The organism is Blastococcus sp. SYSU DS0616, assembly GCF_054051015.1.
Map to the genome: position 1 here is coordinate 57,672 of NZ_JBJHAJ010000002.1, position 57,209 is coordinate 114,880.

50 protein-coding genes (1 of these 50 only partly in view) are annotated in these 57,209 nt (G+C 72.4%); 19 read left to right on the plus strand and 31 right to left on the minus strand.

Annotation, left to right across the window (positions count from 1 at the left end; genetic code table 11):
- Positions 1 to 578: 578 nt before the first annotated feature.
- Positions 579 to 2,036, minus strand: a complete 1,458-nt coding sequence (locus tag ACI79K_RS01885; RefSeq protein WP_456598815.1) for a recombinase family protein — start codon at positions 2,034 to 2,036, stop codon at positions 579 to 581.
- Between the two features lie 290 nt (positions 2,037 to 2,326).
- On the opposite strand from ACI79K_RS01885, the gene ACI79K_RS01890 reads away from it, so the two are divergent.
- Positions 2,327 to 2,590 carry a helix-turn-helix domain-containing protein gene (locus ACI79K_RS01890; protein ID WP_456598816.1) on the plus strand — a complete coding sequence of 88 codons (264 nt, stop codon included), beginning with the start codon at positions 2,327 to 2,329 and terminating at the stop codon, positions 2,588 to 2,590.
- 103 nt (positions 2,591 to 2,693) lie between these two features.
- Here ACI79K_RS01890 and ACI79K_RS01895 read toward each other — a convergent pair whose 3' ends face one another.
- The 3 genes from ACI79K_RS01895 to ACI79K_RS01905 form a co-directional block, all read right to left on the minus strand.
- Positions 2,694 to 3,950: an endonuclease domain-containing protein gene (locus ACI79K_RS01895; RefSeq protein WP_456598817.1), complete on the minus strand. Its 1,257-nt coding sequence runs from the start codon at positions 3,948 to 3,950 to the stop codon at positions 2,694 to 2,696.
- A 1,532-nt stretch (positions 3,951 to 5,482) separates the two neighbouring features.
- The gene (locus tag ACI79K_RS01900) at positions 5,483 to 6,235 is read right to left on the minus strand and encodes a PD-(D/E)XK nuclease domain-containing protein (RefSeq protein WP_456598818.1); all 753 of its coding nucleotides are present in this window, start codon (positions 6,233 to 6,235) and stop codon (positions 5,483 to 5,485) included.
- Between the two features lie 240 nt (positions 6,236 to 6,475).
- On the minus strand, positions 6,476 to 7,492 hold the full coding sequence (locus tag ACI79K_RS01905) for a DUF4238 domain-containing protein (protein ID WP_456598819.1): 1,017 nt from the start codon (positions 7,490 to 7,492) through the stop codon (positions 6,476 to 6,478).
- Positions 7,493 to 7,614: 122 nt separating this feature from the next.
- Here ACI79K_RS01905 and ACI79K_RS01910 point away from each other — a divergent pair, with 122 nt between their 5' ends.
- From ACI79K_RS01910 to ACI79K_RS01920, 3 genes are all read left to right on the plus strand, one after another.
- On the plus strand, positions 7,615 to 8,586 hold the full coding sequence (locus tag ACI79K_RS01910; protein ID WP_456598820.1) for a quinone oxidoreductase family protein: 972 nt from the start codon (positions 7,615 to 7,617) through the stop codon (positions 8,584 to 8,586).
- A gap of 200 nt (positions 8,587 to 8,786) precedes the next feature.
- On the plus strand, positions 8,787 to 9,413 hold the full coding sequence (locus tag ACI79K_RS01915) for a hypothetical protein (protein WP_456590368.1): 627 nt from the start codon (positions 8,787 to 8,789) through the stop codon (positions 9,411 to 9,413).
- Positions 9,410 to 10,891, plus strand: coding sequence for a glycosyltransferase family 2 protein (locus tag ACI79K_RS01920; RefSeq protein WP_456598821.1), 1,482 nt, complete (start codon positions 9,410 to 9,412; stop codon positions 10,889 to 10,891). Before ACI79K_RS01915 ends, ACI79K_RS01920 begins: the two co-directional genes overlap by 4 nt.
- Positions 10,892 to 10,940: 49 nt before the next feature.
- Here the strand turns inward: ACI79K_RS01920 and ACI79K_RS01925 are convergent, their stop codons facing one another.
- From ACI79K_RS01925 to ACI79K_RS01955, 7 genes are all read right to left on the minus strand, one after another.
- Positions 10,941 to 11,897, minus strand: coding sequence for a VWA domain-containing protein (locus tag ACI79K_RS01925; protein ID WP_456598822.1), 957 nt, complete (start codon positions 11,895 to 11,897; stop codon positions 10,941 to 10,943).
- Positions 11,894 to 12,913 (minus strand): DUF58 domain-containing protein, encoded by a 1,020-nt coding sequence (locus tag ACI79K_RS01930; RefSeq protein WP_456598823.1) that lies wholly within the window; start codon positions 12,911 to 12,913, stop codon positions 11,894 to 11,896. The genes ACI79K_RS01925 and ACI79K_RS01930 overlap by 4 nt, the downstream gene beginning before the upstream one ends.
- Positions 12,910 to 14,196 (minus strand): AAA family ATPase, encoded by a 1,287-nt coding sequence (locus tag ACI79K_RS01935; protein ID WP_456590364.1) that lies wholly within the window; start codon positions 14,194 to 14,196, stop codon positions 12,910 to 12,912. Before ACI79K_RS01935 ends, ACI79K_RS01930 begins: the two co-directional genes overlap by 4 nt.
- A gap of 280 nt (positions 14,197 to 14,476) precedes the next feature.
- Positions 14,477 to 15,814: a C40 family peptidase gene (locus ACI79K_RS01940; protein ID WP_456590363.1), complete on the minus strand. Its 1,338-nt coding sequence runs from the start codon at positions 15,812 to 15,814 to the stop codon at positions 14,477 to 14,479.
- A gap of 226 nt (positions 15,815 to 16,040) precedes the next feature.
- Positions 16,041 to 17,576 carry an AMP-binding protein gene (locus ACI79K_RS01945; RefSeq protein ID WP_456590362.1) on the minus strand — a complete coding sequence of 512 codons (1,536 nt, stop codon included), beginning with the start codon at positions 17,574 to 17,576 and terminating at the stop codon, positions 16,041 to 16,043.
- Positions 17,577 to 17,737: 161 nt separating this feature from the next.
- On the minus strand, positions 17,738 to 18,496 hold the full coding sequence (locus ACI79K_RS01950; RefSeq protein ID WP_456598824.1) for an SIR2 family NAD-dependent protein deacylase: 759 nt from the start codon (positions 18,494 to 18,496) through the stop codon (positions 17,738 to 17,740).
- Positions 18,493 to 19,479, minus strand: coding sequence for a phosphatase PAP2 family protein (locus ACI79K_RS01955; protein WP_456590360.1), 987 nt, complete (start codon positions 19,477 to 19,479; stop codon positions 18,493 to 18,495). Before ACI79K_RS01955 ends, ACI79K_RS01950 begins: the two co-directional genes overlap by 4 nt.
- 274 nt (positions 19,480 to 19,753) lie before the next feature.
- On the opposite strand from ACI79K_RS01955, the gene ACI79K_RS01960 reads away from it, so the two are divergent.
- Genes ACI79K_RS01960 through ACI79K_RS01975 form a run of 4 tightly spaced genes read left to right on the plus strand, consistent with a single transcriptional unit; the run spans position 19,754 to position 24,321 of the window.
- Complete coding sequence (locus ACI79K_RS01960; protein ID WP_456598825.1) at positions 19,754 to 22,612, plus strand: aconitate hydratase; 2,859 nt, start codon at positions 19,754 to 19,756, stop codon at positions 22,610 to 22,612.
- The gene (locus ACI79K_RS01965) at positions 22,612 to 23,367 is read left to right on the plus strand and encodes an SDR family oxidoreductase (protein WP_456590358.1); all 756 of its coding nucleotides are present in this window, start codon (positions 22,612 to 22,614) and stop codon (positions 23,365 to 23,367) included. Before ACI79K_RS01960 ends, ACI79K_RS01965 begins: the two co-directional genes overlap by 1 nt.
- Before the next feature lie 58 nt (positions 23,368 to 23,425).
- On the plus strand, positions 23,426 to 24,154 hold the full coding sequence (locus tag ACI79K_RS01970; protein ID WP_456598826.1) for a sirohydrochlorin chelatase: 729 nt from the start codon (positions 23,426 to 23,428) through the stop codon (positions 24,152 to 24,154).
- Positions 24,155 to 24,159: 5 nt separating this feature from the next.
- Positions 24,160 to 24,321 carry a hypothetical protein gene (locus tag ACI79K_RS01975; RefSeq protein ID WP_456590356.1) on the plus strand — a complete coding sequence of 54 codons (162 nt, stop codon included), beginning with the start codon at positions 24,160 to 24,162 and terminating at the stop codon, positions 24,319 to 24,321.
- Between the two features lie 25 nt (positions 24,322 to 24,346).
- Here the strand turns inward: ACI79K_RS01975 and ACI79K_RS01980 are convergent, their stop codons facing one another.
- On the minus strand, positions 24,347 to 24,577 hold the full coding sequence (locus ACI79K_RS01980; protein ID WP_456598827.1) for a hypothetical protein: 231 nt from the start codon (positions 24,575 to 24,577) through the stop codon (positions 24,347 to 24,349).
- An 80-nt stretch (positions 24,578 to 24,657) separates the two neighbouring features.
- Positions 24,658 to 25,863: a 4-hydroxyphenylpyruvate dioxygenase gene (gene hppD / locus ACI79K_RS01985; protein WP_456590355.1), complete on the minus strand. Its 1,206-nt coding sequence runs from the start codon at positions 25,861 to 25,863 to the stop codon at positions 24,658 to 24,660.
- A 169-nt stretch (positions 25,864 to 26,032) separates the two neighbouring features.
- On the opposite strand from hppD, the gene ACI79K_RS01990 reads away from it, so the two are divergent.
- Positions 26,033 to 26,554 (plus strand): Lrp/AsnC family transcriptional regulator, encoded by a 522-nt coding sequence (locus ACI79K_RS01990; protein ID WP_456596499.1) that lies wholly within the window; start codon positions 26,033 to 26,035, stop codon positions 26,552 to 26,554.
- A 15-nt stretch (positions 26,555 to 26,569) separates the two neighbouring features.
- Positions 26,570 to 27,550, plus strand: coding sequence for a DUF881 domain-containing protein (locus ACI79K_RS01995; protein ID WP_456598828.1), 981 nt, complete (start codon positions 26,570 to 26,572; stop codon positions 27,548 to 27,550).
- Between the two features lie 7 nt (positions 27,551 to 27,557).
- Here ACI79K_RS01995 and ACI79K_RS02000 read toward each other — a convergent pair whose 3' ends face one another.
- From ACI79K_RS02000 to ACI79K_RS02020, 5 genes are all read right to left on the minus strand, one after another.
- Entirely contained in the window at positions 27,558 to 28,022 is a 465-nt protein-coding gene (locus tag ACI79K_RS02000) for an SgcJ/EcaC family oxidoreductase (RefSeq protein WP_456590352.1), read from the minus strand.
- Positions 28,023 to 28,277: 255 nt separating this feature from the next.
- Positions 28,278 to 30,170 (minus strand): ABC transporter ATP-binding protein, encoded by a 1,893-nt coding sequence (locus ACI79K_RS02005; RefSeq protein ID WP_456590351.1) that lies wholly within the window; start codon positions 30,168 to 30,170, stop codon positions 28,278 to 28,280.
- Positions 30,171 to 30,255: 85 nt separating this feature from the next.
- On the minus strand, positions 30,256 to 31,005 hold the full coding sequence (locus tag ACI79K_RS02010; RefSeq protein ID WP_456590350.1) for an enoyl-CoA hydratase/isomerase family protein: 750 nt from the start codon (positions 31,003 to 31,005) through the stop codon (positions 30,256 to 30,258).
- 64 nt (positions 31,006 to 31,069) lie between these two features.
- On the minus strand, positions 31,070 to 31,300 hold the full coding sequence (locus ACI79K_RS02015) for a helix-turn-helix domain-containing protein (RefSeq protein WP_269193646.1): 231 nt from the start codon (positions 31,298 to 31,300) through the stop codon (positions 31,070 to 31,072).
- A gap of 376 nt (positions 31,301 to 31,676) precedes the next feature.
- A complete protein-coding gene (locus ACI79K_RS02020; RefSeq protein ID WP_456598829.1) occupies positions 31,677 to 33,278 on the minus strand; it encodes an ABC-F family ATP-binding cassette domain-containing protein in 1,602 nt (533 codons plus the stop codon).
- Positions 33,279 to 33,456: 178 nt separating this feature from the next.
- Here ACI79K_RS02020 and ACI79K_RS02025 point away from each other — a divergent pair, with 178 nt between their 5' ends.
- Both ACI79K_RS02025 and ACI79K_RS02030 read left to right on the plus strand, forming a co-directional pair.
- The gene (locus tag ACI79K_RS02025) at positions 33,457 to 34,512 is read left to right on the plus strand and encodes a S1C family serine protease (RefSeq protein WP_456590348.1); all 1,056 of its coding nucleotides are present in this window, start codon (positions 33,457 to 33,459) and stop codon (positions 34,510 to 34,512) included.
- Between the two features lie 65 nt (positions 34,513 to 34,577).
- Positions 34,578 to 36,428: an SCO7613 C-terminal domain-containing membrane protein gene (locus ACI79K_RS02030; RefSeq protein ID WP_456598830.1), complete on the plus strand. Its 1,851-nt coding sequence runs from the start codon at positions 34,578 to 34,580 to the stop codon at positions 36,426 to 36,428.
- Positions 36,429 to 36,495: 67 nt separating this feature from the next.
- On the opposite strand, the gene ACI79K_RS02035 is transcribed toward ACI79K_RS02030, so the two are convergent.
- From ACI79K_RS02035 to ACI79K_RS02070, 8 genes are read right to left on the minus strand one after another with little or no spacing between them, the layout of a single operon-like run.
- Positions 36,496 to 36,900 (minus strand): metal-sulfur cluster assembly factor, encoded by a 405-nt coding sequence (locus tag ACI79K_RS02035; RefSeq protein WP_269193641.1) that lies wholly within the window; start codon positions 36,898 to 36,900, stop codon positions 36,496 to 36,498.
- Positions 36,897 to 37,370 (minus strand): Fe-S cluster assembly sulfur transfer protein SufU, encoded by a 474-nt coding sequence (sufU, locus tag ACI79K_RS02040; protein ID WP_456590346.1) that lies wholly within the window; start codon positions 37,368 to 37,370, stop codon positions 36,897 to 36,899. The genes ACI79K_RS02035 and sufU overlap by 4 nt, the downstream gene beginning before the upstream one ends.
- Positions 37,370 to 38,710: a cysteine desulfurase gene (locus ACI79K_RS02045; RefSeq protein WP_456598831.1), complete on the minus strand. Its 1,341-nt coding sequence runs from the start codon at positions 38,708 to 38,710 to the stop codon at positions 37,370 to 37,372. The genes sufU and ACI79K_RS02045 overlap by 1 nt, the downstream gene beginning before the upstream one ends.
- Complete coding sequence (sufC, locus tag ACI79K_RS02050; protein WP_456590344.1) at positions 38,707 to 39,480, minus strand: Fe-S cluster assembly ATPase SufC; 774 nt, start codon at positions 39,478 to 39,480, stop codon at positions 38,707 to 38,709. The genes ACI79K_RS02045 and sufC overlap by 4 nt, the downstream gene beginning before the upstream one ends.
- Positions 39,481 to 39,496: 16 nt before the next feature.
- Positions 39,497 to 39,850, minus strand: a complete 354-nt coding sequence (locus ACI79K_RS02055; protein WP_456590343.1) for a Rieske (2Fe-2S) protein — start codon at positions 39,848 to 39,850, stop codon at positions 39,497 to 39,499.
- Positions 39,851 to 39,852: 2 nt separating this feature from the next.
- Positions 39,853 to 41,169 (minus strand): Fe-S cluster assembly protein SufD, encoded by a 1,317-nt coding sequence (gene sufD, locus ACI79K_RS02060; RefSeq protein ID WP_456598832.1) that lies wholly within the window; start codon positions 41,167 to 41,169, stop codon positions 39,853 to 39,855.
- Positions 41,169 to 42,611, minus strand: a complete 1,443-nt coding sequence (gene sufB, locus ACI79K_RS02065; protein WP_456590341.1) for a Fe-S cluster assembly protein SufB — start codon at positions 42,609 to 42,611, stop codon at positions 41,169 to 41,171. Before sufB ends, sufD begins: the two co-directional genes overlap by 1 nt.
- A complete protein-coding gene (locus ACI79K_RS02070; RefSeq protein ID WP_456590340.1) occupies positions 42,608 to 43,432 on the minus strand; it encodes a helix-turn-helix transcriptional regulator in 825 nt (274 codons plus the stop codon). The genes sufB and ACI79K_RS02070 overlap by 4 nt, the downstream gene beginning before the upstream one ends.
- A gap of 218 nt (positions 43,433 to 43,650) precedes the next feature.
- On the opposite strand from ACI79K_RS02070, the gene ACI79K_RS02075 reads away from it, so the two are divergent.
- The gene (locus ACI79K_RS02075; RefSeq protein WP_456590339.1) at positions 43,651 to 44,577 is read left to right on the plus strand and encodes a COX15/CtaA family protein; all 927 of its coding nucleotides are present in this window, start codon (positions 43,651 to 43,653) and stop codon (positions 44,575 to 44,577) included.
- Between the two features lie 66 nt (positions 44,578 to 44,643).
- Here the strand turns inward: ACI79K_RS02075 and ACI79K_RS02080 are convergent, their stop codons facing one another.
- Together ACI79K_RS02080 and ACI79K_RS02085 are read right to left on the minus strand one after the other, a co-directional pair.
- Positions 44,644 to 44,928 carry a hypothetical protein gene (locus ACI79K_RS02080; RefSeq protein ID WP_456590338.1) on the minus strand — a complete coding sequence of 95 codons (285 nt, stop codon included), beginning with the start codon at positions 44,926 to 44,928 and terminating at the stop codon, positions 44,644 to 44,646.
- A gap of 106 nt (positions 44,929 to 45,034) precedes the next feature.
- Positions 45,035 to 45,967 carry a heme o synthase gene (locus tag ACI79K_RS02085; RefSeq protein ID WP_456590337.1) on the minus strand — a complete coding sequence of 311 codons (933 nt, stop codon included), beginning with the start codon at positions 45,965 to 45,967 and terminating at the stop codon, positions 45,035 to 45,037.
- 297 nt (positions 45,968 to 46,264) lie between these two features.
- Here ACI79K_RS02085 and tkt point away from each other — a divergent pair, with 297 nt between their 5' ends.
- The 6 genes from tkt (at position 46,265) to pgl (ending at position 54,795) form a co-directional block, all read left to right on the plus strand.
- Positions 46,265 to 48,478 (plus strand): transketolase, encoded by a 2,214-nt coding sequence (gene tkt / locus ACI79K_RS02090; RefSeq protein ID WP_456598833.1) that lies wholly within the window; start codon positions 46,265 to 46,267, stop codon positions 48,476 to 48,478.
- 90 nt (positions 48,479 to 48,568) lie between these two features.
- Positions 48,569 to 49,669 (plus strand): transaldolase, encoded by a 1,101-nt coding sequence (gene tal / locus ACI79K_RS02095; RefSeq protein WP_456590335.1) that lies wholly within the window; start codon positions 48,569 to 48,571, stop codon positions 49,667 to 49,669.
- Positions 49,666 to 51,270, plus strand: a complete 1,605-nt coding sequence (locus tag ACI79K_RS02100; protein WP_456598834.1) for a glucose-6-phosphate isomerase — start codon at positions 49,666 to 49,668, stop codon at positions 51,268 to 51,270. The genes tal and ACI79K_RS02100 overlap by 4 nt, the downstream gene beginning before the upstream one ends.
- A 105-nt stretch (positions 51,271 to 51,375) precedes the next feature.
- Positions 51,376 to 52,893, plus strand: coding sequence for a glucose-6-phosphate dehydrogenase (gene zwf / locus ACI79K_RS02105; protein WP_456598835.1), 1,518 nt, complete (start codon positions 51,376 to 51,378; stop codon positions 52,891 to 52,893).
- A 49-nt stretch (positions 52,894 to 52,942) separates the two neighbouring features.
- On the plus strand, positions 52,943 to 53,983 hold the full coding sequence (locus tag ACI79K_RS02110) for a glucose-6-phosphate dehydrogenase assembly protein OpcA (RefSeq protein WP_456598836.1): 1,041 nt from the start codon (positions 52,943 to 52,945) through the stop codon (positions 53,981 to 53,983).
- Positions 53,980 to 54,795, plus strand: a complete 816-nt coding sequence (gene pgl, locus ACI79K_RS02115) for a 6-phosphogluconolactonase (RefSeq protein WP_456596482.1) — start codon at positions 53,980 to 53,982, stop codon at positions 54,793 to 54,795. Before ACI79K_RS02110 ends, pgl begins: the two co-directional genes overlap by 4 nt.
- 1 nt (position 54,796) lies before the next feature.
- Here the strand turns inward: pgl and ACI79K_RS02120 are convergent, their stop codons facing one another.
- From ACI79K_RS02120 to ACI79K_RS02130, 3 genes are all read right to left on the minus strand, one after another.
- Complete coding sequence (locus ACI79K_RS02120) at positions 54,797 to 55,183, minus strand: RNA polymerase-binding protein RbpA (RefSeq protein ID WP_456598837.1); 387 nt, start codon at positions 55,181 to 55,183, stop codon at positions 54,797 to 54,799.
- A gap of 82 nt (positions 55,184 to 55,265) precedes the next feature.
- Positions 55,266 to 55,502 (minus strand): preprotein translocase subunit SecG, encoded by a 237-nt coding sequence (secG, locus tag ACI79K_RS02125; protein ID WP_456590329.1) that lies wholly within the window; start codon positions 55,500 to 55,502, stop codon positions 55,266 to 55,268.
- A 110-nt stretch (positions 55,503 to 55,612) separates the two neighbouring features.
- A protein-coding gene (locus tag ACI79K_RS02130) for an ABC transporter substrate-binding protein (protein ID WP_456598838.1) crosses the window boundary here: on the minus strand, positions 55,613 to 57,209 show its 3' portion. The gene runs 155 nt beyond the window's last position; only the last 1,597 of its 1,752 coding nucleotides appear in the window; its start codon lies off the right edge, out of view; it ends in the stop codon at positions 55,613 to 55,615.

The following is a 57,209-nucleotide window of genomic DNA, read 5'->3' on the forward strand; positions in this document are numbered from 1 at the left end:
AGGGAGTCGTCCTGGGGGCGCGGCGCTCGCCCGTCGGCTCTCACGGCGACCTGCGGTCTCGACGGCGATCGACGGCTTTGGCCGCGATCGCCGTCGAGACCGCCGCGTGCCGCCCAGGCCTCCACGTGACATCCGGCCGGCCGGTCTTCAGGTGCGCTTTACGTGTGCCGGGCGCCTCTCTAGACCACGGCCGGCCGGACAGTGTGGTGCGAGGGACTGGCTGACGACGTGACGAACGGCGCGCACACCATCCCGCTCCATAAGGCTCTCGCCTGGGTCGAGTCGATTCCATAAGGCCCCCGCCAGCGACCAGCGAGGGACGGTCGGGCGTGGTGGATTTGGGAACCGCCGCCCCAGAAAAGTCACTCGAACGAGGGAGGACCTACACGTCCTATCGGCAATTGGCTCGACCGATTGCAAGGGCCCATACACGAAATTGCCCTTGGAGACGATACGAGATGTCAGCACAGCAGCGGAAGATTAGGGAAACCGACGAGGTCGGCGTTCCCACTATCCGGATCGTCCGTGACCCCGATCCGCGCTTGATCACCGAGGTGGTCTTCGCGGACGGACGCGTGTCAACCGACTGGAATGATTTCCTCCGTGCCCGCGGTCTCAGCGAGGACGCCCTTCCACTGGATGACGACGCGGTTGGGGTCGAGACCGTGCCGGCCGCGTAACCCCTTCCTGATCCGAACCTCCGCCACCTGACTGGTCAGCAGCCGGTTCCGTTCCAAGAGATCGGAGCGCTCCCACACCTCTGCGAAGGTCTCCCCCGTCTGCCGGATGCGCACGGCCGGCGCACTCGGCAAGGCACGCAATCGCTGCCTCTCCCGAAAGAGAGCCTTCCGCTGCTCCTGCAGGATCTCGTCCTCGTCTGTCCCCGGCTCGACGGTGGTCATCTGCTCCATCACCGCGGCCAGCGCCTCCTCGACCTCGCGAAGGTTGCCGCGCGGAGACTCGACGGACTCCTCCTCGGTCACCGGCAGGTCACCGAAGATGGCCAAGAACCGCTCGGTCACGAGCGACTCCAAGCGGAGACGCCCGACTGCGACACCGGGACACCTCTCCCCTGTGCGGGACCGTCGGCCGCAGACCATGACCGACGGCTTACCTGCCTGCGACTGCCGGTTCATCCGCACACCGCATAGGTCGCAGAAGACAAGGCCTCGCAGGAGGTACGGCACCGATGCGTTGTTGCCGCCCGTGGTGCCTCGACGGTCCAACTCCGCCTGGAGCGCGTGCCATGTGTCGTCGTCGATCAGCGGCTCGTGCGGCCGGATCGGCAAGCCGTCGTCCCCACGGACGAGTTGGCGCCGGTGCATCTGCATGCCGCGCAGGATGGGTCGTCGCAGCAGTTTCCGAAGTGTGTCCGGCGCCCACCCCTTGCCCTCTGGGCTCTCCACCCCTCGCCGATTGAGGTCGTCGACGATGTTCCAGGTTGACTCCCCCGCGAGGACGCGCCCGATGATCGCGCGCAGAACCACCGACCGCTCGGGGTGAAGCACCAGTCGGTAGCCGCGCTGCCCCGGGTGCGGCCCAGCCGTCCAGCCGAACGCCGGCAACCCGCCGCGGTGCCGCCCTTCGCGCGCCATGTAAGCCACAGCCTCCCTGGTGCGGGAACTGATGACCGCGGCCTCCAACTGCGCGAAGGACTGGAGCACGTTCGCTACGAAGACGCCGTTGGGTGTCGTGAGGTCAAGGCTCTCGCCGATGCTGACCAGTGCGACGCCGTGTTGCTGGGCTTCTTCCCTGAGGCTGTTCCAGTCGGCGACATTGCGGGCAATGCGGTCCAGTTTGGCGAAGAGGAGGACGTCAACGTCAGCCCAGCGCTCACGGACCTTGCGCAGCCCGGGTCGATCCAGTCGCAGACCCTTGTCGCTACCCGAGACGTCGAGGTCGGAGATGACCTCACCGACGGTCCACCCATGCGCCTGCGCGTAGTTTCGGCATGCCTCTTCCTGCCGCTCCGGGCTGGTGCTCGTGTCCCGTTCGCCTGCGAAGGACGAGAGGCGCACATATACCAACGCGCGCACGGCTTCCTCCTTCGGTTCCCACATCTCGCATTGACGAACGTTTCAGATGGTCATCGGTCGAATTGGCCTCGGGCTTTATAGACCTTCTGGAGGCCTGACTCCCGCCCGCTTGGGCGCTCCATCTCTCAGGTCCACTTTGTGAAGCACACGAGACTCCCCTTCCTCGCAGGTCTCCAGCGGTGGCCTTCGGTGTGTCGTGGGCCGGCGCTGGTACCGGTCCCTCATCACACCGGGTCAACTGTACCAAGTTTGGTACAGACAGGCTGATATGTGGCCCTCAAGATCGTCAGGTGTCTACCGCCGACGACGTTCGGACTGCCAGACGAAAGGCACTGGGCCAGGCGATCCGGACGCGCAGGCAGTCGCTGGGCCTAAGTCAGGAACAACTGGCCGACAGAGCCGGCATCGAGCGCAAGTCCGTGAGCCGGGTCGAGACGGGGGCCTACTCCCCTTCCGTCGACAGCCTCTGGAGCATCAGCGATGCCCTGGAGGTACCCCTTCATGCGCTGCTGGCATGCGATCCCGAGGACGCGAGACGCGCGCCCAATCCGTAAAGGTTGAAAGGCGGGCGGAGGGATCCAGCAAGCCTTGCCCTCTGCACCGAGCGGAGCAGAGGGCAAGGCGGCGCGAACCCAGCGGCGCGGGCTGGGCATCGCATTACTGAGCGTCGACGCCCCACAGGTTCGGACGCCAGCGAGCCTCCTGGGCGCGCGTCTGACGAACTGAGTCCACCACCTCTTCCGGGCTCAGGCCGGGTGCCTGCGGACGGGCGTCGGGCACCAACCATGCATTGCTGGCCGCGGAGTAGCAGAGCCCGTTCGTGTACGGCGACCGCTGTGCCGGCGGATCATCCAGATAAGGCCTGGCCTGGTCCCACCGCGTCTCCCCGCTACCGCTTTCGCGAAGACGCCCGTTCCACGTCGGGGTGATCAGCCCACGCAGAGGACCGCGCCTCCGGTCGGGCCCTCCGTGATCGAGGGTGGCGGCGTTCACAGTCGGACGTCCGTTGAAGCGGCGCGGCGGATTGAGATCCTGCTCGCTGACTGCGCAGACACCGGCCTGCTCGACGAGGAGTGCGTGGACTGCCGTACCTGCGTAGTACCAGTCGAACCAGTCACGGTTGACGGCGACGTCAATCTTGTCCTGGTCCTGACCTGCGATGGCGAGCAGGACGTCGGTCACGGCACTCATCTCTGTCTCAGACCAGTCGCCGACCCTGGCTGGTGGACGCCCGCGCCCGTAGATGAGATCGCTGGTGAGGTCCCACTGTTGCGCGGGTGGGTTTTCCAGGTAGGCCTGGCGGCGCTGGAGGACCGGCCCCCACCAGTGGTCGAGGAGGCTCGTCCGACCCAGGTTGGTGTTGCAGCGGGCGCAGAGGAGCCCGCGAATCACTGGAACCCACGCCTGATCGGTCCACACGTAGTGGTGGTCTACGTGCACGCCGGCGGTGTACCCATTGCGGCCGGTCCAAAAGGCGAGGGGGTTCAGGCAGATCGCACACCGACGCTCTTGCAGTTCGAACAGGACCTCGACCGGAGTGCCGGAGTAGGACCACGTCCGGGGAGGATCGAACGACGCGTCAGCGGCCAGGTCGACCGTGAGATCCGGCGCACCTTCCGACCACGGACGCTTCCAGTTGCGGGCGCCCGGCGGCAAGATGACGAGCCCCGCAGCGGGTGGATTACTCCACAGCCTGAGCCAGTTGGCGTCAAGCGCCCGAGCACTCATGCGGACCAGCGAGTGCCCGTAACAGACCAGCCCGACCAGGGCGCCCTCCGGCGACGAGGTCCAGCGGTCCTGGCTCGGGAGCGGCCGACCGCACTTGGGAACCGCGCACAGGCCGTTCTGACGCTTCCGGAGCCGAGCCGCTGCCTCAGCGCGGAGGAGGGGCTCGCTCTTCGTCTTGCTTTTCATGCCTTCTCCTGACGAACTGAATCGTCACGCGATGACGATTCGACGACTTGAGCAATCGGTGCGGGTTGCACCGACGCGTTCACGAACAGAGGTTCGCGCGTCAGTCCGACAGGTGGTCCACCCGTCCAAAGTCCGGACGGATAGCCACGAAGCGGCGAGCGAATGCGGCAGCGAGATTGCTGTTCGCAGATGTTGCTTGAGGGAGGCTCGCTACGCGGCCTGCGGCCACCGTCAAGCGATCGCCGTCCGCGACCCACAAGTTGAGGGCTTGGGAATCCTTCGCGAAGGTGGACGAAACGCTGAAGATGGACGGGAACCTCGTCCGACATACCGATCCGCTGATCCGCCTGATGCGCACGCGCCATGGCCAACGAGGGGCATCACTCCTCGGCCCCACATGGCTTGGGTTCGCGAGGAGTAGCGCCGGCCTAGCCGTCGACCCGTCGACGGACAGCGGCCTACGCCAGGACTGGCGTCGCCAACGACGGTGGACCGCGCGCCCGCCGCCCATCGATGGCGAAGCATCGAAGTGTCAGACCCCTTGGCCACGATCCACCGCCATGAGGGACAGACATGCCGACGAGGTCCACGGCTCTCGCGCGAAAGTGGTGGACCTACAGGCCTACCGCAGCAGGCGAAGGAATCGGCCGAGTGCACCTGAGCCGTCCTGGGCTGACTGCGAGATCGTTCCCCTCCGGGAGTACGCCAGCGACCCAAAAGCCTCCGCAGGCGCTCGGACCACCCGGAAGGAGCCGGACGACGGGGCGCCTCAGGCGTCCGTTGATGCGTTCGCCCTACCGTTCCCCGGTTGGATCGCGCCACCGAGGCGCTCGGTTGGCACTCGCACATCGCTGTATGCACAGCCAGTAGATCCGTTCGCCCCGCCGACCCCCGGGACCCGCCGCCGGTCACCATGAGCCATCCCGCCCCGGCTCCTGCCGAACAGCGGCCCGATCACGAGTTGCTGCGCGCCAGGCTCAGGGGCCACGGCCAGGGATGCAAAGGGACGGTGCGCGGCTCGACGCCGCCGGCCACGAGGTACGGACCTCAGAGAGCGGATGCGAATGAGGCCAGGGCGGACCGCAGTAACTGGGACTCCCCGTTGTCGGCCGACGCCCGGGGGGCTCCGCTCCGGCTCCAACTAGTGAGGCCGGAGCGGGCCGGGCCCGCTGGCCCAAGGACCTGTCATCCCTGGGTGAGCGCGGAGCCGTCTGTCATCCGGCTCCGTCCGATCCGGACCGTAGTCGCTCCCCGTGGCCAATTCCAGCGACGGCCGCCCCCCTAGCCGCCTGAGAATGCGCGCAATGCAGAACGCCTCCTTCGACGGTCGCGAGGTCCCCGACATCGTCCACCTGACTGACCTGAGGATCGACAGCGCTACGAAGTGCACATGGCATGAGTCAACTTCGTCGACCCCCACCACCGACGGGGTGCTCAGCGGAGACTGTGAAGCGGCCCGGCCGGTTCCTCCGTTGTGAGCGTCCCGAACGATTTCGAGTGGAGCCCACTGCTTGGCGCGAGGAGCCGGCCTTCTAGTGCTTCACAACCACAACCTTCACGCCGTCGACCGCTTCGAGATCGCGCCTAAACTCTGCCTCGTCACGGATCGCACCACCTGCGTCGTACACGACGAACACCGTTGCAGGGTAGGCGATTCCGTACGCCTGTATGTCAGCATTGATTTCATCAACGATACTGGAGAGTCTGCCAGGATCTTTCGCGAGCTTCACCTCGATTGCGGTCTCAAGTTTCAGCAAGACAAAGTCCGGAATTACCTCTTTCGTTGACACTTTGACGCGACCGACCTCGCGGTCATAGTCGGAGCCCTTCTCAAGGCCGCGACCAATAAATAGCTGCTCGATTACATCCTGGACATCGCGCTCCCGTTCAGGTGCCCGCAGCGTGGCGCGCCGAAGGTTCGCCTGTAGAAAGTCGGCTATCTCCGACACTCGTTCAGACCGGGGGTTCACTCGGTTGTGCAGATAGGCGCGAAGTATGAGCAGATTGCCCCGAACGCTCTCGAAGTATGCCTGCTGCTGCATAGCAAGAGTGTCCATATTCGTGCGAACCACATCGAGGTTGTACCGATCCACGGGCGCATCGACAGCTTCAACCGCCACAACTGCATCCAAGACCTGATTGTATTTCCGCATGTATTCTCGGTAGCTCGAGAACCGCCACACGTCCTTGGGGTCAGACGTCCGCGTCGCCGCGTCCATGCCTTCAAGCAGTGCCTCGGCCATGCGAAGACAGCCTGCCAACCTGCGCTCCACGTCGTCAGTCACCGAGTCAGTATCGCTGCAAGGTCGGCGGGTCACTGCTGATCACAACGAGAGGTTTCCAGCGCTCTCGCCCGACCTAATCCCGGACTGAGCCGACCCATGACCTGTAGGTATGGCACACGGTCGGCTCCGGCCGTCACGTCGCCGCCGGCCTGCCGGCGTAGGACTGCGGCCTGCGGGACACCCGGCATGCCGACATCACCTGAAAATGACCTCGCCGCCAGCGGCATGCACACCTCTGACTCACAAGGCGTCTCTCGGTAATGCTGCGAACCAGGGCTCGCCGTCGAAAACGTGGTCCATGCCAGACATGTCCACGTTCACAGGACTTGGCTCAGGCAGCTGCTCAGGTACGAACTCTCGGTCCTCCGGGTGGTGAAATAGCCACTCGCTCGCGTTCATGACCGTGTGGTGGTTGAAGAACCTCTCCAGTTGAGTCGTGCCAGCCCGCGTCGTATCGGTCGCTCCCTCGTGCGTCCGCTGAACCGGGATATCCAGCTCGATGAGTGGCTCAGGCGAGCCCATGAGTAGCCCTAACTTGCGAGTGAGCGGGAAAGTGATGCCCCAGGCCGTCATGTAGCCCACCCCCGCCCAGGGCTCGTCCTGCGGATCCGGAACCAGGCCAACCGGCGCGTCTGAGGTGATGAGCGAGCGCCGGACGAACTGCACGAGCGTCCACGGCCGACCGACGATGTACTTATGGAGCTCGTCTGCGAGTTCGATCATCTGCTTGATGTGCTCGACATTGGGGCGCTCGATCGGCGGCCCCTCCGGACGGGTCGCCTGTTTCCAGAGCGTCTCGACGAGCTCGTCGGTTACCTCACTGCCCCGCTGCTCAAGTCTCCGACGGAGCCCGGGCTTGCCGCCCGCCCCTACCTCGAGGCGAAGCACCTGTCGGGTGATGTGATCCATCGTCCGACGCTGCGCTGGCAGGCGGGTTGCCTGCAGCGCGACGAAGTACCCGAGGGCCATGCGGTCCTGGAGCAACAGAGGCCACGTTCCATTGCCAATCTTCTTGAAGACCTCGGCGGTCGCGCCCTCGACCTCGGAGAGGCCTTTCTCGATGACGTCGTCGCCATCCTCGTGCCCTGCTACGGCATAGAAGTTCTTGGCAACGGAGGCGTCGTTGATGGACTGAGGGAAGCGCTGCTCGCCGGGCAGCCGCACCGTCACAACACGCTCGTGCTCCGCGAACCCCCGCAAGTAGAAGCGGGGAACGGTGTGATGACGCCTGGCCACCGGGCGGCCCTTCTCTCCCATGCACCGATCGTCTCGCGCACTACCGACAAGCCGGCTGGCTCCCGCAGCCTTCACTGCCAGAGCGGAAGCCCAAGGTCGACCGCGTACCGCTGCGTCGGGGTCGTCCCCTAGCGTTCGTTTGCATGCGCGCTGTCCAGATCACCCGCTTCGGCGGGCCCGAAGTCCTCGATGTCGTCGACCTGCCTGACCCCGTCCCGGGGCCTGGTCAGCAGCTCTATGAGGTCAGCTCCGCAGGAGTTAACTTTGCAGACACCCACCAGATCGAGAACTCCTACCTGGCCGCCCAGCAGCTGCCGCTGGTGCCGGGCGCGGAGTTCGTCGGCACCCCGGTCGGGGGCGGGCAGCGGGTGGTCGGGCTGCTCGACGGCGGCGGTTACGCCGAGAAGGCCGTGGCGAACGACGTCCTCACCTGGCCCGTGCCCGACGCCGTCAGCGACGAGCAGGCGCTCTCTCTCGTCCTCCAGGGGACGACCGCCTGGCATCTGCTGCGCACCAGCGCGCACCTGGCCGAGGGCGAGTCCGTCGTCGTCATCGCCGGCGCCGGCGGCGTCGGCTCGCTCGCCGTCCAGCTCGCCCGCCGGTGGGGCGCCGGCCGGGTGATCGCTACCGCCTCCAGCGCGGAGAAGCGGCAGCTCGCCGAGGAGCTCGGCGCGCACGCCACCGTCGACCCGGCCCTCGCCGACGACGACCCCAAGCAGTTCACCGGCGCGCTGCGCGAGGCCAACGGCGGCAGGCCGGTCGACATCGTGCTCGAGATGACCGGCGGCAACGTGTTCACCGGCTCGCTGTCGGCCCTGGCGCCGTTCGGCCGGCTGGTCACCTACGGCATGGCCGCCCGGCAGGAGACGCCCGTGGTGCCCCCCGGCGCGCTGATGCAGAAGAGCCGCGCGGTCATCGGCTTCTGGCTGGCCCACTGCATGGCGCGCCCGCAGATGCTCGACGCCGCGATGAACGACCTGCTGGCCATGACGGCCGACGGTTCGCTGAAGCCGGTGGTCGGCGGGCGCTACCCGCTGTCCGCCGTCCGCGAGGCGCACCAGGACCTGCTCGCCCGCCGCACCACCGGCAAGCTCGTCCTCGACCCCTCCCGCTGAACCGGCCGGTCACCCTCCCGGCGTTTCCACCGGGAGGGTGACCCAGCATCACCCGGAGGGCGGACGCCGTTCGTCCTTTCGGGCACGAGCGGCTCTCCTCCCGGTTTCGCTCCCTACTGTCCGTGACGGACGCAGCCGGGGGGACGAGCGCCACCGATCGACCCTCCGCGCGGTCATCCGACTGACCACGGGGGGAAACCATGGGACGACGCACGCTCCGGTCCGGCGCCGCCGCGACCGGCGTGACCATCGCGCTGCTGGCCGGGACGACGGGGTGCACCTTCCCCGACGTCTCGATGAGCCCGGGCCTCTCCGGAGGGGACGCCGCCGCGGTGGCGACGCCCGCGGTGGACGACGGCACCGAGGCCGCCGAGCCGCAGGAGCACGTGCGCCCCGCCGGCGACCTGGACACCGGCTCGGTGACGCACACCGTCGCCGCCGGCGACCGGACAGTCGTCATCGACTACTGGACCGAGCAGGACGCGGCGTCCTGGACCGCCTCGGATGCGAAGACCGTGCAGCTGGCCGCGCACGTCGAGGGCGGCAGCACCACGGTGACCGTGCTGGTCACCCGCTTCGCGGCGACCACCGACGACGGCATCCAGCGCACCGTGGCCGCCGAGGACCGCGGCGAGTTCGCCCTGACACCGCCGTTCACCTACGCCACCGCCTTCACGCTGCCCGACGTCTCGGCCACGGCGACGACCGTGACCCTCTCCGTCCAGTTCGACCTGCTGGTCGAGACCACGCCCGACTCCGGGCGTTACTTCCGCCAGACCGTGCTCGACCAGCTCGAGCTCCCGCTACTCGAGGAGGACTCGCTGTGACCGAGGTGGTCCTGCACGGCATGCGCCGTGCCACCGACCGCGTCCACCTGCTGGCCCGCAGCGGTCAGGAGATCGTCGACGTCAGCTCGCTCGTGCCCGACGAGTTCGGCGGCGGCCAGGCCCACCACGAGCGCCGGCACGCCACCATCAGCTGCATCATCCCGGCCTACAACGAAGAGGCGACGATCTCCGACGTCCTCACCTCGCTGCTGTCGCAGACCCGGCCGCCGGACGCCATCCACGTCATCATCAACAACACCGACGACGACACCCCCGAGATCGCCCGGGAGTACGCCGGCGAGCACCTGAGGGTGGTGAAGGGCGAGGCCTTCCACACCGTCGTGCACGTGCACGACATCGGCGAGAACCCCGACAAGAAGGTCGGCGCCCTCAACTACGGCTACTACGTCAGCCGCGGCCACGACTACATCCTCGGCGTCGACGGCGACACCACACTGGACCGCCGGTGCGTGGAGTGGCTGGAGAAGGAGATGGTCACCGACCCGCGCATCGGTGGGCTGTCGGCGATCTACACCTTCGACAAGTCCCGGGTGAAGGGCGCGATGGCGCGCTTCCTGGTCGCCGGCCAGCGCGCCCAGTTCGCCGGCTTCAACATGGACAACCTGGTCCGCGGCCGGAACATGGCCGTCCTCGGCGGGCAGTGCAGCCTCTTCAGCGTCCGCGCCCTCGAGACGGTCATGTACCGCAACCACCAGGCCGCACCCTGGGTGCGCGACTCGGAGGTCGAGGACTCCAAGCTGTCGCTGCAGATCAAGGACGCCGGCTTCAGCACCAAGATCAGCGCGCACGCCCGGGCGTTCGTCGGGCCGATGACCACGCTGCGGGCGCTGCACGGTCAGCAGGTGAAGTGGAACTTCGGTGGCATCGACCTGCTGTGGCCCGGTCAGCGGGGCGACACCAAGGGGCAGCCGCTGCACCCGAACCTGCGGCTGCGCTGGTACGAGAACGTCTCGATGGTGTTCAACATCGGCACCCGCATGTCGTTCCTGCTGCTGCTCGCGGCGGCGCTGTCGATCGACGCGTTCGTGTTCAACCCGGTGTGGCTGATCCCGCCGATCGTCGCAACCTTGCTGAACCTGCGGATCGCCGCTTCCATGCACGACAAGAGCGCCTCGGACATCTTCTACGCGCTGCTGTTCGCCCCCGCCGAGCTGTACATGTGGATCCGCATGGGCCACTTCATGAGCGCGTGGGTGCAGTTCTTCGCCCGCGTGGAGAAGGACAACTGGGCCGCCCAGGCCGCCGCCGAGCGCGGCCGCGGATCCGCCTACGTGATGCCGGCGCTGTGCGCGGCGGCCACGTTCGCCGTCCTGATCTTCGCCTGGAGCCAGCAGAGCATCGCCGTCCAGTCGGCGATCCTCTCGATCGGCTGGCCCGTCCTCTACCTGGTGACGGTCCTGCAGACGCTGTTCATGCTGAAGAAGCTGGTCCGCCGCCAGCGGGGCTTCTCGGTCTGAGGGAGCGCCCCGTCCCCGCGCGGGCAGCGCGTCGGGACGGGGCCTCCGCTCACACCAGGCGGTTGGTCCAGAACAGGCTGAGGACGGCGCCGAGCAGCACGACCAGCACGCCGGCCCGCACGAACCAGGGGCTGATGTCCTTGGGCTCGGTGGTGTAGCCGATCTGGCTGCCCAGGTCGCTGTAGACCTCCTCCAGCTCCTCGACGCTGGCGGCCTCGCTGAAGCTGCCGCCCGTCTCGTCGGCGATCCCCTCCAGCGCCGCCCGGTCCACCGGCACCGGCACCCGCTCGCCGTCGATGTCGAGGGTGCCGTAGTCGGTGCCGAAGGCGATCGTGGAGACGGGCACCCCCGCGGCGCGGGCCGCCTCGATGGCCTGCGAGTCGTCGCGGCCGACGGTGGTGGTGCCGTCGGACAGCAGCACGATGCGCGCCGGTGGGGGTTCCTCGCCGCTGGTCTCCAGGGACGCCTGGAAGTTCTGGATCGCCGCCAGCGAGGTGAAGATCGCCTCGCCGATGGCCGTGGCCTCGGCGAGCTCCAGGTTCTCGATGGCGATGGCCACCTGCCCCCGGTCGGTGGTGGGCGGCACCACCGTCGTCGCGGTGCCGGCGAAGGTCACCAGACCCAGGTTGATCCGCTCGGGCAGCACGTCGACGAACTCGGTCGCCGCCCGCTGCATCGCCCGGAACCGCGTCGGCTCGACGTCCTCCGCCTCCATGGACAGGGAGACGTCGACGGCCATGATCACGGTCGCCCGCTCCCGTGGCACCTGCACCTCGGTGCTCGGCACCGCGAGGGAGACGACGAGGGTCGCCAGGCCCAGGGCGACCAGCCCGAACGCCAGGTGCCGCTTCCAGCCGGGCCGCTTCGGGACCAGCGAACTCAGCAGCGAGACGTTGGTGAATCGGGCCGCGTACGCCTTGCGCCGCAGCTGCAGCACCACGTAGACGGCCACCAGCGCGGCGACCACGAGCAGGGCCAGCAGCCACCACGGTGACTGGAAGGTCATCGGGAGGCCCCTCCGCTGCCGGCACGCCGGCGGTCGGCGACGAAGCGGACGACGTCCATGAGCCAGTCACGGTCGGTCCGCAGTTGCAGGTGGCCGGCCCCGGCCCGGCGCAGCGCCGCGGCCACGCCGGCCCGCTGGGCGGCGGCGCCCTCGGCGTACCGGGCGCGGAACTCGGCGTCGCCGGTCGGCACCTCGAGGGTCTGACCGGTCTCGGGGTCCACGACGGTGAGCAGCCCCACGTCGGGCAGCTCCAGCTCGCGCGGGTCGAGGACCTCCACGGCCAGCAGGTCGTGCCGGGTGCCCAGCGCCCGCAGCGGGCGCTCCCAGTCGCTGTCGCCCAGGAAGTCGGAGATCACCACGACCAGGCCCCGCCGGCGCGGCGGGCGGCGCAGCGTCTCCAGCGCCGCGGCCAGGTCGCCGCGGCGGCCGCTGCCCGCCCGCGGCGTGGCCACCACCGAGCGGAGCAGCCGCTCGGCAGCCAGCCGGCCCGGCATCGCCGGGTACCGGTCCACCCGCTCCCCCGTGGTGACGACCGCGCCCAGCCGGTTGCCGCCGTGCACCGTGAGGTGCCCGACCGCGGCCAGCCCGGCGATCGCGAGGTCGCGCTTCTGACAGTTCGCGGTGCCGAAGTCCAGGCTGGCCGAGAGGTCGACCACCGCCCAGGTCTCCAGCTCGCGGTCGGCGATCGTCTCCCGGACGTGCGCCACCTGGGTGCGGGCGGTCACCGGCCAGTCCATGCGGCGCACGTCGTCGCCGGGGTGGTAGGTCCGGGAGTCACCGGCCTCGCTGCCCGAACCGGGGACCAGCCCCAGGTGGTCGCCCTGCAGCAGGCCGTCGAGCCGGCGGCGCACGGTGAGCTCCAGCCGGCGCAGCAGCACGTCGGCCGGCCCGTCGGCGAAGCGCGGCGGCGCCCCGTCGTCCCCGCTTCCCGAGCCGGGCGCCGCCGGGTGCAGCAGCAGCCCCGGGTGCTCGGGCGCGACCGACGGCGGCTCCTCCCGGCGACGGCGGCCGATCACGTCCGCTGCGACCCGGGTGTGGCGCCGTTGCCGCCGTGCTGCGGCGCGGCCGCACCGCCGTGATCACCGTGCGGCTGCTGACCGGGCCCCTGGGGCCCCGGGCCGTACTGCGGCCCGCCCGGCGCCTGCGGGCCGTGCTGACCCCACGGCGCCCCCTGCGGCATGCCCTGCGGTGGCCCGAAGAACGGCCCGCCCGGGCCCGGCGGCACCGACGGCCCGCCCGGCGCACCCGGTCCGCCACCCGAGGCGCCCTGCCGGGGCGCCACCTGCGGCAGCGGGACCGTCTGCACGATCCGCTTGACGATGTGGTCGGCCGGCACGCCGTCGGCCAGCGCGTCGTAGGACAGCACCAGGCGGTGGCGGAGGACGTCGGCGGTGACGTCGAGGACGTCCTGCGGGAGCACGTAGTCCCGGCCGCGCACCAGCGCCAGGGCCCGGCTGGCCGCGATGAGCCCGAGCGAGGCGCGCGGGCTCGCGCCGTAGGACACCCACGTGGCGACGTCGTCCATGCCGTGCTCCCGCGGCGCCCGGGTCGCCACCACCAGGCGGACGACGTAGTCGACGAGGGCGTGGTGCACGAACACCTCGGAGGCCGTGCGCTGCAGCCGGCGCAGCTCGTCGGGGCCGAGCACCGTCTCCGGCACCGGGGGCCGGGAGCCCATCCGGTAGATGATCTCGCGCTCCTCCTCGGTGCTGGGGTAGTCCACCAGCACCTTCATGAGGAACCGGTCGCGCTGCGCCTCGGGCAGCGGGTAGACGCCCTCGGACTCGATCGGGTTCTGGGTCGCCAGCACCAGGAACGGGTCGGGCAGCGGGTGGGTGACCCCGCCGATGGAGACCTGCCGCTCGGCCATGACCTCCAGCAGCGCCGACTGCACCTTCGCCGGCGCCCGGTTGATCTCGTCGGTGAGCAGGAAGTTGGCGAACACCGGGCCGAGCTCGGTGTCGAACGTGTCCTGGCCGGCCTTGTAGATGCGCGTGCCGATGATGTCGGCCGGCACCAGGTCGGGGGTGAACTGCAGGCGGGAGAAGGTGCCGCCCACGACGGTCGCCAGCGTCTCGACGGCGAGGGTCTTGGCGACGCCGGGCACGCCCTCGAGCAGCACGTGCCCCCGCGCCAGCAGCGCGACCAGCATCCGCTCCACCAGCCGGTCCTGCCCGACGATGACGCGCTTGATCTCGAACAGCACCCGCTCCAGGCGGGCGGCGTCGACCGACGGCGGCACCGGCGCCTGCGGGGAGGTGGGCAGGCTCTCGGTCGGTGTGCTGGCAGCGCTGGACACGTGGCTCCCTGGTCGGCCGGGCCGCGACCACCCGACTCGGGCAGGCCGTCGACGGGGCGCGGTGTCGTCCCGGCCCCCGCCCAGTGTCCTACACCGGCGGGGCGGGCCGCCGGAACGCCGACAGCCGCCCACGGGCCGCTGTCGCACCGCCGCAGGCGGGGCGCGCAACTCCCTGCCCGGCGACCGCGCGGACTGCTAGCCTGACCGTGCGTCGGGCAGCTCCCCCCGTGGCTGCCCGACGCCTTTCTCTGCCTCGTGCCCGGTCCCCGCCGGCGGCGGCTCAGGCGCTCGGTCGCACCGCGCCGAAGTACGTGCTGCTCGAGGTGCGTGCTGCCGCGATGGTCACGTGCTTCCCGCGGTCCGGCGCCTCGATCACCTGCCCGCCGCCGATGTAGATCGCCACGTGGGTGATCGACATGTAGTCGCTCCGGTCCCCGCCCCAGAAGAGCAGGTCACCGGGCTGCAGATCGGCGAGCGCCACCTGCTTGGTGCGGTTGAGCCACCACTGGTCCCGGCTGGTCCCGCCGATGGCGATGCCGGCCCGGGCGTAGGCGTACTGGGTGAGGCCGGAGCAGTCGAAGCCGAAGATCGCGGTGTCCGGCGCGATCCCGTTGCTCGGGCCGTTGCTCCCGCCGCCACCCCACGAGTAGGGCACACCGAGCTGGGAGCGCGCCGCGGCGATCGCCACCGCGGCCGCCGACGCCGACGGGGCACCGGCCGAGCCGCCCGGGGAGCGAACGGGCGACGGGCCGGACGGCGCGGGGGTGGCCACCGGCGGGGCGGGGGTGGTCACCGGCGGGGCGTGGGTGGGCCGCGGCGCGGGAGCGCGAGCGGCGGCATCCTGCGCGGCGGCCTGCCTCGCGGAGGCGGCCTGCGCTGCGGCCCGGGCCCCCTCCAGGCCGTAGAGGATCTGCTGCGCCTGCTGGAGCTCCGCCTGGAGCTGGTCCTCCTGGGCGTCCAGCGCGTCGGCCTGGCGGCGGGCCGACACCTCCTGGGACTGCGCGCTCGCCAGCAGGTCGGCCGCCTGCTGCTGGACTGCCGCGGCCTGCGCCGCGGTCTCGTCGGCGACCTCGCGGGCGCCCGCCGCCTGCACCTCCAGGACCGTCAGCTCGGCGACGACCTCCGTGCGGTTGGCGCCCGCGGCTTCCAGCAGCGCCGAACGCTCGATGAGCTCGGCCGGACCGCTCGAGCTGAGCAGCGCGGTGATGCCCGGAGAGGTGGAGCCCTGCATGTAACTGGCCCGCGCGAAGGAGGCGACGTCGTCGCGTCCCTGCTGCAGGTCGGCGGCTGCCCGGGCCGCCGCGGCGGCCGCGGCGTCGGCGGTGTTCCTGGCCGCGTCGTACGCCGCCTGCTTGTCCTCGTAGTCCTGCAGCGCGATCAGCGCCCCCTGGTGGGCGGCCTCGACCTCGGCCCGCGCCTGCGCCAGCTGGGCGCCGATCTCCCCGACCCGGGTGGCGGCATCGGCCTTCGCCCGCTCCGCCGCGCTCAGCTCGGCGGCGCTGGGCGACCGCGGCGCGGCGCCGGCCGACGACGGGGTCAGGCCGATCGCCACGGCGGCGACGAGCAGCGCGACCGCCGCCCGCAGCGCTGTCCGGCCGTTGCCGCGCCCGCCCCTCACGCACGGGGAACCGGTACCACCGTCCCGCACCGTGCCCATCCGCGTCCCGCTGCCCACGACCTGCCTCTTCCCGACGTCCGCGGGACGCCCGGACGGGCGCCCCGTGGAGGCATCGGACGGCACCGCAGCACCGTTGAGGAGGTCTCACCCGCACGGGTGAGAACACCCGAGCGGGTGACGACGGCCCCGCGCTCGGGCCCGCGCGGCGCGGGCCCGAGCGTTGCGCTCAGTTCACCCGGCGCTCGGCACCGGCCCAGAAGTCCTCGCGCAGCTTGAACTTCTGGATCTTGCCGGTTGCGGTGCGGGCCAGCTCGTCGCGGAACTCCACCCGCTTCGGCGCCTTGTACCCCGCGAGCCGGGCCTTGCAGTGGGCGATGATGTCGGCCTCGGTGGCCTGCTCCCCCTCGGCGAGCACCACGATCGCGGTCACCATCTCCCCCCACTTGTCGTCGGGGATCCCGATGACGGCGACCTCGGCCACCGCCGGGTGGCTGAAGACGACGTCCTCCACCTCGATCGAGGAGACGTTCTCCCCGCCGGTGATGATCACGTCCTTCTTGCGGTCGGAGATGATGACGTAGCCCTCGTCGTCGATGCTGCCGCCGTCCCCGGTGTGGAACCAGCCGCCCTCGAGCGCCTCCGCCGAGGCGTCGGGGTTCTCCCAGTAACCGGCCAGCACGGTGTTGCTGCGCGCCAGCACCTCACCGCTGTCGCTCACCGCCATCCGGGTCCCGATCGACGGCACGCCGGCGCGCGACAGCCGCTTGGCCCGCTCCTCGGGGTCCAGCCCGTCGTACTCGGCGCGCGGCCGGTTGATGGTGAGCAGCGGCGCGGTCTCGGTCAGGCCGTAGATCTGGTTGAACTCCCAGCCCAGCTCGGCCTCGACGCGGGCGATCGTCCGCGACGGCGGCGGCGCCCCGGCGACGATGATCCGCACCCGGTCGCGCCCCGGCACCTCGCCGTCCCAGTCGGCGGCGGCCTCCAGGACGGCGTTCCAGACCGCCGGGGCCCCGGCCATGATCGTCACGCCGTGCTGCTCCACCCGGCGCAGGATCTCGGCGCCGTCGACCTTCCGCAGCACCACCTGGCGGGCACCGACCCCGGCCATGGCGTACGGCAGGCCCCAGCCGTTGCAGTGGAACATCGGCAGGGTGTGCATGTAGACGTCACGGTCGCTGATCTGCATGTGCATGCCGAAGGTGACGGCGTTGACCCAGATGTTGCGGTGGGTCATCTGCACACCCTTGGGGCGGGCGGTGGTGCCGCTGGTGTAGTTGATCGTCGCCGTCGCGTCCTCGTCCGGCTCCGACCACGGCCGCGGCTCGCGGTCGAAGCGCAGCAGCTGCTCGTACTCCTCCCCCGTGCCGAACCGGTGCTCGGCGCGCACCCCCTTGAGCGACGTCTCCAGCTCCGGGTCGACCAGCAGCACCCGCGCACCGGAGTGCCCGACGATGTACTCGACCTCCTCGGGCTGCAGCCGGAAGTTGATCGGCACCGCGACCCGGCCCGACGACGGCACCGCCAGTAGCACCTCGAGCAGGCGGGCGGCGTTGTGGCTGACGATCGCCACCCGCTCCCCTTCGGCGATGCCCAGCCCGTCGAGCCCGGCCTGCAGGGCGCGGCCCCGCCGGGCCACCTCGCGGTAGGAGACCTCGCCCAGCGACGGCGCGGGCTGCGCCGGCTCGTCGACGATGCCGACGCGGTCGCCGTAGACCAGCTCGGCGCGGTCGAGGAAGTCGCGACTGGTGAGGGGCACGCGCATGCCGGCTCCCGGGGTGCAGGGCCGGAGCAGGCCGGCCGGTCCAACGTGGTCCCCGTCACGTTATCGGTCGGCAGGGAGGACGACGAGCGGTCGCCGTCGACGATCAGGCGACCTGATCGTGGAGCGTCCTCCCGCACCGTGCACCGTGAGGGAGGACGCCGTCAGCCGGCCGCGACCAGCCTCGGCATCGCCGTCCCGATCGGCTCGCGGACGACGAGATCGGCGACGTCGTCGTACGGCGTGGGCTCCGCGTTGACCACCACCACGCGGGCCCCGTGCCGCACGGCGACGTCGACCAGCCCCGCCGCCGGGTGCACCTGCAGCGAGGTCCCGACCGCGAGGAACACGTCGCAGTCACCGGCGGCCGCCACCGCGGCGTCGACCACCGCCGGCTCCAGCAGCTGCCCGAAGCTGATCGTCGCGGACTTCAGGATGCCGCCGCACGACCGGCAGGGCGGATCGGGCTCCCCCGCGGCCACCCGGTCCAGCGCCTCCTGCATCGTCGTGCGTTCGCGGCAGCCCAGGCACTCGACCTCGTGGACGGTGCCGTGGATCTCCACCACCCGGGCCGGGTCCGAGCCCGCCGCCTGGTGCAGCCCGTCGACGTTCTGGGTGACCAGGGTGCGCAGCCGGCCCTGCCGCTCGAGGTCGACCAGCGCGGCGTGCCCGGCGTTGGGGCGCACGTCGAGCGCGCCCATGTCCCGCCGCATCAGCCAGGCCCGGCGCCGGATGTCGGGATCGGCCACGTAGTACGACAGCGTCACCAGCTTCTCCGCGTCCGGATCGCGCGTCCAGACGCCGTTCGGGCCCCGGTAGTCGGGGATGCCGCTGTCGGTGGAGATGCCCGCGCCGGTGAGGACGGTGATCCGGGAGGCGGCGGTCAGCCAGCCGGGCAGGGGTTCGGGGACGACGTCGGTCACGCCCGCAACGGTAGGGCCGCACGACCGGCGCCCGCGCGCACCAGCCGCCCGGCCGGGGGCGCCAGCAGCACGACGGCGCAGGCGTAGGCGGCCCCGAGGAGCGTGTCGACGACGTAGTGCTCCCCGGACCACACCAGGACCACCGGCATGAGCACGGCGTAGGCCACCAGGCCGGCCCGCTGCCAGGCGTGCTGGGCCGAGGACATCAGCACGACGCACATGAGGACGGCGAAGGCGGTGTGCAACGAGGGGACCGCGGCGACGAGGTTGACCTGCCCCTGGCCGGTGTCCAGCAGCACCCCGGCGCGGGGCAACCCGAGGACGGCCCAGCCGGCGCTGCTGATCCGCTCGACCGGCTCGATCACCCCCTGCTTGGCGGCCAGCCAGGGCGGGGCGGCCGGGTAGAGCACGTAGGTGACGAGCCCGGCGAGGGACAGCGCCACGACCAGGCGGGCGCAGCGCACCCAGCGCTCGCGGTCGCGCAGCCACAGCACCGCCAGGACCACGGGGGTGAGGACGAAGTGGCTGCTGTAGACCAGCGTCGCCAGGGCCTTCCACCAGTCGGCCTGCACGTGCTCCTGCAGCCACACGGTGGGCAGCACCCCGCCGGTCAGCCACCGGTCCGCGTCGGCCACCTCACGGACGTGCACCGGCATGCCGAGCCCGTCGGCCAGCCCCCGGGTCGCGTCGTACGCCAGCAGCACCGCAACCAGCGGCAGCCAGTCCACCAGCAGCCGCACCAGGCGGCGCCAGCCCTGGGTGACCGAGGTGACGGCCAGCCCGGCCAGCACCCAGCCCAGGAGGACCACGCGGTCGGTGGGCAGGCCGCGCACGGCGCAGGTGAGCACGAACGCCAGCAGCAGGCCCGCCCAGAGAACGGCGGCGACCAGGCGGGCGCGGCCCGAGGCCCCGGCGACCGCGGTCGTCGGCACCGCTGTCGGGGCCGCCGCGAGGGCGGGTGCTGCTGGGTCGACCGCGGTCATGGCGCGGGACGCTAATCGCGCGGACCGGCCGGGAGCAGGCGGCCGCGAACGGCACGCCGTCCGCCCGGGTTCGGTGGGGCCGCTGCGGCGGTAGCGGCGGGCGGGACGCAGTCGCGGCCCGTTCCCCCAGCAGCGGCCGCCGGTGTTTCGCCGACCGTGACGCGGGTCACGGGGTGAAGGAAGGGTCGCCTGACTCGGTGGTCCCGGCTACGAACTGGGATGATCGGGTGTGGTCAACGAAGCGCGATGAACCACGAGGGGTAGGCGCAGAGCAGTGGCAGCCAGCAAGGACAGCTTCGGAGCCCGGGCGACGCTCGACGTCGACGGCACCGAGTACGACATCTACCGGCTCGACGCGGTGGAGGGCGCGGAGAAGCTGCCCTTCAGCCTGAAGATCCTTCTCGAGAACCTGCTGCGCACCGAGGACGGCGCGGACATCACCGCCGACCACATCCGGGCGATCGCCAACTGGGACCCGTCGGCCGAGCCCGACCAGGAGATCCAGTTCACCCCGGCCCGCGTGGTCATGCAGGACTTCACCGGTGTCCCCTGCATCGTCGACCTCGCCACCATGCGCGAGGCGATGGCGGAGCTGGGCGGCGACCCGCAGAAGATCAATCCGCTCGCCCCGGCCGAGCTGGTCATCGACCACTCGGTGATCGCCGACATCTTCGGCACCGAGGACTCGTTCCAGCGCAACGTCGAGATCGAGTACGAGCGCAACGGCGAGCGCTACCAGTTCCTGCGCTGGGGCCAGGGCGCCTTCAGCGACTTCAAGGTCGTCCCCCCGGGCACCGGCATCGTCCACCAGGTCAACATCGAGCACCTGGCCCGGGTCGTCTTCCCGCGCCCCGAGGGCGACCGCGTCATCGCCTACCCCGACACCTGCGTCGGCACCGACTCGCACACCACGATGGTCAACGGCCTGGGCGTGCTGGGCTGGGGCGTCGGCGGCATCGAGGCCGAGGCCGCGATGCTCGGCCAGCCGGTCTCGATGCTCATCCCGCGCGTGGTCGGCTTCAAGCTCTCCGGCCAGCTCCCGGAGGGCGCCACCGCCACCGACCTCGTGCTCACCATCACCGAGATGCTGCGCGAGCACGGTGTGGTCGGGAAGTTCGTCGAGTTCTACGGGGAGGGCGTCTCGGCGGTGCCGCTGGCCAACCGCGCCACGATCGGCAACATGAGCCCGGAGTTCGGCTCCACCGCGGCGATGTTCCCCATCGACCAGGAGACCATCACCTACCTGAAGCTGACCGGCCGCTCCGAGGAGCAGGTCAAGCTCGTCGAGGCCTACGCCAAGGAGCAGGGCCTCTGGCACGACCCGTCGCGCGAGCCGGCCTTCTCCGAGTACCTCGAGCTGGACCTCGCCACCGTCGTCCCGTCGATCGCCGGGCCCAAGCGCCCGCAGGACCGGGTGGCGATCACCGAGGCGAAGCCGGCGTTCCGCACGTCGCTGGCCGACTACGTGGCCGACGACGAGACGGGCGGCGAGGACCGCAAGCCCGGCGTTCCCGGTCACGAGCAGCCCTACGGCGTCGAGTCGGCGGCCGACGAGGCCTCGGCCGAGTCCTTCCCGGCCTCCGACCCGGTCAGCCCGTTCGCGCACGGCAACGGGGAGGCCGGCAAGCCGAACCACCAGGTCATCCCCGACCGCGTCCCGGACCGCCCGTCCAAGCCCACCCGGGTGGTCATGGAGGACGGCACGGAGACCTACGTCGACCACGGGCACGTCGTGATCGCCGCGATCACCTCGTGCACCAACACCTCCAACCCACAGGTGATGATCGGCGCCGCGCTGCTGGCGAAGAACGCCGTCGAGCGCGGGCTGACCAGCAAGCCGTGGGTGAAGACGACGCTGGCCCCCGGGTCCAAGGTCGTCATGGACTACTACGAGAAGGCCGAGCTCACCCCGTACCTGGAGAAGCTGGGCTTCTACCTGGTCGGCTACGGCTGCACGACCTGCATCGGCAACTCCGGTCCGCTCCCGGAGCCGGTGAGCCAGGCGGTCAACGAGGCCGACCTCGCCGTGGTCTCGGTGCTCTCGGGCAACCGGAACTTCGAGGGCCGGATCAACCCCGACGTCAAGATGAACTACCTGGCCTCGCCGCCGCTGGTCATCGCCTACGCCCTGGCCGGCTCCATGGACGTCGACCTGAACAACGACCCCCTGGGCACCGACGCCGACGGCAACGACGTCTTCCTGCGCGACATCTGGCCCTCCCCGCAGGAGGTCCAGCGGGTCATCGACCACGCGGTGTCCGCCGAGCAGTTCGGCCGCAGCTACGAGGACGTGTTCGCCGGCACCGAGCAGTGGCAGAACCTGCCCACCCCGACCGGCGACACCTTCGAGTGGGCCGAGGACAGCACCTACGTCCGGCGTCCTCCGTACTTCGACGGCATGCCGGCCGAGCCCGCCCCGGTCGAGGACATCGCCGGCGCGCGCACCCTGGCGGTGCTCGGTGACTCGGTGACCACCGACCACATCTCGCCGGCCGGTTCGATCAAGGCCGACTCCCCCGCCGGGAGGTACCTGCGCGAGCACGGTGTGGACCGCCGCGACTTCAACTCCTACGGCTCGCGCCGCGGGAACCACGAGGTGATGATCCGCGGCACGTTCGCCAACATCCGGCTGCGCAACCAGCTGGTGCCGGGCACCGAGGGTGGCGTCACCAAGAACCACCTGACCGGCGAGACGACGACGATCTACGACGCCTCCCGCGCCTACATCGACGCCGGCATCCCGCTGGTCGTGCTGGCCGGCAAGGAGTACGGCTCGGGCTCGTCGCGCGACTGGGCCGCCAAGGGCACCGCGCTGCTCGGCGTCAAGGCCGTCATCGCCGAGAGCTACGAGCGCATCCACCGCTCGAACCTCATCGGCATGGGCGTGCTGCCGCTGCAGTTCCCCGAGGGCCAGAACCGCGAGTCGCTCGGCCTGACCGGCGACGAGGAGTTCACCATCACCGGGATCACCGCCCTCAACGACGGCGAGATCCCGCGCACGGTGAAGGTGAAGGCGGGGGACGTGGAGTTCGACGCCCGCGTCCGCATCGACACCCCCGGCGAGGCGAACTACTACCGCAACGGCGGGATCATGCAGTACGTCCTGCGGTCGCTGCGGGGCTCTGCCGCCTGATGGACCTGGGCCTGGGCGGTCGCGGATACCTGCTCACCGGCGCGAGCCGGGGGCTGGGGTTCGCGACCGCCCGGGCCCTCGTCGACGACGGGGCCCGGGTGCTGGTCAGCTCCCGCTCCGCCGACTCCGTGGACGCCGCCGTCTCCGCCCTGGGGACGGCGGCATCCGGCGTCCCGGCCGACCTCGCCGACCCGGACACCGCCGAGCACCTCGTCTCCTCGGCGCTCGAGCGGCTGGGGCGGGTCGACGGCGCGCTGATCTCCGTCGGCGGGCCGGCCCGGGGGCAGGTGCTGGAGACGACGGAGGCCGACTGGCGGGCCGGGGTGGAGAACGTCCTCCTCGGTCCGCTGCGGCTGGTCAGGGCGCTGGTCCCGCACCTGGCCGAGGGGGCGTGCATCGGGTTCGTCCTCTCCACGTCGGTCCGGCAGCCGATCGGCCACCTGGCCATCTCGAACGGCCTGCGCCCGGGTCTGGCCATGACGGCCAAGGCGCTGGCCGACGAACTCGGGCCGAAGGGGATCCGCGTGGTCGGGCTGATGCCGGGGACCATCGCCACCGACCGGATCACCGAGATCGAAGCGGCATCCCCGGATCCCGCCGCCATGCGGGCCCGGACCGAGGCCTCGATCCCCCTCCGCCGGGTCGGGCGACCGGAGGAGTTCGGCCGGGTGGCGGCGTTCGCCCTCTCCCCCGCCGCCTCCTACCTGACCGGCACCATGATCGCCGTCGACGGCGGCGTCACCCGCGCGCTGTGATCGCACCCGACCACCGCACATGTGTGCTCATCGGGCCATCCCCGGTCCGGACACCCCGATGAGCGCACAGTCGCAGGTGCCCGTCCTGGTGGCCTGCGCCCACGGCACCCGCAACCCCACCGGCCGCCGGCTGATCGCCGAGCTGGCGCTGGCCGCGCGCCGGCTTCGTCCCGGCCTGGTCACCACCGCGGCGTTCGTCGACGTGCAGCCCCCGACGGTCGTGGACGTGGTCGCCGAGCTGGCGGCCGCCGGTCGCCCCGCCGTCGTCGTCCCGCTGCTGCTCTCCGGCGGCTATCACGTGCACGTCGACATCGCCGGCGCCGTCGCCGCCGCGGAGTCGGCCGTCGCCGCCCGGCCGCTGGGGCCCGACCCCCGGCTGGCCGAGGTGCTGCTCGCCCGGCTGGTCGAGTCGGGCGCCGACCCGGCCGACCCGTCGACCGCGGTCGTCCTGGCCGCCGCCGGGTCCAGCGACTCCCGGTCGGTGGCCGACGTCGAGCGCACGGCCGCCCTCCTCCAGGCGTCGTGGGCCGGGCCAGTGACGACCGGCTACGGCTCCGCCGCGCAGCCACCGGTCCCCGACGCGGTGGCCGGCGCCCGGAAGGCCGGGGCGGAGCAGGTGGTCATCGCCTCCTACCTCCTCGCGCCGGGCCACTTCCACGACAAGCTGGCCGGGGCCGGCGCGGACGCGATCACGGCGCCCCTCCTGCCCGACAACCGCATCGCCGCCGTGCTCCTCGACCGCTACGACGCGGCGCTCCCGGACGGGCCCGGCCGGCCGATAGCCTGACGCCGGTGACGTCGCTGATCATTCTCGCCCTGTACCTGGTCGTCGTCGGCCTGTTCCTCCTGGCGATCTACGTGGTGGTGAACCGTGCGGTGCTGCACGCCCTCCGCACCCACGCCGACGAGCAGCGCGCGACCACCGGACCGAGCCCCGCCGGCCCGGGCGACTGAGCCCCGGCGTCTCCCCGTCTCCGGCTCAGGCCTGCCAGCCGAGGAACTGGTCACCGGCGACCACCGCCAGGACGAGCAGCGCCGCAGCCCCCACCGGCACGAGCGGTGTCCACCAGGATCGGGTGGTTGCGAGCCGGGCCAGCAGCACCGCGGGCAGCAGCCAGAGCACCCACAGCGGGAGCAGCGCGTACCTCGGGACGACCAGCCCGCTCGCCAGGTAGAAGTAGCCGACGACCACGTGGGCGGCGCCGGCCACCGCGGCCAGGAGGAGCGGCCCGGGGTCGCGTGGGGTCCCGGCCGGAACGACGGCAGTATGCCCCGCCGGGAGCCCCCTCCTCAGAAGTTGCCGCGGCGCTCCTGCTCCCGCTCGATCGCCTCGAAGAGCGCCTTGAAGTTGCCCTTCCCGAAGCCCAGCGAGCCGTGCCGCTCGATGAGCTCGAAGAAGACCGTGGGCCGGTCACCGGTCGGCTTGGTGAAGATCTGCAGCAGGTAGCCGTCCTCGTCGCGGTCCACCAGGATGCCGCGCCGCTGCAGCTCCTCGATCGGCACCCGCACCGTCCCGATCCGCGCACGGAGCTCCGGATCCTCGTAGTAGGAGTCCGGCGTGGCCAGGAACTCCACACCCTCGGCGGTCATCGCGTCGACCGTGGCCAGGATGTCGTTGGTCGCCAGGGCGACGTGCTGCGCGCCAGGGCCCCGGTAGAACTCCAGGTACTCGTCGATCTGCGACTTCTTCCTCGCGATCGCCGGCTCGTTGAGCGGGAACTTGACCCGGTGGTTGCCGTTGGCGACCACCTTGCTCATCAGCGCGGAGTAGTCGGTCGCGATGTCGTCGCCGATGAACTCGGCCATGTTCGTGAACCCCATGACCCGGTTGTAGAAGTCCACCCACTGGTCCATCGCCCCGAGCTCGACGTTGCCGACGACGTGGTCGACGGCCTGGAACAGCCGCTTCGGCGCTCCGGGGCGCTTCACGAAGGACGACGTCCGCGCCACGTAACCGGGCAGGTAGGCCCCGGCGTAGCGGGACCGGTCGACCAGGGTGTGCCGGGTGTCGCCATAGGCCGCGAGGGACGCCAGGCGCACGGTGCCGTGCTCGTCGCTCACGTCGTGCGGCTCCTCCAGCACCGTGGCGCCCTGGGCCCGGGCGTGCGCGATGCAGCGGTCGACGTCGGGGACGGCGAGGGCGATGTCGACGATGCCGTCGCCGTGCAGACGGTGGTGGTCGGCCAGCGGGCTCGCCGGGTCGTAGGCCCCCTGGACGACGAACCGCGCGGCCCCCGAGGTGAGCACGAAGGCGTGGTGGTCCCGGTTCCCCGTCTCGGGGCCGGAGTAGGCGACCAGCTGCATGCCGAACGCCGACTGGAAGAAGTGCGCCGTCTGCACGGCGTTGCCCACGACCCACACCAGCCCGTCCCAGCCGGTGACCGGGAAGGGATCCCCGGAGGGGTCGTACTCCACCAGGCCGACCAGCTGCTGCAGCTGCGGCAGGTCCAGGCCTGCGAGCCGTTCCTCGTCGTTGAGCACCTGCTCGAGCGTCATCGCGCCTCCTCCTCGTCCGTTCGCGTGTCCCGTGTCCCGTGTCACACCACACCGACCCGGCCCTGCTGCGCAAGCAAGCACCCTGCGACTGCGCTGGCTGCTCGCTCGGACTGGCTCTGGGCACCTGCTGCTGTGCAGACTGCACAGCTGTCGACGTGAAGGAGGCACGATGAGCCGGCCCCGTGAACTGGACACCCTCGACGTCGCGCTGCTGGAGGCGCTCCACGACCACCCGCGCGCCGGGCTGCTGGAGATCGCCCGGGTCGTCGGCGTCGCGCGCGCCACGGCCACGGCGCGGTTACAGCGACTGGAAGCAGCGGGGGTGGTCACCGGTTTCGGCCCGGACGTGGACGTGGCCGCCGCCGGGTTCGGCGTGCAGGCCTTCGTGACCCTCGAGATCGCACAGGGGGCGCTCGACGCGGTGCACCGGGACCTCGAGGCGATCCCCGGGATCCTCGAGGCCCACGCCACCACCGGCAGCGGCGACGTGATCTGCCGCGTGGCCGCCGCCTCCCACGAGGCGCTGCAGGAGATCCTGGTGCAGCTGAACCGCTCGGCCTCGGTCGTCCGGTCGACGAGCGTGGTGGCGCTTACCTGCCTGGTGCCCTGGCGCACCCTGCCGCTGCTGCGCTCCGAGGCGGCGCCCGGGTCGGGGCGCTCGCCCAGCTACCGAGAGCCGGCCCGCGGCTGACCTACTGTGGGGCCGATGGACGGCGACGAACGGAGCGATGCGCCACCCGGGGCCGATCCCACCCCCGCACCTCCCACCCCTGCCGTGGACGAGGCCCGCGCCGAGGACGGCGCGGATGCCGAGGACGAGGTCGGCGCCGAGCGCCGGACCGGACCCGAGGACCGGGCCGGCACCGAGGCCCGGCATCGCGTCGAGGACGGAGCGGGGGCCGGGGACAGCCCGGCACCGGAGGGGCATCCCGACGACGCGGCACCGCCCACCCCCGACGACGCGACCCCGCCGACCGGCGACGCCGGGGCGCGTTCCGGGTCCACCTCAACCTCTACTGGAGACTCACTCCCGACGCGCTCGTGGAGTCGACCGGTCGCCGTGGCGACCACCGCTGCCCTCGCCGTCGCACTCGGCTTCGCGCTCACCGTCCAGATCCGCAGCACGGCGGAGCCCGGCGACCAGGACGTGCGCCGGGAGGCCGACCTCGTGGTGATCCTGGACGAGCTCGGCGCCCGGGAGGCGACGCTGCGCCAGCAGATCGCAGAGACGCGGCAGACCCTCGAGGACCTGGGCAGCGGGCAGGAGGAGTCCGGCAGCGCACTGGCGGAGGCGCGGTCACGGGCGGAGGCCATCGGCATCCTGGCGGGCACGCTCCCGGCGCGCGGCCCCGGGGTGCGGCTGACCATCCAGGACCCCGGCGGCGCGGTCCCGACCTCGGTGATCCTCGGCGCCATCCAGGAGCTCCGCGGCGCCGGGGCGGAGGTGCTGCAGGTCGACGACGTGCGGGTCGTCGCGTCCAGCGCGGTGACCGGCTCCCCCGGCGCCCTGCGCATCGACGGGCAGCCGCTGACCGCCCCCTACGACTTCCTCGCGATCGGCCCGCCGGCCGCGATGGACGTCGCCCTCTCGGTGTCCGGCGGGGTGATCGCCGACGTCGCCCGCGCGGGCGGCAAGGCGCGGGTGGACCAGGAGGATCTCGTCTCCGTGGACGCCACCGTCGACTGACCCGCGGTCACTGCGGGATGAGCAGGCCCCGCAATTCGTCGGTCAGCGCCTCCCGCGCCTCGGGGTGCTGAGGCCACGCCGCCGGGGTGACCTGGAACAGCGAGATGCGCCAGCGGCCGCGCCCGTCGTCGACGGCGATCATGGTGTGGACGGCGTTCAGCTCCGGATCGAGGTCGCCGGCACCCGCGGGGATCATGCCCGCGTGGGCGGTCAGCATCGCCACGCCCTCCCCGACCGGGCGGACCGAGCGGACGACCGCCACGTAGGCGGGCGTCTGCTGCGAGGTGAACACCTGCCGCAGGTCTGCCGCGATCGACAGCCGGCCCCGGTGGTGGCTGCCGTCGAACCCGATGATGTCGCCGTCGTCGGCGAACCCGGCCGCCACCGCCGCGCCGCTGCGCCGGTTCCAGCCGTCGATGAACTCCGCGTAGAGCGCCTGGATCTGAGCGTCCTGCGGGTGCGCTGCGGTCACGTCTCCTCCTCGCTGGCGTTCGTCGGCACGTCCCGACGCCTGCTGTGGTTCCGCGTGGCCGCGCCAGCCCGGCCACGTGTCCCGGGCTGCGGCCGCCTGGGACAGGAGTGACGCTAGTGGTCCGGGAGCCACTCCCGTTCGACGCTCGCCGCAGTGACCCGCCGTCAGATCGACCACCACCGGCACGCGCCCGAGCGCCTGCCACAGGGCGTGCACGAGCATGCGCGCAGAGCGATCGATCGCACCCGGATCCGGTCACCCGACGACGACGGACCGCGGCTCCTGCTGCGCGAACTGGGTGCGGTGCAGGTCGGCGTACCGGCCGTCGCGCGCCAGCAGCTCCTGGTGCGTGCCCGCCTCCACGATCCGACCCTCGTCGACGACGAGGATCTGGTCGGCGCTGCGGATCGTCGACAGCCGGTGCGCGATGACCAGCGACGTCCGGCCGGCCAGCGCGGTGTCGAGGGCGTGCTGCACCGCGGCCTCGGACTCGCTGTCCAGGTGTGCGGTCGCCTCGTCGAGGATCACGATGCCGGGCGCCTTCAGCAGCACGCGGGCGATGGCCAGCCGCTGCTTCTCCCCGCCCGAGAGGCGGTAGCCGCGGTCACCGACCACCGTCTCCAACCCTTGGGGCAGCGAGCGCACCAGGTCGGCGATGCGGGCCCCGGTGAGCGCCTCCCACAGCTGCTCGTCGGTGGCCTCCGGCCGGGCGTAGCGCAGGTTGGCGCCGATGGTGTCGTGGAACAGGTGCGCGTCCTGGCTGACGACGCCGATCGCGTCGCGCAGGGAGGAGAGCGTCGCCCGCCGCACGTCCACGCCGCCGACGCGGACGGTGCCACCGGTCGCGTCGTACAGCCGCGGGACGAGGTGGGCGATCGTCGACTTCCCGGCCCCCGAGTGGCCGACCAGGGCGACCAGCTGGCCGGGGGCAACCCGGAAGGAGACGTCGTGGAGGACGTCGACCGGCCCCCCGTGCTCGGGCAGCGACACCTCCTCCAGCGACGGCAGCGAGACGTCGGCGCCGGCCGGGTAGCTGAAGGAGACGTGCTCGAACTCGATGGAGCGGTCCTCGGCCGGCACGGGCACGGCGTCGGGCGCCTCGCGGATCATCGGCGGGAGGTCGAGCACCTCGAAGACCCGGTCGAAGCTGACCATCGCGCTCATCACGTCGACCCGGACGTTGGCCAGCGCCGTCAGCGGCCCGTAGAGCCGGGACAGCAGCAGCGCCAGGGCGACGACCGCGCCGGGGCTCAGCGAGCCGGTGAACGCCAGCCAGCCGCCGAGGCCGTACACAAGCGCGGTCGCCAGGGCCGCCACGAGCGTCAGCGCGGTGAAGAAGGTGCGCCCGTACATGGCCGACAGGACGCCGATGTCGCGGACCCGGGCGGCCCGCCCGCGGAACGACTCGGCCTCGGCGGCGGGCCGGCCGAAGAGCTTCACCAGGAGCGCGCCGGCGACGTTGAAGCGCTCGGTCATCGTGGCGTTCATCGAGGCGTTGAGGGCGTAGGACTCCCGGGTGATCTCCTGCAGCCGGCGGCCGATGCGGCGCGCGGGCAGTACGAACAGCGGCACCAGCGCCAGCGACAGCAGCGTGATCTGCCACGAGAGCGTCAGCATGACGCCCGCGGTGAGCACCAGCCCGATGACGTTGGAGACCACGCCCGACAGGGTCGAGGTGAACGCCTGCTGCGCGCCGACGACGTCGTTGTTCAGCCGGCTGACCAGCGCGCCGGTCTGCGTGCGGGTGAAGAAGGCGACCGGCATCCGCTGGACGTGCTCGAAGACCCGGCTGCGCAGGTCGTAGATGACGCCCTCGCCGATGCGCGCGGAGTACCAGCGCGTGCCCAGGGAGATGGCGGCGTCGACGACCGCCAGGCCGGCGATGACCAGCGCGATCCGGACGATGCCGCCCGCGGTGCCCTCGAGGTCGGCGATCCGGTTGACGATGTCGCCGGCCAGCAGCGGCGTGACGACGCCGATGACCGACGACCCGACCACCAGCAGCAGGAAGAGGGTCAGCTCGCGCCGGTAGGGCCGGGCGATGCCGATGATGCGCCGGACGGTCCCCTTCGGCAGCTGCCGGGCGGTGACCGAGGGGTCGCGCTTGAACGACCGCATGGCGGCCATCGACGTCATGGGGCTGCTCATGTCCACCGCACCTCCCGACGCCCGCCGGTCGCGCCCCGGCGGCTCCTGCAACCGGGACGCGACCGCGCTTGTTCCTGGGAGTCCGTCAGCGACCGCCGGCCAGATCGTGCAGCCGCTGTACCTGGGCGGCGCGCTCGGCGGCGTCCTGGCTGGCGAAGTCGTTACGGACGGCGGACCGCACCAGCGCGGCCGTCGCCCGGCTGGCCCCGACGGGCGGGGCCACCAGGGCCGCGGTCAGGTCGGCGACCGCTGCGTCCAGCTCCACCCGCGGCACCACCACGGTCGCCAGGCCGATCGCCTGCGCCTCGGCGGCGCCCACGGCCCGGCCGGTCATGCACAGCTCCAGCGCGCGCGAGTAGCCGACGAGCTCCACCAGCGTGCTGGTACCGGTCAGGTCCGGGACGAGGCCGAGGGTCACCTCGGGCAACCGGAGCTGCGCGTCGTCGGTGAACACCCGCAGGTCGCAGGCGAGCGCCAGCTGGGCGCCGGCGCCGATGGCGTGGCCCTGCACCGCGGCGACCGAGACGATCCCCGGCGAGCGGAGCCAGCGGAAGCCGGCCTGGTAGGACCGGATCCGCTCCTGCGCCTCCTCCACCGGCAACCGGACGAGCTCGCCGAGCCCCCCACCGGTGGTGGAGCCGGTGTCGAACATGCTGCGGTCCAGGCCCGCCGAGAAGGCCCGTCCCGAGCCGCGCACGACGACGACGCGGACGTCCTCGTCGAGCGCGGCCCCGACGTCGGCCAGCGCCGACCAGGTCTCCGGCGTCTGCGCGTTCAGCTGGTCCGGGCGGTCCAGCGTGACCGTGAGGACGGCGCCCTCACGGCTCGTCCGCACCCAGCCGGGCGTGGCGGCGGAACTGGTGGGGTCTGGTGCTGTGCCTACTGGTTCGTTCGCGGGCTCACTCACTCTTCTTACTATTCCGGTTGGCCCCACCGCGGCTGCGCAGCGAGGCCCCGGACTCCGACAGCAGGCGGTGCACGAACCCGTAGGACCGGTTCGTCGAGGTGGCCAGCGACCGGATGCTCTCGCCCTCGTCGTAGCGCTTGCGCAGCTCGTCGGCGAGCGTCGACCGGTCCCCGCCGGTGATCCGCTTGCCCTTGCCGAGGTCGGACGTGCTGGTGTCGGCCATGGCTCCCCTCCGTGTCGGCCACCGGTCTCCCGGCGCCGGCAGTGCCGGCTCGCGCGGCGGCCCGTGTGTTGGCTGTCGCCGTGGTGCCGCCGTCCCGTCGACCACGGCTCCCGCCACCCCATGATCACCCACACCCCAGGTGTCGGCCAGGTGAACCTGTGTCGTCCCGAGCGGGGCCCGGAGGGTTCCCGAGGGACGGTGCGGACGGGGGGCAGCCCGAGAGCGACGGCACCTGGTCGCGGTGCCAGCGCGAGCCGCCCCCGCGAGGCGGCGCGAGGAGCGGGGGCCGGAGGTCCCCCGACGAGCGCCGGGGACTCGCTCGTCGCAGCGGGGGGACGGCGCGTGGCCGCAGTGTCGGCCGGAGGCCGACGATCTGCTACGCGAGCTCGACCAGGTCGGCGAAGTCCTCGCTCCAGGTGTCCTCGGTGCCGTCGGGCAGCAGGATCACCTTGTCGGGGCTCAGCGCCCGCACCGCGCCCTCGTCGTGGGTGACCAGCACGATCGCCCCGGCGTACGTGCGCAGCGCGTCGAGCACCTGCTCGCGGCTGGCCGGGTCGAGGTTGTTGGTCGGCTCGTCGAGCAGCAGCACGTTCGCGCCGGAGACGACGAGCGTCGCCATCGCCAGCCGGGTCCGCTCACCGCCGGAGAGCGTGCCGGTGCGCTGGTCGACCGTCTCTCCCGAGAACAGGAAGGCGCCGAGGATGCGGCGCAGCTCGGTGTCCGTGCTGTCCGGCGCCGCGGAGCGCATGTTCTCCAGCAGCGTGCGGTCCATGTCCAGGGTCTCGTGCTCCTGCGCGTAGTAACCCACGCGCAGCCCGTGCCCGGCCTTGACCTCGCCGGTGTCGGGCACCTCGGTGCCGGCCAGCATCCGCAGCAGCGTGGTCTTGCCCGCGCCGTTGAGCCCCAGCACGACCACGCGGGCTCCGCGGTCCACCGCCAGGTCGACGTCGGTGAAGATCTCCAGCGAGCCGTAGCTCTTGGACAGCCCCTCGGCGGTGAGCGGCGTCTTCCCGCACGCGGCCGGCGTCGGGAAGCGCAGCTTCGCGACCTTGTCCTGCACCCGCACGTCGGCCAGGCCGGCGGCCAGCCGCTCGGCGCGCTTGTCCATGCTCTTGGCGGCCTTGGCCTTCGTCGCCTTGGCGCGCATCTTGTCGGCCTGCGCGTTGAGGGTGTCGATCTTCCGCTCGGTGTTGGCCCGCTCCTGCTTGCGCCGGCGCTCGTCGGTCTCCCGCTGGGCAAGGTAGGGCTTCCAGCCGAGGTTGTAGACGTCGACGGTCGCCCGGTTGGCGTCCAGGTGCCACACCTTGTTGACGACGGCGTCGAGCAGCTCGACGTCGTGGCTGATGACGATCAGTCCACCCCGGTGGCTGGAGAGGAACCCCTTGAGCCAGGTGATCGAGTCGCCGTCGAGGTGGTTGGTGGGCTCGTCGAGCAGCAGCGTCTCGGCGTCGGAGAAGAGGATCCGGGCCAGCTCCACGCGCCGGCGCTGGCCACCGGAGAGGGTGCGCAGCGGCTGGGCCAGCACCCGGTCGGGCAGGCCCAGGTTGCTGCAGATGCGCGCCGCGTCGCTCTCCGCGGCGTAGCCCCCCAGGGCGGCGAACTGGTCCTCGAGGCGCCCGTACCGGCGGACGGCCTTGTCCTGCTCGGCGTCGTCGGCCGGCTCGGCCATCGCGACCTGCGCCTTCACCATCTGGTTGCGCAGGACGTCGAGCCCGCGGCCGGAGAGCACCCGGTCGCTGGCGGTGATGTCGAGATCACCGCTGCGCGGGTCCTGCGGCAGGTAGCCGATCTCGCCGCTGACCTCGACCTTCCCGGCGTGCGGGAGCCGCTCACCGGCCAGGGTGGTCAGGGTGGTGGTCTTGCCCGCGCCGTTGCGCCCGACCAGGCCGATGCGGTCACCGGGCTGCACGCGCAGGTTGGCCTCGCTGATGAGGATGCGGGCGCCGGCGCGCAGCTCCAGGCCGGTCGTCGTGATCACTGCTCCCAGTGTAGGACCCCCGCGCAGCGGCCGGGCCTCGTCACGGCCCACCCCCGTCGGCTGCGGTGGTCGGGACCGGGACTTGCGCCTAGGTTCGGCAAAAGGGCTGCTGCACCCGCCCGCACCCGCACCCCGATCCGAGACAGGGCAGACGACAGCCCCTTCCGCAGGGACCGCCATGACCGCTACTCCCCCACGCCGCCCGCGCGCCCTGCCGGCGGTCCTGCTGGCGACGCTGCTCGCGCTGGCGGCCTGCACCGGTGACGGGGAGGAACCGCCGACCGGCGCCGCCCCGGGAACGGGGGGCGGCTCCGGGGCGGTGACCAGCCTCACCGACGCCACCGGGGTCGTCGAGGTCCTCGAGGCCAGCGTGGTCACGATCCTCTCCGGTCCCGGCCTGGGGAGCGGCGTGGTCTACAGCGACGAGGGGCTGATCGTCACCAACGCCCACGTCGTCGCCGACCAGCAGGAGGTGGAGATCGCCTTCGCCGACGGCCGGCGCGGCCGGGCCGCCGTCCTGGCCGCCGACCCGGTCTCCGATCTCGCGCTGCTCCGCGCCGACCGCGACGACCTGCCCGCCGCCACGTTCCAGGAGGAGCTGCCCGCGCCCGGGGAACCGGCCGTGGCGATCGGCAGCCCGCTGGGCTTCGAGAACACGATCACCACCGGGGTGATCTCCGGGCTCCACCGCGACATCCCCGCCGGGACCAGCGGCGCGCAGCTGCCGCTGGTCGACCTGATCCAGACCGACGCGGCGATCAGCCCGGGGAGCAGCGGCGGGGCCCTGGCCAACGCCGACGGCGAGGTCGTCGGGATCAACGAGGCCTACCTGCCGCCCTCGACCGGTGCGGTGGCGCTCGGGTTCGCCATCCCTGCCGCGACCGTCGTGGACGTGGTGGAGCAGCTGCTCGAGGACGGGACCGTGAGCCACGCCTTCGCCGGCCTGGTCCCGGTCACGCTCACCGAGCGGATCGCCGAGCAGCTCGGGACCCCGCGGACCAGCGGCGTGGTCGTCGCCGAGGTCGCCCCCGACGGGCCGGCGGCCGCGGCCCGGCTGAGCCCCGGGGACGTCCTCACCGAGGCGGACGGCGAACCCCTGCGCGGCGCCGAGGAGTTCGTCTCCGTCGTCCGGGCCCACGACCCCGGTGACACCCTGGAGCTGTCCGTGGTGCGCGGCGACGGCTCGACCGAGACGGTGTCCCTGACCCTGGCGGAGCGGCAGCCCGCGGGTTGACGGGCTGCCCGGCACGGGCACAGCTCCACGGTGGGACGGCACCCGGGCGGAGGGAGGAGGCGGCCATGACGCGGCCGGTCGGCACGTCCGCGCTCGCCTACCGCGCCCGCCCCCCGCAGGTGCTGCTGGGCGTCGGGGCGGTCCTCCTGGTGACCGCCGGCGCCGCGGTGGCCTCGGCCTCCGGCGGCTGGGCGGTGCGCGGGCTGCTCCTGGCGCTCGCCGCGGCCGCCGCCGCCGGCTCGGTCCGCGCCGCCCGCGAGCGGCTGCGCAGCTCCGAGGAGAGCCTGGCGGCCACTGCCGCGGGATTGTCGCTGGCCGCCCTCGCACCGGCCGGCGGCGTCCTCGCGCCGTCCACCGCGGTCGGCGGGGGGCTGATCGCGGCGTTCCTGGCGCTGCGGTTCCTCGCCCCGTCCACGGCGGCCTGGCCGGTGGCGGCCTGGGCCACGCTGCAGCTGGCCGTGCTCGGGGCTCTCGGCGGCCTCGCCGACGGCCCGCGCACCGACGCCTGTCTCACCGTGGCGCTGGTGGGCCTGGGGACCGCCGCCGCCCGTCCCGCCGTGGCGCGGATCGCGCTGGTCACCACCGTCCCGTGGTGGCTGTTCGGCGTGGTCGCCGGAACCACCGAGGTCTGGCACGCCGCCGGGACGCGGCAGTGGCTCACCGCCGCGCTCGTCGTCGGGGCCGCGGGCGGCCTGCTCCTCGCCCGGCTCCGCGCTCCGCTGGAGCGCCTCCTCGGGCCGCCCCGGGCGGTTCCCGTCGTCGCCGGTGCGGTGGCCGGGGCGGCGGTCGCGGGTGCGTTCTCCTCGTGGGGCGTGGTCGCCACCACGCTCACCGCCTACGGCGGGGTGGTCACCGCGAACCTCGCCGCATCCACGCTGCACGGCTGGCGGCGAGACCTGCTGCTGCCCGCGGCGGTGGCCGGTGGCGTCGTGACCGCGGTGCTGTGCGTGCTGCGCCTGGTGGCCGGGGAGGCGTGGGCGGCCCTGTCGGTCCTGCTGCTGCTGACCGCGCTGCCGACGGCGCTCGTCGCCGTCCGTCGCGGGGACGACCGCCCGGTCGCCCTGCCCACCACCGTCGGGTGCCTGGCCGGCTCGGTGCTGCTGGCCCTGCCGGCCGATGCGCTGACCGCGCCGGTGGCCGCCGTTCTGCTCACTGCCCTCTACGGGGTGGCGATGACGGTCGGCGCCGGGCTGGCGGCCGCTAGCCGCCGGCCCACGGTTCGGGTGGCCGCGGTGTGCGCGGGGGCGGCGGTGCTCGTGCCGCTGGCGGCCGGCGACCGGCCGGTCCTGGCCGCCCACCTGGCGGCCCAGGGGCTGTTCACCCTGTGGTGGGCCTGGCGGACCGGGCGGCGCCCGGAGCCGGTGCACCCCACTGCGGTGCCCGTGCCGGCCGGGACCGGGGGCACCTCGCCCACCGGGGACGATCCGCCGGCGCGCACGCTGGTGGCCTGGCGGGTCGGGGCCGGGCAGCTGGTCGCCGCGGTCTGGGTGGCCGCGGGTGCTGCGGACCTCTCCGCCGTGGAGTGGTACTCGCTGTCGGCGGCCGCCGGGTTGCTGCTGGCGGCGGGGCCGCGGCTGACCCACGGCCGCTCGTGGCCGGCATGGGGCCCCGGCCTCCTGGCCGCCGTGGTGCCCTCGACGGCGATCGCCGTGGTCGCGCCGGACGGGTCGCGCGCGGTCGGGGTGCTCGTCGCCGCGGCAGCACTCATGGTCCTCGGCGCCCGCAGCGGGGTGCGCACGCCGCTGACCGTGGGCGCCGGCGCCGCGCTCGCCGTCGCGGTCGGCCTCGCGGTGCCGGCGCTGCCCTGGCCCCTGGGGGTGGCCCTCGCCGTGGGCAGCTTCCTGCTCGCGGTGGGATCCCTGCGCGAACGGCATCCCGTGCCGTTCTTCGCCACCCGTCTCACCGACCTCCGGTGACGAACGGGCGACCCCTTCGCAGGGGCCCGCCCCGAGCGTGCGAGGGGTGGGGGGCGAAGGGGTCCTTCTAGACCCGGAAACCCAGGGCGCGCAGCTGCTCGCGGCCGTCGTCGGTGATCTTGTCCGGGCCCCACGGCGGCATCCAGACCCAGTTGATCCGGATGTCGTCGACCAGGCCGGGGCCGGGGCCACCGGTGAGCGCCTGGCGCGCCTGGTCCTCGATGACGTCGGTCAGCGGGCAGGCCGCGCTGGTCAGCGTCATGTCGATGATCGCGACGCTGGAGTCACCGTTGCTGTCGTCGACGTCGAGCCCGTAGACGAGGCCGAGGTCGACGACGTTGACGCCGAGCTCGGGGTCGACGACGTCACGCATCGCCTCCTCGAGGTCCTCGAGCAGCGCCGACTTGTAGGCCGGCAGGTCGCCGGGCGCTCCGTCGGTCGCGGGTGTGGCGTTCTCGGTGGTCTCGCTCATGCCTGGCCTCCAGCCGGGGTCGTGGTCGCGGACATCGCCCGCGCCGAGGCGTCCTTCAAGGCCATCCAGCTCATCAGCGCGCACTTGATCCGCGCCGGGTACTTGGAGACGCCGGCGAACGCGACGGCGTCCTCCAGCTCGTCCTCGAGCTTCTCGGCGACGGCCGGGTCGCCCTTGGCCTGCATCAGGGTCATGAAGTGCTCGCCGGTCTCCAGCGCCTCGGTCACGCGCTTGCCGACGACCAGGTCGTACATGGCCGAGACCGATGCCTGGCTGATCGAGCAGCCCATGCCTTCGTAGGACACGTCGGCGACCGTGTCGCCGTCGAGCCGCACGCGCAGGGTCACCTCGTCACCGCAGGTCGGGTTGACGTGGTGTACCTCGGCGTCGAACGGGTCACGCAGACCGCGTCCGTGCGGGTTCTTGTAGTGGTCCAGGATGATCTCCTGGTACATCGACTCCAGCTGCATCAGCTCGCTGCTCCCTCACTGTCTCCAGAGGGTGCAACACCGAAGAAGCGCTGTGCTTCCCGGATGCCGTCGGCGAGTGCGTCGATGTCGTCGTAGCCGGTGTGCACGTAGAACGTCGCGCGGGTGGTGGCCGGCACGCCGTAGCGCCGCACCACCGGCCAGGCGCAGTGGTGCCCCACCCGAACGGCGATGCCGAGGTCGTCGAGCACCTGGCCGACGTCGTGCGGGTGGATGCCCTCGACGGTGAAGGAGATCGCTCCCCCGCGGGCGACGGTGTCCGGCGGGCCGATCACGGTGACGCCGGGGACCTCGGCCAGCCTGGCCAGCGCGTAGCCGGTGAGCGCCTTCTCGTGCTCCTCGACCTTGTCCATGCCCAGGTGCTGCAGGTAGTCGACGGCCGCGCCGAGCCCGACCACCTGTGCAGTCATGGGAACGCCGGCCTCGAAGCGCTGCGGCGGCGGCATGAAGGTGCTGCCCTCCATCCGCACGACCTCGATCATCGAGCCGCCGGTGAGGAACGGCGGCAGCTTGTCGAGCACCTCGTAGCGGCCCCAGAGGACGCCGACGCCGGTGGGCCCGAGCATCTTGTGACCGGAGAACACGAGGAAGTCCGCGCCCAGCGTCTGCACGTCGACCGGCTGGTGCGGCACCGACTGGGCCCCGTCGACCAGCACCAGGGCGCCGACCTCGTGGGCCCGGGCGACGATCCCCTCGAGCGGGTTGATCGTGCCGAGGATGTTCGACTGCTGGGTGACGGCGACCAGCTTGGTGCGCTCGTTGACCACCGTGCCGAGGTCCGAGAGGTCCAGCCGGCCGTCGTCGGTGAGGCCCAGCCAGCGCAGGGTCGCCCCGGTGCGCTCGCACAGCTGCTGCCACGGGATCAGGTCGGCGTGGTGCTCCATCTCGGTGACCACGATCTCGTCGCCCTGGCCCACCGCGTAGGTGCGGAACTCCGGCTCCTTCGCCGTCGCGGCGTTGGAGAGCGCGTAGGCCACCAGGTTGATCGCCTCGGTGGTGTTCCGCGTGAAGACGATCTCGTTCTCGGGGGCCCCGATGAAGGCGCCGATCTTCGCCCGGGCCTCCTCGTACGCCGCGGTCGCCTCCTCGGCGAGCTGGTGGGCCCCCCGGTGCGGCGCGGCGTTGACGTTCTCGTAGAACCAGCGCTCGGCGTCGAGCACCTGGCGCGGCTTCTGCGAGGTCGCCCCGGAGTCGAGGTAGACCAGCCGCTTCCCGTCCCGGACGGTGCGCGTCAGGATCGGGAAGTCCGCCCGGATCGCCTCGACGTCCAGCGGAAGAGGCGCCTGCTGCGCCCCTCCGGGACGCGAGACGAGCTGGGTCATGCGGATGCGACCTCCGGGGTGCCCTTGACGTAGGACGCGTAGCCCTCGTCCTCGAGCTTGGCGGCGAGCTCCGGGCCACCCTCGTCGACGACCTTGCCGGCGACGAAGACGTGCACGAAGTCGGGCTTGATGTACTTCAGGATGCGCGTGTAGTGCGTGATGAGCAGGACGCCGACGTCGCTGTCCTCGCGGCTGCGGTTGACGCCCTCGGAGACGACGCGCAGCGCGTCGACGTCGAGCCCGGAGTCGGTCTCGTCGAGGATCGCGATGGCGGGCTTGAGCAGCCGCATCTGCAGGATCTCGTGGCGCTTCTTCTCACCGCCGGAGAAGCCCTCGTTGACGTTGCGCTCGGCGAACGCCGGGTCCATCTCCAGGCCGGACATCTCGGTCTTGACGTCCTTGACCCAGGTGCGCAGCTTCGGCGCCTCGCCCTTGATGGCGGTGGCGGCGGTGCGCAGGAAGTTCGACACCGAGACGCCGGGGACCTCGACCGGGTACTGCATGGCGAGGAACAGGCCGGCGCGGGCGCGCTCGTCCACGCTCATCTCGAGGACGTCCTCGCCGTCGAGGGTGACGGTGCCCCCGGTGATCGTGTACTTGGGGTGGCCGGCGATCGAGTAGGCCAGGGTCGACTTGCCCGACCCGTTGGGGCCCATGATGGCGTGGGTCTCGCCCGAGCGGACGGTCAGGTCGACGCCGCGGAGGATCTCCTTGGCGTCGTCACCCTCGCCCACGCTGACGTGCAGGTCGCGGATCTCCAGAACGGACACTTCTCTTCTCGCTCCTTCATTCACCGGCCGCGAGCGGGAGGCGGCCGTCGGCTTCGGTGTCGACGAGCACGTCCTCCCCCTCCACGCGGACGGGGTAGACGTCGACCGGCTCGGTGGCCGGCAGGTTGGTGGGTTCACCGGTGCGCAGGTCGAAGCACGACCCGTGCAGGAAGCACTCGATGGTGGGGGCGCCGTCGAAGGTCTCGACGTCCCCGTCGGTCAGGGGGACGTCGGCGTGCGAGCACCGGTCCTCCAGGGCGTAGAGCTGCCCCTCGAACCGGACGACGGCGACGTCGACGTCCGCGAGCTCGACCCGCAGGGAGCCGTTCTCGGGGACGTCGGCCAGCGCGCAGACCCGTTCGAACGCCATGGTCAGGCCACCTCGACCGGCTGCTCGTCGAGGCCGGGCAGGGCGCCGAGGCGCTCGTCGATCGACGCCATCAGCCGGTCCTGCAGGGCGTCGACGCCGATGCGCTGGACGACGTCGGCGAAGAAGCCGCGCACGACCAGGCGGCGGGCCGTCTCGGCCTCGATGCCGCGCGAGCACAGGTAGAACAGCTGCTCGTCGTCGAAGCGGCCGGTGGCGCTGGCATGGCCGGCGCCGACGATCTCGCCGGTCTCGATCTCCAGGTTCGGCACCGAGTCGGCGCGGGCGCCGTCGGTGAGCACGAGGTTCCGGTTGAGCTCGTAGGTCTCCGTGCCGGTGGCCGCGGGGCGGATGCGGACGTCGCCGATCCAGACCGTACGGGCGCCCTCGCCCTGCAGTGCGCCCTTGTAGAGCACGTTGCTGGTGCAGTTCGGGACGGCGTGATCGACCCAGAGGCGGTGCTCCTGGTGCTGGGTCTCGTCGGAGAAGTAGACGCCGAACAGCTCCGCGCTACCGCCGGGGCCGGCGTACTGCACGTTGCTGACCAGGCGGACGAGGTCACCGCCCAGGGTGACCACGACCTGCGTGAAGGTGGCGTCGCGACCGACGACGGCGTCGTACTGGGCGCCGTGCACCGCGCCGGGCGCCCAGTCCTGCACGGAGACGAGCCGCACCTGCGCGCTGTCACCGACGAGGACGGAGACGCCGCCCGCGTACTTCGCGAGGCCGCTGTGGTCGAGCACGATCGTCGCCGTGGCGAAGGCGCCCACCTCGATCACGAGGTGACCCCACACGACGTCCTCGGAGCCGGTGCCGGCGAGCCCCAGCGTGACCGGCCGGTCCAGCTGCGCCTCCTTGGCCACCCGCACGACGGCGGCGCCGCCGCTGCGCTGCCGGGCGAGCGCGGCGAGCCGGTCCACCGGCTCGGGCAGGCCCTTGAGCAGCGGGTCGTCGGCCTCGACGCTGGTCAGCTCCACGCCCTCGGGCAGGTCGGTGGTCCAGGTCAGGTGCGCGTCGGACGGGGCGCCGTCCAGCAGCGGGCGGATCCGCTTCATGGGGGTGAAGCGCCAGGTCTCCTCGCGGCCCGTGGGCACGCCGAAGGCGTCCGGGTCGGTGGAGGTGAACCGCTCGGCCGGTGAGCCGGTCGGGGCGGGCCCACCGTGCGAGTGCGCGCCCGGGCCCGCCTCCCCCGCGCTGCCGGTGTCGGCGGCCGGGGTGGTGGGCGGCCCGGCCTGGGCCCCCACGCCCGGAGCGAACAGCTCCGAGGCGAGGGTGCTCGGCTGGGTGGTGAGGTCGGTCGTGCCGGTGTTGGAGTCGGTCATCAGCCGACAGCACCTTCCATCTGCAGTTCGATGAGCCGGTTGAGCTCGAGGGCGTACTCCATGGGCAGTTCGCGGGCGATCGGCTCGACGAAGCCGCGCACCACCATCGCCATGGCCTCGTCCTCGGAGAGGCCGCGGCTCATCAGGTAGAAGAGCTGGTCCTCGCTGACCCGGGAGACGGTCGCCTCGTGCCCCATGGAGACGTCGTCCTCGCGGACATCGACGTAGGGGTAGGTGTCCGACCGGCTGATCGTGTCGACCAGCAGTGCGTCGCACTTGACCGTCGACTTGGAGCCGTAGGCGCCCTCGTCGACCTGGACCAGGCCGCGGTAGGAGGTGCGGCCACCGCCACGGGCCACCGACTTCGACACGATGGTCGAGGAGGTGTGCGGCGCGGCGTGCACCATCTTGGCGCCCGCGTCCTGGTGCTGGCCCTCGCCGGCGAAGGCGATCGAGAGCACCTCGCCCTTGGCGTGCTCGCCGGTCATCCAGACGGCCGGGTACTTCATGGTCACCTTGGAGCCGAGGTTGCCGTCGACCCATTCCATGGTCGCGCCCTCGTGGGCCACGGCCCGCTTGGTGACCAGGTTGTAGACGTTGTTCGACCAGTTCTGGATGGTCGTGTACCGGCAGCGCGCGTTCTTCTTGACGATGATCTCGACCACCGCGGAGTGCAGCGAGTCCGACTTGTAGATCGGTGCGGTGCAGCCCTCGACGTAGTGCACGTAGGCGCCCTCGTCGACGATGATCAGCGTCCGCTCGAACTGGCCCATGTTCTCGGTGTTGATCCGGAAGTAGGCCTGCAGCGGGATCTCGACGTGCACGCCCTTCGGCACGTAGATGAACGAGCCGCCGGACCAGACCGCGGTGTTCAGCGCGGCGAACTTGTTGTCGCCGGAGGGGATCACCGAGCCGAAGTACTCCTGGAAGATCTCCGGGTGCTCCTTGAGCGCCGAGTCGGTGTCCAGGAAGAGCACGCCCTGGTCCTCCAGCTCCTTCTGGATCTGGTGGTAGACGACCTCGGACTCGTACTGCGCGGCGACGCCGGACACGAGGCGCTGCTTCTCCGCCTCGGGGATGCCGAGCTTGTCGTAGGTGTTCTTGATGTCGTCGGGCAGGTCCTCCCACGAGGCCGCCTGGGCCTCGGTGGAGCGCACGAAGTACTTGATGTTCTGGAAGTCGATCCCGGAGAGGTCCGACCCCCAGTCCGGCATCGGCTTGCGGCCGAAGAGCTTGAGGGCCTTGAGGCGGCGCTCGAGCATCCACTCGGGCTCGCTCTTGCGGGCGGAGATGTCGCGGACGACGTCCTCGTCGATGCCCCGGCGCGCGGACGCACCGGCGACGTCGGCGTCGGCCCAGCCGTACTCGTAGCGGCCGAGCTGCTCGATCTGCTCGTCCTGCGTCAGCTGCGTGGCCGTCGCCGGCTGCTGGGTGCTGGTCATGCGGGCGTCCTCTCCCGGTCGTTCGTGGGGGTGAAGCTGGTGGACGGTGCGGTGCGCGCGCGACGCGCGGCTGCACGCTCACCTGGTACAGGGCGTTCGGGGGCCGTTCTGTTCCCCGGACGCTGGGACCCCGGCCGTATCGGCCCGGGGATGTGGGTGGTGCAGACCCCGTCGCCGTGGGCGATCGTGGCCAGCCGCTGGACGTGCGTGCCGACCAGCCGGCCGATCACCGCCGTCTCGGCCTCGCAGAGCTGCGGGAACTCCGCCGCGACGTGCGCCACCGGGCAGTGGTGCTGGCAGAGCTGCCCACCTCCGGACAGCGCCGAGGCGGTGGCAGCGTAGCCCTCGGCCGTCAGGGCGGCGGCGAGCGCCTGGGCCCGGTCCACCGGCTCACCGGGGCGGGCGCTGACCGCCTGCTCGACCGCGCTCCAGGCGCGTGCCTCCAGCCCGGCGAGCTGCTGCTCGGCGACCGCACGGACGGCGTCGGGACCACCCACATCCGCCACGTACCGCAGCGCGGTCAGCGCCAGGTCGTCGTAGGCGTGCGGGAAGGCCGAGCGGCCGGCGTCGGTGAGGTGGAAGCGGCGGGCCGGCCGCCCCCGGCCGCGGTGGGCGTCGCGCACCTGGCGCTCCTCGATCCGGCCGGTGGCGACCAGGGCGTCGAGGTGCCGGCGCACGGCCGCCGGTGAGACGCCGAGCCGGCCGGCGAGCTCGGTCGCCGTCTGCGGCCCGTGCTCGAGCAGCAGCCCGCTCACGCGGTCACGGGTGCGCCCGTCGTCGGCGGTCGCCGACGGCCGGGGGTGCGCCGCGATGGATTCCACAACACGAGTGTGTCCTATTTCAGGAGGCCTGCAAGCAAGGTCCACCTAAGAAGCGGCCCCTCCGGGACGGTTCGTGAGCAGCCTCACGCCCCCCGGCCCGCCCGCAGAGGCGCGACTCGGGGCGGGCGAGCGGCGGGGGGCGGTGGCCGCGCTGCAGGGCGCCGCGGCGAGCTCGCGAGGCGCGGGGGGCAGCGGGGTCCTTCAACTAGCATCGGGGCGTGCCGGTCCTGCCCGCCTCCTTCTCGCCCACGACCATCTCGCGGGTCGCCTTCGCGAACGTCGTGGCCAACGGCGGGATCGTCCTCACGGGCGGCGTCGTCCGCCTCACCGGATCGGGGCTCGGCTGCCCGACCTGGCCGCGCTGCACCGACGACAGCTTCGTCACCACGCCCGAGATGGGCATCCACGGGGTGGTCGAGTTCGGCAACCGCCTGCTCACCTTCGTCCTGTCGGTGCTGGCCGTGGCCCTCGTCGTCGTGGTGTTCCGGTCGGCCCGCCGCGACCTGCGCGCCCTGGCCGTGGCCGCGTTCCTGGGCATCCCGGCGCAGGGCGTCGTCGGCGGCATCACCGTGCTGACCGGGCTGAACCCGTGGACGGTCGCCGGGCACTTCCTCGTCTCCATGGGGCTGGTCGCGCTCACCACGGTGCTCTGGCTGCGGTCCCGCGAGCCGGGGGTCGGGCAGCCGCTGGTCGGGCGCCCGTTCCGGCTGCTCGTCGGCGCCGTCGCCGCGGCCACCGCGCTGGTCCTGGTCATGGGCACGGTGGTCACCGGCAGCGGTCCGCACAGCGGCGACGCCGAGGCCGGTCGCACCGGGCTCGACGCGGAGCTGGTCAGCCACCTGCACGCCGACGCCGTCTTCCTGCTCATCGGGCTCACCGTCGCGTTGCTCGTCGCGCTGCACACGACCGACTCCCCCGGCCGGGTCCGGCGCGCCGCCCGTGACCTGCTGGTGGTCCAGCTCGCGCAGGGCGTGATCGGCTACGTCCAGTACTTCACCGACCTGCCGATCGTGCTGGTGCTGCTGCACATGCTGGGCGCGGTGCTGATCACCGCCTACACGGCCCGGCTGGTGTGGTCCGTGCGCGGCCCGGCCTCGGAGGCCCCGCTGACGGCCCCCCTCGAGCCGGCGGTCGCCACCCGCTGAACCGGCTGAGTGCGCCGATGAGCAGTTCTCGCGCCCGAGGCTGCTCGTCCGCGCACACCGCCGCAGTCAGTCGTGCCACACCAGAAGCACGGCGAGCGAGCCGTCGGCGGACTCCCAGCGGCGTCCGGTGACGGTCTCGGCGGCGCTCCGCGCATCGGCCCACGCCGGCCACGCGTCCTCCTCGTCGTGCCACACGAGCCTGCCCCCCGCGAGGTAGGTGACCACGGGCCACCCCGCCTGGATCAGGCCCTCGATCTCGACCGCCTCGATGCGGCCGCCACGGGCCGAGTACGTGCGGCCGTCCGCCCCCACGAACTGGCCCATCCGCACGTTCGCGAGGTCCCGGCGCACGATCCGCACGGTAGTGCTCGGCGGCAGCCGGCTGCGCCGCCCTCCAGGGGCCCCGTCCGGAGGCTCGTCCCGAGCCTGCGAGGGGCGAGGAGGACGGGGCCCTTCCTCAGACGAAGACGTCGACGATGATCGCGACCGACAGCAGCGCCATGTAGGAGATCGAGATGTGGAACAGCTGCATCGGTCGGGTCTCCACCCCTCGCTGGATGCGGGAGAGCAGCCGGTGCGCCTCGACCACGAACCAGGCGCCGAGGGCGGCGGCGGTCAGCGTGTAGATCCAGCCGATGCCGTACTCGGCACCGAGCGGGGCGAGCAGCAGCGAGACCGCCACGGTCAGCCAGGTCCAGACGACGGTCTGCCGGCCGACGGAGAGCTCCGAGGCGACGACGGGGAGCATCGGGACGTCGGCGCGCGCGTAGTCCTCGCGGAACCGCATGGCCAGCGCCCAGAAGTGCGGCAGCTGCCAGCAGAAGACGACGCCGAAGAAGATCCAGGCCGGCCAGTCCAGGGAACCGGTGACGGCGGCCCAGCCGATGAGCACCGGCGCGGCCCCGGGCACCCCGCCGAACAGCGTGCTGTGCCGCGTGCGCCGCTTGAGCACCGCGGTGTAGATGACCGCGTAGTAGAAGATCGCCCCCGCGGCGAGGGCCGCGGCCAGCGGGGTGGTGGTCAGGGCCAGCAGGACGATCGCCAGCACCGACAGGACGACGCCGAAGACGAAGGCGTTGCGCGGGCTCACCTCGCCGGTCACCAGGGCCCGGCGCTCGGTCCGGCGCATCAGCCGGTCGATGTCGCGGTCGTACCAGCAGTTGAAGACGTTGGCCGCACCGGCGGCGAGCGTGCCGCCGACCATCGTCGCGGCCAGCAGGCCCCACGACGGCCACCCACCCGCCGCCAGGATCATCGCCGGCAGCGTCGTGATCAGCAGCAGCTCGATGATGCGGGGCTTGGTCAGCCCCACGTACGCGCCCAGCCGGGCGCGCAGGCGGGTGGAGCGGCGGGCAGCGGAGGCGGGAGGGCGCTCGGACAGCGCCGTCACCGGGTGCCCTCGTGCGCGGTCGCGCGCGGGCAGCAGGGCACCACGGGATCCCTTCGAACCTGGAGGCGTAACTCCCCCACTGTAGCCCCGGCCGGTTCACGGGCCGCCGCGCGGCACGACCTCGGATGACTAGGGTTGATCACGTTGCTGCCGCCGGTGCAGCGGGTAGGGGCGACGCGACGACGTCGTCACGCCCCCTGACCCACCGGCCCGGGGGGACGCCCCTGGGCGACCCACCGGCGGCCGGCCGCTCGCCCGGGCACGACGTCAGGCCTACCTCGAGGGAGAACCGACCAGATGGACACGCGCAGCACCGGACCGGAAGCCCCCGCCGAGGCCGCGACCGACGCGCCCACCGGCAGCCCGTCGCAGCCGCAGCCGACCCTCCCCCAGGACTTCGGGGATCTCGACCGCCGCGTCATCGACACCGCGCGCGTGCTGGCGATGGACGCCGTCCAGAAGGTCGGTAACGGCCACCCGGGCACCGCCATGAGCATGGCCCCGACGGCCTACCTGCTCTTCCACAAGTGGCTGCGGCACGACCCCACCGACCCGAACTGGGTCGCCCGCGACCGGTTCGTCCTGTCCATGGGGCACTCCAGCCTGACGCTGTACGTGCAGCTGTTCCTCTCCGGCTACGGCCTGGAAATCGACGACCTCAAGGCGCTGCGCACCTGGGGCTCGAAGACCCCGGGCCACCCCGAGGTCAACCACACCCCGGGCGTCGAGACCACGACCGGCCCGCTGGGCCAGGGTGTCGGCAACGCGGTCGGCATGGCGATGGCCGCCCGCCGGGAGCGCGGGATGCTCGACCCGGACGCCCCCGAGGGCGAGAGCCTCTTCGACCACTCCATCTGGTGCTTCGCCTCCGACGGCGACATGGAGGAGGGCGTCAGCGGCGAGGCGTCGTCGCTGGCCGGCACGCAGCGGCTGGGCAACCTGACCCTCGTCTACGACGACAACAAGATCTCCATCGAGGACGACACGACCGTCGCCTTCACCGAGGACGTCGGCAAGCGCTACGAGGCCTACGGCTGGCACGTGCAGCACGTCGACGACGGTGAGGACCTCGCCGCCGTCGACGCGGCCTTCGCCGCGGCCAAGGCCGAGACCGGTCGCCCCTCCCTCATCGTGCTGCGGACGGTCATCGCCTGGCCGGCCCCCACCAAGCAGAACACCGGCGCCTCGCACGGCTCGGCGCTCGGCGACGACGAGGTGCGCGCGACCAAGGAGATCCTCGGCTTCGACCCCGAGCGGACCTTCCAGGTCGACGACGACGTCCTCGCCCACGCCCGGTCCGTCGTGGAGAAGGGCCGCGCGGCCCGCGCCGAGTGGGACGAGCGGTTCACCGCGTGGGAGAAGGCCAACCCCGAGGGCGCCGCCCTGCTGGCCCGGATGCGCGAGCGCCGGCTGCCCGAGGGCTGGGCCGAGGACCTGCCCGCCTTCCCCGCCGACGAGAAGGGCGTGGCCACCCGCAAGGCGTCGGGGAAGGTGCTGGCCGCGCTCTACCCACGGCTGCCCGAGCTCTGGGGCGGCTCCGCCGACCTCGCCGAGAGCAACAACACCGCGGTGGAGGGCGAGCCGTCGTTCCTGCCCGCCGACCGGCAGACCAAGATGTGGTCCGGCGGTCCCTTCGGCCGCACGATCCACTTCGGCGTCCGCGAGCACGCCATGGGCGCGATCATGAACGGCATCGCCCTGCACGGCGGCACCCGCGTGTACGGCGGCACGTTCCTCACCTTCTCCGACTACATGCGCGGCGCGGTCCGGCTGGCCGCGCTCATGCAGCTGCCGGTCACCTACGTCTGGACCCACGACTCGATCGGCCTCGGCGAGGACGGCCCCACCCACCAGCCGATCGAGCACTTCGCCGCGCTGCGCGCCATCCCCGGCCTCGACGTCGTCCGCCCCGCGGACGCCAACGAGGTCACCGCCGCCTGGCGGACGATCCTGGAGAACAACGACCGGCCGGCCGGGCTGCTGCTGTCCCGGCAGAACCTGCCGGTGTTCGACCGCGAGCGGTTCGGCTCGGCCGACGGCGTCGCCCGCGGCGCCTACGTGCTGGCCGAGGCCTCGACCGGCAGCCCCGACGTGATCCTGCTCGGCACCGGGTCCGAGGTGCAGATCGCCATGGCCGCCCGCGACCGCCTGGAGGCCGACGGCGTCCCGACCCGGGTCGTCTCCGTGCCGTGCGTCGAGTGGTTCGCCGACCAGGACCAAACCTACAAGGACGAGGTGCTCCCCCCGACGGTCCGCGCCCGGGTGAGCGTCGAGGCGGGCGTGCCGATGGGCTGGCGCGAGTTCGTCGGCGACGCCGGCCGGATCGTCGGGCTCACCCACTACGGCGCCAGCGCCGCGTACACCGTCCTGTACGAGCAGTTCGGCCTGACCGACGAGGCCGTGGTCGCCGCCGCCCGCGAGAGCCTCGAGGCCGCCCGCTCCGGCGCCACCGTCCCGGCCGGTCCGGTCGCCGCCACGGGCGGGCTCCCCCAGGCCACCGGCGACCGCTGAGAAAGGACCTCGCTGCCCCCCACCACCCACAGGCTCGCGGCGGGTCCCTGCAGCGAGGCCGCTCCAGTCCCTTCCTGAAAGGCACCTGACATGGCACAGAACCAGAACCTGGCCGAGCTGTCGTCCGCGGGGGTCGCCGTCTGGCTCGACGACCTCTCGCGTGACCGCATCCGCAGCGGCAACCTGCAGTCGCTGGTCGACGAGCACAGCGTCGTGGGCGTCACCACGAACCCGACCATCTTCGCGGCGGCGATCAGCGGGTCGGACTCCTACGACGACCAGCTGCACGCGCTCGCCGTCCGCGAGGTCAGCGTCGAGGAGGCGCTGCGGACGATCACCGCCGCCGACGTCCGGGACGCCTGCGACCTGCTCCGCCCGATCGCCGACCGGCAGCCGGGCGACGGCCGGGTCTCCCTCGAGGTGGCCCCCGGCCTGGCGCACGACACCGACGCCACCGCCGCCGAGGCCGCCCACCTGTGGTGGCTGGTCGACCGGCCCAACCTCTACATCAAGATCCCGGCGACCGAGGCCGGCCTGCCCGCGATCACCGAGACGATCGCCAACGGCATCAGCGTCAACGTCACGCTCATCTTCAGCCTGGAGCGCTACCGCGCCGTGATGGACGCCTACCTCGCGGGCCTGGAGAAGCGTGTGGCCGAGGGCGGATCGCTCGAGGGCATCGCGTCGGTGGCGTCGTTCTTCGTGTCCCGGGTGGACAGCGAGATCGACAAGCGCCTCGACGCGGCCGGCGCCGACGCCTCGCTCAAGGGCAAGGCCGGCATCGCCAACGCGCAGCTGGCCTACCAGGCCTACGAGGAGGTGTTCTCCTCCGACCGCTGGCGGGCCCTCGAGGCGCAGGGCGCGGCTCGGCAGCGGCCGCTGTGGGCCTCGACCGGAGTCAAGAACCCCGACTACTCCGACACGATGTACATCAGCGAGCTCATCGCGCCGGGCACGGTCAACACCATGCCGGAGAAGACGATGATGGCCTACGCGGACCACGGCGCCCCCGGGACGCCCGTGCAGAAGGCCTACGACGACGCGGCGGGGGTCATGCAGGCGGTGCGCGACGCCGGCGTGGACCTCGACGACGTCTTCCGCGTGCTCGAGGACGAGGGCGTGCAGAAGTTCGTCGACTCCTGGGACGAGCTCACCGACTCGGTACGAAGCGAGCTCGAGGACAAGAAGTGACCCTGGCGGTCAGCTGCACGGGGTTGGAGATCCCCGGCGCTCTCCGCCGGCAACTGGACGAGGACGACGTCGCCGCCCGGCTGGTCCGCAAGGACCCGACGCTGTGGGGCCCCGACGCGGAGAGCGAGGCCGCGGTCCGGCTCGGCTGGATCGACCTGCCGGCCACCTCCCGGTCGCTGCTCACCGCGCTGGCCGAGCTGCGCACCCAGCTGGTCGCCGAGGGGCTGGACCGCATCGTGCTCTGCGGCATGGGTGGCTCGTCGCTGGCCCCGGAGGTGATCTGCCGGACGGCGGGCGTGCCGCTGGTCGTCCTGGACTCCACCGATCCCGGTCAGGTGGCCGCCGCCATGACCGAACTGGAGCGCACCGTCGTGGTGGTCAGCTCCAAGTCCGGCGGAACGCTGGAGACCGACAGCCAGCGGCGGGCGTTCGCAGCCGCGTTCGCCCGTGCCGGCCTGGACGAGAGCCAGATCGGCGCGCGGTTCGTCGTCGTCACCGATCCCGGGTCCCCCCTGGCGGAAGCGTCCGCCGCCATGGGGGCCCGCGCGGTATTCCTCGCCGACCCCACCGTCGGTGGCCGGTACAGCGCGCTCTCCGCCTTCGGACTGGTGCCCGCCGCCCTCGCCGGTGCCGACGTCGCCGCGCTGATCGACGACGCGGCGCAGCTGGCCCAGCAGCTCGCCGCCCCGCGCAACCCGGCCATGGAACTGGGGATCGTGCTGGCCGCGGCGTTCGGCGCCGGGCGCGACAAGCTGGCCCTCGCCGACGCCGGCGTCCCCCCGATCGAGGGCTTCGGCGACTGGGCCGAGCAGCTCATCGCCGAGTCGACGGGCAAGGAGGGCCGCGGGATCCTCCCCGTCGTCCTCGAGCGGCCGGAGGCGTCCGCCAGCTCGGCCCCCGACGTCCTGCTGGGCCTGGTGGGAGCCGACGCCCCCGGCCCGGGGCCGGCGCTCGGCGTCACCGGGCCGCTCGGCGCGCAATTCCTCGGCTGGGAGTACGCGACCGCGGTCGCCGGCCGGGTGCTGGGGATCAACCCCTTCGACCAGCCGAACGTGACCGAGAGCAAGGAGAACACCTCCGTGCTCCTCGCCGCCGGGCTGCCCGACGAGCAGCCGGCGGCGACGATCGGCGCGGTGGAGATCCGCGGGACCGCCTCGGTCCTCGACGGGGTCGACCTCTCCTCGCTCGACGGTCTCTCGCTGACCCTCGACGCGCTGCTGGCCGCCGTCCAGCCCCGCGGGTACCTCGCCGTCATGGCGTACCTCGACCGGCACCGGGACGCGCGCGCCGCCGAGGTGCGCAGGTCGCTGGCGAGCCGGACCGAGCAGGTGGTGACCTTCGGGTGGGGCCCCCGCTTCCTGCACTCGACCGGCCAGTACCACAAGGGCGGTCCTCCGGTCGGCGTCTTCCTGCAGCTCACCGGGGCACTCGGCGAGGACCTCCCGGTGCCGGACCGCCCGTACACCTTCGGCATGCTGCAGGCGGCGCAGGCAGCCGGCGACCGCAAGGCGCTCGCCGATCGTGGCTGCCCGCTGCTCCACCTGCACCTCACCGACCGCGAGGCCGGCATCGACCAGCTGCTCACCGCGCTGGGCTGCTGATCTGGGGCACCGACCAGCGAGCCGCCCCTCGATCCGCGCCCGACCCACTCCGCCGCCCGGTCCGACACGCCGGACGACGGGTCCCCCCGACCACGAGGACGGACGATGATCCCCAACCCGCTGCGCGACCCGCGGGACCGCCGGCTGCCCCGCGTGCCCGAACCCTGCGCCCTGGTCGTCTTCGGCATCACCGGCGACCTCGCGCGCAAGAAGCTGCTCCCCGCCGTCTACGACCTGGCCAACCGCGGCCTGCTGCCCACGAACTTCGCCCTGCTCGGCTTCGCCCGCCGCGACTGGGGCGACACCGAGTTCGCCGAGCTGGCCCGGGAAGCGGCCCGGCGCAACGCCCGCACGCCCTGGCGCGAGGAGGTCTGGGAGCGCCTGGCCGGCACGGTCCGCTTCGTCCAGGGCAGCTTCGACGACGACAACGCCTTCGACGAGCTGGCCGAGCACCTTGACGAGCTGGAGGGCAGCCACGGCATCGGTGGCAACGCGGCGTTCTACCTGTCGATCCCGCCCGCGATGTTTCCCATCGTGCTGAAGCAGATGCAGCGCACCGGCATGGCCGAGAGCACGTCCGAGCGCTGGCGCCGGGTCGTGGTCGAGAAGCCGTTCGGGACCGACCTGGGGTCCAGCCGGGAGCTCAACGCGCTGGTGGACTCGGTCTTCACGGCGGACGACGTCTTCCGCATCGACCACTACCTGGGCAAGGAGACCGTCCAGAACCTGATGGCGCTGCGGTTCGCCAACAGCCTCTTCGAGCCCGTGTGGAACGGCCACCACGTCGACTCGGTGCAGATCACCATGGCGGAGGACGTGGGGATCGGCGGACGGGCCGGGTTCTACGAGAAGACCGGTGCGGCGCGGGACGTGCTGCAGAACCACCTGCTGCAGCTGCTGGCGCTGACCGCGATGGAGGAGCCGGTCGAGTTCTCCGCCGAGGAGATCCGCACCGAGAAGCTCAAGGTGCTGCGGGCGATCTCGCTGCCCGAGGACCTGCGCACGTTCGCGGTCCGCGGGCAGTACCAGCAGGGGTGGCTGGCCGGCCAGCGCGCCCGGGCCTACCGGCAGGAGGACGGCGTCGACCCCGGATCGACCACCGAGACCTACGCGGCGGTGCGGCTGGGCGTGGAAACCCGGCGCTGGGCCGGGGTGCCGTTCTACCTGCGCACCGGCAAGCGGCTCCCGCGCCGGGTCACCGAGATCGCGTTGGTGTTCAAGCGGGCACCGCACCTGCCGTTCGCCGAGACCGACACCGAGGAGCTGGGCAACAACCAGCTGGTCGTGCGGGTGCAGCCCGACGAAGGGGTCACCCTCAAGTTCGGCTCTAAGGTCCCCGGGAGCGTGATGGAGGTCCGGGACGTGTCCATGGACTTCCTGTACGGCGAGCAGTTCACCGAGAGCAGCCCCGAGGCCTACGAGCGGCTGCTCCTCGACGTCCTGCTCGGCGACGCCACCCTCTTCCCCCGCAACGCGGAGGTGGAGGCGTCCTGGGCGGTCATCGACCCGTTGCAGGAGTTCTGGCAGGGCAGCGACCCCTATCCCTACCGGGCGGGCGAGTGGGGCCCGCGGGCCGCCGACGAGATGCTCGCGGCCGAGGGCCGCCGCTGGCGGCGACCGTGACCGGCCCGCGCACCGACAGCCCGCACCCGACGCGAGCGGAGGAGACCCCGTGACGACCCTCTGGGACACCACCGGATCCGCGGTGGTGAAGGAACTGGCCGCCCAGCGGCGCACCGGCGGTGCGGTCCTGTCCGGCGTCGCGCTGACGCTGGTCGTCGTCGCCGACGAGAGCCGGGTGACCGAGGCGGAGGAGGCGGCGACGCACGCCGCCGAGCTGCACCCCTGCCGGCTGCTCATCGTGGTGCGCCGGCAGATCGACGCCCCCGGCCCGCGACTGGACGCCGAGGTCCTCATCGGCGGCCGCCTGGGCCCTGGCGAGGCGGTGGTGATGCGCATGTACGGGCGGCTCGCACTGCACGCCGAGTCGGTCGTGCTCCCCCTGCTGGCGGCCGACGCCCCGGTGGTCACCTGGTGGCACGAAGCACCGCCGGAGCGGATCGCCACCGACGCCCTCGGGGTCTTCGCCGACCGCCGGATCACCGACACCTCGCTCGCCGAGGACCCCTTGGCGGCCCTCCGGGTCCGGGCGGAGGACTACGCCCCCGGTGACTCCGACCTGGCGTGGACCCGGAGCACCGCCTGGCGCGCGGCGCTCGCCTCGACGCTGGACTCCGTGTTCGGCCGGCGCGGCGGGGCGGTGCACCTGCAGGGCGGCACGATCGAGGGCGACCCGCACAACGCCACCACCCGGTTGCTGGCGGGGTGGCTCTCCTCCCGTGGCGGCTGCCCGATCGACGTCACCACCGCCGAGCGCCGCACCGGACCGAGCGGCGTCGAGGCCATCACCCTGCAGCTCGACCAGGACGAGGAGGTGCGGATCCGCGCCGACCACCGCGGCGGCGCGGTGATCACCCAGCCCTACCGGCCCGACTCGAGCGTGGCCCTCCCCGATCGGCCGCTCGGAGACCTGCTCAGCGAGGAGCTGCACCGGCTGGATCCCGACGAGCCCTACAGCGATGCGCTGGAGGCGGCGACCGGCCTCACGGGGCTGTCGGACCGTGCACCGGTCCGGAAGCACGTGTGGTTCGACCCCGCTGCCCCGGACGGGTCCCCCGTCCGGGAAGGCGCCACGGAAGGAGGAACCGGATGAGCCTGTCCCCTGGGGACCGGGTGTCCGCCGAGCTGGCGGACGGCGACCGGCCCGTGCCCGCCGTCGTGATCGAGCCGGACGCCGACCGGCTGGCCCGCGCGGTCGCCGAGGCGCTCGTCGCCCGGCTCGCCGCCGCCCAGGCCGTGCACGGCACGGCGTCGGTCGTGCTGACCGGCGGCGGCATCGGCATCGCCGTGCTGGAACGGGTCGCCGGACTCGCGGCGGAGCCGGTGCGGGAGGTCGTGGACTGGACCGCCGTCGACGTGTGGTGGGGCGACGAGCGCTTCGTCCCCGCCGACGACGACGAGCGCAACGAGAAGCAGGCCCGCGCGGCGCTGCTGGACCGCGTCCCCGTCCCCGCGGAACGGGTGCACGCGATGCCGGCGTCCGACTCCGGGTGTGGATCGCCCGAGGAGGCCGCCGCGGCCTACCTGACGGAGCTGCGGGGCCACGCCGGGGAGGGCCGAGACCTGCCGCGCTTCGACGTGCTGCTGCTCGGCATGGGGCCCGAAGGTCACACGGCGTCGATCTTCCCGGACTCCCCCGCGGCCCGGGACGCCCGGCCGGTGCTCGCCGTGCACGACTGCCCCAAGCCGCCGCCCACGCGCGTCAGCCTCGGCTTTCCGGCGATCAACAGCGCCGAGGAGGTCTGGCTGCTCGTCGCGGGCGAGGGCAAGGCCGAGGCCGTGGCGGCGGCGCTGAACGGCGCCGACCCGGTCGACCTCCCCGCGGCAGGGGTCCACGGCACCCGGGCGACGCGCTGGCTGCTCGACGCCGATGCCGCCTCACGCCTGCCCCGGCCCGCCGGCTGAGTCAGCCCCCGCGACGCACGCGGAGCCGGTGCAACGCCTCCTCGAGCAGGGCGTCGCCGTCGGCGTCGCTGCGCCGTTCCCGCACGTACGCCAGGTGCGTCTTGTAGGGCTCGATCCGGGGCGCCGGCGGCGGGGCGGTGCGGTCCTGCCCGGCCGGCAGCCCGCAGCGCGGACAGTCCCACAGCTCGGGTACCTCGGCCTCGCTCGCGAGCACCACGCGGGTCTCGTGCCCGTTGGCGCACCAGAAGGGGATCCGGCGCCGGGGCGCGGACTCGCCGCGTTCCACCTCGCCGACCGGACCCGCCCCGACCCGGGTGCCCCGGATCGCATTCCCACCAGCCACGTGTGCCCCCTGATCGTCGGTCCGGGTTGCGGCGACGCCGACCACCGCGGGGGAAGTCTAGGGCTTGACGGGGCGCTTCCCGGTCACGATTGCGTGCCGGTTGTGATTCAGCGCACGAGGCGTGCGGTCAGGGGTTGACCTTGATCAGGATGCCCAGTGCCACGATGCAGACGGTCCAGATGAGGGCGGTGAGCACGGTCAGCCGGTTGAGGTTCTTCTCCACCACCGACGACCCGGACAGCGAGGAGGACACCGAGCCCCCGAACATCGAGGAGAGCCCGCCCCCCTTGCCGCGGTGCAGCAGGATCAGCACCACCAGCAGCAGGCTGCTGAGGACCAGCAGCACGTTGAGGAACAGCTCCATTGACCTCTCCGGAAGTATCGGCGACCGGCGACGGACGCCAGTTCTCGGTTCGAGCGTAGCCGACGGGGCCGGGTGGTCCGGTCAGCCCTGCCGGCGCCGACCCGCGGCTGTCATCGGACGCCTGCAGTGGCGACGTCGTAGCCGTCGTACGGCCGCATGACCAGGCCGTTGCGCAGCCGCTGCCCCGCCAGGAGCTGGATGCGCGTCTCGACCAGCGGGACGTAGGCGGCTCGAGCCAGCGCCGCCTCGGCCACCTCCGCCCACGCCACCTCCCCCGCCTTCGCCCGGTCGACCAGGGCGTTGACCTCCGGGTCGTCCAGCCGGGCGTGATTGGGATTGCCCACCCGGGCGATGCTGCGCCCGTCGACGAGGGGGACGAGGAAGGACCCGGCCGTCGGGAAGTCCGCGGTCCGGGTGGCCAGCACGAGCCCGTACCCGCTGCGGGCCACGTTGTCCGGGTTGCCGACGTCGGTCGCGTAGAAGGTTGCCGGGTCCAGCGGGCGGACCTCGACGTCGATCCCGATCTCGCCCAGATGGCCGGCGATCTCCTCGGCGACGTCGACGCTGCTGCGCACGTCGGGCACGGCGAGGACGGTGGCGAACCCGTCGGGCTGGCCGCACTCGGCCAGGGCGGCCCGGGCGGCATCCAGGTCCGGGCCGTCGTCGCCCCCTCCCGGCCCGTCCGGCAGCGCCCGTGGCCACAGCTGGTTGCTGCGCACCGCGTCGACGGCACCGCCGAGTGCGGACTGGACGGCACGCCGGTCGATCGCCGCGGCGACGGCGGCCCGGCAGGCGGCGTCGTCCATCGGCGCGACGTCGGTGGGCAGCGCGAGCAGACGCACGGCGCCGGTGGTGACGTCGTCGACCCGGTCCAGCAGCTGCTCGCCGTCGTCCCCGGCGAGGCGGGCCGTCGTCGCAGGCATCACCCCGGTGCCCGAGATGTCGATGTCGGCGGAGCCGGCGAGCAGCGCCTGGTCCCGCGCCAGCCCCGAGAGGTCCGTGCGCACCACCACGCTGTCGGGCAGCGCCGTCCGCACCTGGTCGGTGGCCGGGTCCCACTCCGGGTTCCGCTCCAGCAGGATGCCCGTCTGCGGGTCGACCGAGGAGATGGCGTACGGCCCGGAGGACACCGGGTCGTCGCCGTACGCACCGCGGGTGTCGGCCTCCGCCGGTACCGGGCTGGCCGACGGCAGCGCCAGCACGTACGGCAGGTCAGGCTGCGGGGCGCGCAGCTGGAAGACGATCGTGCGGTCGTCGGGCGTCTCGATCGAGGTCAGGTCGGGGTCGTCCTCGTCGGTGGAGTACGGCCCCGGGTAGGGGTTGGCGGGGTCGTCCAGCAGGCCCACGAGGTAGGTGGGGCCCCCGACGATCACGTCGGAGGCGAACGAACGCTGGATGCCGTACTTCACGTCGGCGCTGGTGATGGGCCGGCCGTTCTCGAAGCGGACGCCGTCCTTGAGGGTGAAGGTCCAGCGCAGCCCGTCCTCGGACACGGTGCCCAGGTCGGTGGCCAGGTCCGGGACGAGTTCGCCGGTCTCCCCCGGCGCGCTGGCGAACGTGACGAGGGTGCGGGCGTACAGCCGCATGAGGTTCCACACCCCCGGCAGGTAGGAGCGCTGCGGGTCCAGGCTGTCGATGGCCGGGGCGACCACCCGGAGCGTGCCGCCGCGCTCGTCCGACGGCGACCGGACACCCTCGATGCCGGCG

Excerpts from the sequence above, each read along its gene's own strand:
- ACI79K_RS01910 (WP_456598820.1), top strand. The coding sequence starts at position 7,615 with ATGCGCGCTGTCCAGATCACCCGCTTCGGCGGGCCCGAAGTCCTCGAT.
- ACI79K_RS01925 (WP_456598822.1), bottom strand. The coding sequence starts at position 11,897 with ATGACCTTCCAGTCACCGTGGTGGCTGCTGGCCCTGCTCGTGGTCGCC.
- ACI79K_RS02015 (WP_269193646.1), bottom strand. The coding sequence starts at position 31,300 with ATGGCCGACACCAGCACGTCCGACCTCGGCAAGGGCAAGCGGATCACC.
- ACI79K_RS01905 (WP_456598819.1), bottom strand. The coding sequence starts at position 7,492 with ATGGGAGAGAAGGGCCGCCCGGTGGCCAGGCGTCATCACACCGTTCCC.
- sufB (WP_456590341.1), bottom strand. The coding sequence starts at position 42,611 with ATGACCAGCACCCAGCAGCCGGCGACGGCCACGCAGCTGACGCAGGAC.
- ACI79K_RS02045 (WP_456598831.1), bottom strand. The coding sequence starts at position 38,710 with ATGACCCAGCTCGTCTCGCGTCCCGGAGGGGCGCAGCAGGCGCCTCTT.
- ACI79K_RS02025 (WP_456590348.1), top strand. The coding sequence starts at position 33,457 with ATGACCGCTACTCCCCCACGCCGCCCGCGCGCCCTGCCGGCGGTCCTG.
- ACI79K_RS02055 (WP_456590343.1), bottom strand. The coding sequence starts at position 39,850 with ATGGCGTTCGAACGGGTCTGCGCGCTGGCCGACGTCCCCGAGAACGGC.
- secG (WP_456590329.1), bottom strand. The coding sequence starts at position 55,502 with ATGGAGCTGTTCCTCAACGTGCTGCTGGTCCTCAGCAGCCTGCTGCTG.
- zwf (WP_456598835.1), top strand. The coding sequence starts at position 51,376 with ATGATCCCCAACCCGCTGCGCGACCCGCGGGACCGCCGGCTGCCCCGC.
- ACI79K_RS02005 (WP_456590351.1), bottom strand. The coding sequence starts at position 30,170 with ATGAGCAGCCCCATGACGTCGATGGCCGCCATGCGGTCGTTCAAGCGC.
- tal (WP_456590335.1), top strand. The coding sequence starts at position 48,569 with ATGGCACAGAACCAGAACCTGGCCGAGCTGTCGTCCGCGGGGGTCGCC.
- ACI79K_RS01945 (WP_456590362.1), bottom strand. The coding sequence starts at position 17,576 with ATGCGCGTGCCCCTCACCAGTCGCGACTTCCTCGACCGCGCCGAGCTG.
- tkt (WP_456598833.1), top strand. The coding sequence starts at position 46,265 with ATGGACACGCGCAGCACCGGACCGGAAGCCCCCGCCGAGGCCGCGACC.
- sufU (WP_456590346.1), bottom strand. The coding sequence starts at position 37,370 with ATGCAGCTGGAGTCGATGTACCAGGAGATCATCCTGGACCACTACAAG.
- ACI79K_RS01970 (WP_456598826.1), top strand. The coding sequence starts at position 23,426 with ATGAGCGCACAGTCGCAGGTGCCCGTCCTGGTGGCCTGCGCCCACGGC.
- ACI79K_RS02030 (WP_456598830.1), top strand. The coding sequence starts at position 34,578 with ATGACGCGGCCGGTCGGCACGTCCGCGCTCGCCTACCGCGCCCGCCCC.
- ACI79K_RS01965 (WP_456590358.1), top strand. The coding sequence starts at position 22,612 with ATGGACCTGGGCCTGGGCGGTCGCGGATACCTGCTCACCGGCGCGAGC.
- ACI79K_RS02035 (WP_269193641.1), bottom strand. The coding sequence starts at position 36,900 with ATGAGCGAGACCACCGAGAACGCCACACCCGCGACCGACGGAGCGCCC.
- ACI79K_RS01990 (WP_456596499.1), top strand. The coding sequence starts at position 26,033 with ATGAGCCGGCCCCGTGAACTGGACACCCTCGACGTCGCGCTGCTGGAG.
- hppD (WP_456590355.1), bottom strand. The coding sequence starts at position 25,863 with ATGACGCTCGAGCAGGTGCTCAACGACGAGGAACGGCTCGCAGGCCTG.
- sufD (WP_456598832.1), bottom strand. The coding sequence starts at position 41,169 with ATGACCGACTCCAACACCGGCACGACCGACCTCACCACCCAGCCGAGC.
- ACI79K_RS01955 (WP_456590360.1), bottom strand. The coding sequence starts at position 19,479 with ATGACCGCGGTCGACCCAGCAGCACCCGCCCTCGCGGCGGCCCCGACA.
- ACI79K_RS01995 (WP_456598828.1), top strand. The coding sequence starts at position 26,570 with ATGGACGGCGACGAACGGAGCGATGCGCCACCCGGGGCCGATCCCACC.
- ACI79K_RS01915 (WP_456590368.1), top strand. The coding sequence starts at position 8,787 with ATGGGACGACGCACGCTCCGGTCCGGCGCCGCCGCGACCGGCGTGACC.
- pgl (WP_456596482.1), top strand. The coding sequence starts at position 53,980 with ATGAGCCTGTCCCCTGGGGACCGGGTGTCCGCCGAGCTGGCGGACGGC.
- ACI79K_RS01895 (WP_456598817.1), bottom strand. The coding sequence starts at position 3,950 with ATGAAAAGCAAGACGAAGAGCGAGCCCCTCCTCCGCGCTGAGGCAGCG.